The sequence below is a fragment of the Bacteroides muris (ex Fokt et al. 2023) genome (assembly GCF_024704895.1).
In the GTDB taxonomy this organism is placed as follows: Bacteria; Bacteroidota; Bacteroidia; order Bacteroidales; family Bacteroidaceae; genus Bacteroides; species Bacteroides muris.
On record NZ_JAMZEE010000022.1, the window covers coordinates 1 to 57,671 of the forward strand.

Annotated in this window: 36 protein-coding genes and 2 pseudogenes (1 of these 38 running past the window's edge); 14 read left to right on the top strand and 24 right to left on the bottom strand. The window is 48.3% G+C overall.

Annotated elements, in window-relative coordinates; genetic code table 11:
* Window positions 1–201: 201 nt before the first annotated feature.
* A complete protein-coding gene (gene dnaB / locus M1B78_RS10250) occupies window positions 202–1,773 on the bottom strand; it encodes a replicative DNA helicase (protein ID WP_136011201.1) in 1,572 nt (523 codons plus the stop codon).
* 210 nt (window positions 1,774–1,983) lie between these two features.
* On the opposite strand from dnaB, the gene ispE reads away from it, so the two are divergent.
* Window positions 1,984–2,817, top strand: coding sequence for a 4-(cytidine 5'-diphospho)-2-C-methyl-D-erythritol kinase (gene ispE, locus M1B78_RS10255; RefSeq protein ID WP_257940603.1), 834 nt, complete (start codon window positions 1,984–1,986; stop codon window positions 2,815–2,817).
* 162 nt (window positions 2,818–2,979) lie between these two features.
* On the opposite strand, the gene purT is transcribed toward ispE, so the two are convergent.
* Together purT and M1B78_RS10265 are read right to left on the bottom strand one after the other, a co-directional pair.
* A complete protein-coding gene (purT, locus tag M1B78_RS10260; protein WP_257940604.1) occupies window positions 2,980–4,146 on the bottom strand; it encodes a formate-dependent phosphoribosylglycinamide formyltransferase in 1,167 nt (388 codons plus the stop codon).
* A 132-nt stretch (window positions 4,147–4,278) separates the two neighbouring features.
* Window positions 4,279–5,796: a DUF4301 family protein gene (locus M1B78_RS10265; protein WP_136011204.1), complete on the bottom strand. Its 1,518-nt coding sequence runs from the start codon at window positions 5,794–5,796 to the stop codon at window positions 4,279–4,281.
* Window positions 5,797–5,902: 106 nt separating this feature from the next.
* Here M1B78_RS10265 and M1B78_RS10270 point away from each other — a divergent pair, with 106 nt between their 5' ends.
* Together M1B78_RS10270 and M1B78_RS10275 are read left to right on the top strand one after the other, a co-directional pair.
* Window positions 5,903–8,122: a RelA/SpoT family protein gene (locus M1B78_RS10270; RefSeq protein ID WP_136011205.1), complete on the top strand. Its 2,220-nt coding sequence runs from the start codon at window positions 5,903–5,905 to the stop codon at window positions 8,120–8,122.
* Window positions 8,123–8,142: 20 nt separating this feature from the next.
* Complete coding sequence (locus M1B78_RS10275) at window positions 8,143–8,514, top strand: diacylglycerol kinase family protein (RefSeq protein WP_257940605.1); 372 nt, start codon at window positions 8,143–8,145, stop codon at window positions 8,512–8,514.
* On the opposite strand, the gene M1B78_RS10280 is transcribed toward M1B78_RS10275, so the two are convergent.
* The 7 genes from M1B78_RS10280 to M1B78_RS10310 form a co-directional block, all read right to left on the bottom strand.
* A complete protein-coding gene (locus tag M1B78_RS10280; RefSeq protein WP_257940606.1) occupies window positions 8,490–9,440 on the bottom strand; it encodes an MFS transporter in 951 nt (316 codons plus the stop codon). The two genes, M1B78_RS10275 and M1B78_RS10280, sit on opposite strands and share 25 nt — an antisense overlap.
* A 7-nt stretch (window positions 9,441–9,447) precedes the next feature.
* Window positions 9,448–10,269, bottom strand: coding sequence for a 3-methyl-2-oxobutanoate hydroxymethyltransferase (gene panB, locus M1B78_RS10285; protein WP_257940639.1), 822 nt, complete (start codon window positions 10,267–10,269; stop codon window positions 9,448–9,450).
* A gap of 43 nt (window positions 10,270–10,312) precedes the next feature.
* On the bottom strand, window positions 10,313–10,960 hold the full coding sequence (locus M1B78_RS10290) for an HAD family hydrolase (protein WP_136011208.1): 648 nt from the start codon (window positions 10,958–10,960) through the stop codon (window positions 10,313–10,315).
* A 149-nt stretch (window positions 10,961–11,109) separates the two neighbouring features.
* Window positions 11,110–13,434 (bottom strand): ABC transporter permease, encoded by a 2,325-nt coding sequence (locus tag M1B78_RS10295; RefSeq protein ID WP_257940607.1) that lies wholly within the window; start codon window positions 13,432–13,434, stop codon window positions 11,110–11,112.
* A gap of 27 nt (window positions 13,435–13,461) precedes the next feature.
* Window positions 13,462–13,635 (bottom strand): hypothetical protein, encoded by a 174-nt coding sequence (locus tag M1B78_RS10300; RefSeq protein WP_257940608.1) that lies wholly within the window; start codon window positions 13,633–13,635, stop codon window positions 13,462–13,464.
* 45 nt (window positions 13,636–13,680) lie between these two features.
* Window positions 13,681–14,364 (bottom strand): ABC transporter ATP-binding protein, encoded by a 684-nt coding sequence (locus M1B78_RS10305; RefSeq protein ID WP_257940609.1) that lies wholly within the window; start codon window positions 14,362–14,364, stop codon window positions 13,681–13,683.
* 25 nt (window positions 14,365–14,389) lie between these two features.
* Entirely contained in the window at window positions 14,390–16,705 is a 2,316-nt protein-coding gene (locus tag M1B78_RS10310; protein ID WP_257940610.1) for an ABC transporter permease, read from the bottom strand.
* A gap of 283 nt (window positions 16,706–16,988) precedes the next feature.
* Here M1B78_RS10310 and M1B78_RS10315 point away from each other — a divergent pair, with 283 nt between their 5' ends.
* The 6 genes from M1B78_RS10315 to M1B78_RS10340 all read left to right on the top strand — a co-directional run bounded on the left by M1B78_RS10315 (window position 16,989) and on the right by M1B78_RS10340 (window position 24,740).
* Window positions 16,989–17,795 carry a metallophosphoesterase family protein gene (locus M1B78_RS10315; RefSeq protein WP_257940611.1) on the top strand — a complete coding sequence of 269 codons (807 nt, stop codon included), beginning with the start codon at window positions 16,989–16,991 and terminating at the stop codon, window positions 17,793–17,795.
* Window positions 17,770–18,432 carry a hypothetical protein gene (locus M1B78_RS10320; protein WP_257940612.1) on the top strand — a complete coding sequence of 221 codons (663 nt, stop codon included), beginning with the start codon at window positions 17,770–17,772 and terminating at the stop codon, window positions 18,430–18,432. The genes M1B78_RS10315 and M1B78_RS10320 overlap by 26 nt, the downstream gene beginning before the upstream one ends.
* Before the next feature lie 310 nt (window positions 18,433–18,742).
* Window positions 18,743–20,113 (top strand): sigma-54-dependent transcriptional regulator, encoded by a 1,371-nt coding sequence (locus M1B78_RS10325; protein ID WP_257931902.1) that lies wholly within the window; start codon window positions 18,743–18,745, stop codon window positions 20,111–20,113.
* Window positions 20,103–21,410, top strand: a complete 1,308-nt coding sequence (locus M1B78_RS10330; RefSeq protein ID WP_257940613.1) for a sensor histidine kinase — start codon at window positions 20,103–20,105, stop codon at window positions 21,408–21,410. The genes M1B78_RS10325 and M1B78_RS10330 overlap by 11 nt, the downstream gene beginning before the upstream one ends.
* 95 nt (window positions 21,411–21,505) lie before the next feature.
* Window positions 21,506–22,957: a potassium/proton antiporter gene (locus M1B78_RS10335; RefSeq protein WP_257940614.1), complete on the top strand. Its 1,452-nt coding sequence runs from the start codon at window positions 21,506–21,508 to the stop codon at window positions 22,955–22,957.
* A 115-nt stretch (window positions 22,958–23,072) separates the two neighbouring features.
* Window positions 23,073–24,740, top strand: a complete 1,668-nt coding sequence (locus tag M1B78_RS10340; protein WP_176468574.1) for a long-chain fatty acid--CoA ligase — start codon at window positions 23,073–23,075, stop codon at window positions 24,738–24,740.
* 220 nt (window positions 24,741–24,960) lie between these two features.
* Here M1B78_RS10340 and M1B78_RS10345 read toward each other — a convergent pair whose 3' ends face one another.
* From M1B78_RS10345 to M1B78_RS10375, 7 genes are all read right to left on the bottom strand, one after another.
* Complete coding sequence (locus M1B78_RS10345; protein ID WP_257940615.1) at window positions 24,961–27,114, bottom strand: glycoside hydrolase family 97 protein; 2,154 nt, start codon at window positions 27,112–27,114, stop codon at window positions 24,961–24,963.
* A 21-nt stretch (window positions 27,115–27,135) separates the two neighbouring features.
* On the bottom strand, window positions 27,136–29,634 hold the full coding sequence (locus M1B78_RS10350) for a glycoside hydrolase family 31 protein (RefSeq protein ID WP_257940616.1): 2,499 nt from the start codon (window positions 29,632–29,634) through the stop codon (window positions 27,136–27,138).
* A 33-nt stretch (window positions 29,635–29,667) separates the two neighbouring features.
* Entirely contained in the window at window positions 29,668–31,473 is a 1,806-nt protein-coding gene (locus tag M1B78_RS10355) for a glycoside hydrolase family 66 protein (protein WP_257940617.1), read from the bottom strand.
* Between the two features lie 13 nt (window positions 31,474–31,486).
* Complete coding sequence (locus M1B78_RS10360; protein WP_257940618.1) at window positions 31,487–32,983, bottom strand: SusF/SusE family outer membrane protein; 1,497 nt, start codon at window positions 32,981–32,983, stop codon at window positions 31,487–31,489.
* A 19-nt stretch (window positions 32,984–33,002) separates the two neighbouring features.
* Complete coding sequence (locus tag M1B78_RS10365) at window positions 33,003–34,493, bottom strand: RagB/SusD family nutrient uptake outer membrane protein (RefSeq protein ID WP_257940619.1); 1,491 nt, start codon at window positions 34,491–34,493, stop codon at window positions 33,003–33,005.
* A gap of 14 nt (window positions 34,494–34,507) precedes the next feature.
* A complete protein-coding gene (locus M1B78_RS10370; RefSeq protein WP_257940620.1) occupies window positions 34,508–37,510 on the bottom strand; it encodes a SusC/RagA family TonB-linked outer membrane protein in 3,003 nt (1,000 codons plus the stop codon).
* A gap of 249 nt (window positions 37,511–37,759) precedes the next feature.
* Window positions 37,760–39,418 carry a DUF6377 domain-containing protein gene (locus tag M1B78_RS10375; RefSeq protein ID WP_257940621.1) on the bottom strand — a complete coding sequence of 553 codons (1,659 nt, stop codon included), beginning with the start codon at window positions 39,416–39,418 and terminating at the stop codon, window positions 37,760–37,762.
* A gap of 205 nt (window positions 39,419–39,623) precedes the next feature.
* On the opposite strand from M1B78_RS10375, the gene M1B78_RS10380 reads away from it, so the two are divergent.
* The gene (locus M1B78_RS10380) at window positions 39,624–40,925 is read left to right on the top strand and encodes a GNAT family N-acetyltransferase (RefSeq protein ID WP_257940622.1); all 1,302 of its coding nucleotides are present in this window, start codon (window positions 39,624–39,626) and stop codon (window positions 40,923–40,925) included.
* A gap of 30 nt (window positions 40,926–40,955) precedes the next feature.
* Complete coding sequence (locus tag M1B78_RS10385; RefSeq protein ID WP_257940623.1) at window positions 40,956–41,423, top strand: hypothetical protein; 468 nt, start codon at window positions 40,956–40,958, stop codon at window positions 41,421–41,423.
* Between the two features lie 66 nt (window positions 41,424–41,489).
* Here the strand turns inward: M1B78_RS10385 and M1B78_RS10390 are convergent, their stop codons facing one another.
* The 7 genes and pseudogenes from M1B78_RS10390 to M1B78_RS10420 all read right to left on the bottom strand — a co-directional run.
* Complete coding sequence (locus tag M1B78_RS10390) at window positions 41,490–42,626, bottom strand: acyltransferase family protein (protein ID WP_257940624.1); 1,137 nt, start codon at window positions 42,624–42,626, stop codon at window positions 41,490–41,492.
* A gap of 104 nt (window positions 42,627–42,730) precedes the next feature.
* Window positions 42,731–43,270, bottom strand: coding sequence for a methylated-DNA--[protein]-cysteine S-methyltransferase (locus tag M1B78_RS10395; RefSeq protein ID WP_257940625.1), 540 nt, complete (start codon window positions 43,268–43,270; stop codon window positions 42,731–42,733).
* A gap of 29 nt (window positions 43,271–43,299) precedes the next feature.
* Window positions 43,300–43,532: pseudogene (locus M1B78_RS10400) on the bottom strand (type II toxin-antitoxin system mRNA interferase toxin, RelE/StbE family).
* A complete protein-coding gene (gene carB, locus M1B78_RS10405) occupies window positions 43,529–46,789 on the bottom strand; it encodes a carbamoyl-phosphate synthase (glutamine-hydrolyzing) large subunit (RefSeq protein ID WP_257940626.1) in 3,261 nt (1,086 codons plus the stop codon). The pseudogene M1B78_RS10400 and the gene carB overlap by 4 nt, the downstream one beginning before the upstream one ends.
* A gap of 218 nt (window positions 46,790–47,007) precedes the next feature.
* A complete protein-coding gene (gene carA / locus M1B78_RS10410) occupies window positions 47,008–48,213 on the bottom strand; it encodes a glutamine-hydrolyzing carbamoyl-phosphate synthase small subunit (protein WP_257940627.1) in 1,206 nt (401 codons plus the stop codon).
* A 113-nt stretch (window positions 48,214–48,326) separates the two neighbouring features.
* On the bottom strand, window positions 48,327–50,210 hold the full coding sequence (locus M1B78_RS10415; RefSeq protein WP_176468564.1) for an amidophosphoribosyltransferase: 1,884 nt from the start codon (window positions 50,208–50,210) through the stop codon (window positions 48,327–48,329).
* Window positions 50,211–50,322: 112 nt separating this feature from the next.
* Window positions 50,323–50,809: pseudogene (locus tag M1B78_RS10420) on the bottom strand (glutamine--fructose-6-phosphate transaminase (isomerizing)); the annotation flags it as partial.
* A gap of 368 nt (window positions 50,810–51,177) precedes the next feature.
* On the opposite strand from M1B78_RS10420, the gene gltB reads away from it, so the two are divergent.
* From gltB to asnB, 3 genes are all read left to right on the top strand, one after another.
* Window positions 51,178–55,728 (top strand): glutamate synthase large subunit, encoded by a 4,551-nt coding sequence (gltB, locus tag M1B78_RS10425; RefSeq protein WP_257940628.1) that lies wholly within the window; start codon window positions 51,178–51,180, stop codon window positions 55,726–55,728.
* 212 nt (window positions 55,729–55,940) lie between these two features.
* Window positions 55,941–57,299 carry a glutamate synthase subunit beta gene (locus M1B78_RS10430; RefSeq protein ID WP_257940629.1) on the top strand — a complete coding sequence of 453 codons (1,359 nt, stop codon included), beginning with the start codon at window positions 55,941–55,943 and terminating at the stop codon, window positions 57,297–57,299.
* Window positions 57,300–57,340: 41 nt separating this feature from the next.
* Window positions 57,341–57,671: the beginning of an asparagine synthase B gene (gene asnB, locus M1B78_RS10435; protein WP_257940630.1), read on the top strand. It continues 1,397 nt past the right edge of the window; the window shows 331 of its 1,728 coding nt (coding positions 1–331); the start codon lies at window positions 57,341–57,343; its stop codon lies off the right edge, out of view.

Genomic DNA, 57,671 nt, shown 5'->3' on the forward strand with positions numbered 1-57,671 from the left:
ACAAAAAAGCCAACTAATTCGCAACATTTTGTGTATGAATTAGTTGGCTAATTTTATACTATCTACTGAATCTCCCTAGAATAAGCAAACAGACTAGAATACAGTATTTTAACATGGCTACACCCTTTGCGCCTGAAGGTGTAGCCATTACTCTACGATGGTATAGGTATTCAAGGCAAAGGGTGTAGCTATAAAAATATATCAGAAAGGCAGTGGGCCGTCTGCCCCCATACCTCCAAACGGGTTGTCTGTCTGTAACGGAAAGTCGCTAGCCGATGGGGGCGGCGGTGTGGCCGTACTTCCAATAGGCGCATTCATACGTGAGCCGAATGTAGCTCCTCCACCCTCTGTCGGAGGTGGGATAACCATATCATCCTCCGGGTTCTGGAAACGGGTGTACTGCCCGATAAATCTCAGACGCACATCCCCTACGGCACCGTTACGATGCTTTGCAATGATGATTTCTGCCATACCACGCAAATCACTGCCATCGGCAGAAGTATAAATCTTGTAATATTCGGGACGATGGATGAAGCACACCATATCAGCATCCTGCTCGATGGCACCAGATTCACGAAGGTCACTCAACTGGGGACGCTTGCCTTCTTCGCCTTCACGGTTTTCCACACCACGGTTCAACTGCGACAGAGCGATGATGGGAATGTTCAGCTCCTTGGCCAGCCCCTTCAATGAACGCGAAATGGTACTAACTTCTTCCTGACGGCTACCAAAAGACATTCCGCTTGCATTCATCAACTGAAGGTAGTCGATGATGATAACCTTCACTCCATGTTCACGTACCAGACGCCGTGCCTTTGTACGGAGTTCGAATACCGACAAAGAAGGCGTATCGTCCACATAGAGCGGAGCATCCAGCAAATCACGCAGTTTGTAATCCAACTGCTGCCATTCATAGTCTGCCAACTGACCGCTCTTGATTTTTTCACTCGGAATCTCGCACACGTTAGATATCAGACGGTTCACCAACTGCACGTTACTCATTTCAAGCGAGAAAAGCGCTACAGGATTGCGGAAATTCACGGCAATGTTTTTCGCCATGGAAAGTACGAATGCCGTTTTACCCATGGCAGGACGGGCTGCAATAATAATGAGGTCGGACTTCTGCCATCCGGAAGTCATCTTGTCAAGTTTGGTATACCCACTTTCCAAACCACTCAAACCATCGGTACGGGCAGCAGCTTTCTGAATCAAATCATAGGCTTCGGCAATAACCGGATTAATCTGCGTGTAATCCTTCTTCATGTTCTGCTGGGAAATCTCGAACAGTTTTCCTTCAGCCTCCTGCATCAAATCATCCACGTCCAGCGTCTCGTCAAAAGCCTTGCTCTGGATATTGCTGGTAAAAGTAATCAGTTCACGTGCCAAAGCTTTCTGTGCAATAATACGTGCATGATATTCGATGTGTGCGGAAGATGCCACCTTACTACTGAGTTGGGTAATATAGAACGGTCCTCCCACTTCTTCCAGTTCTCCCCGCTTGGAAAGCTGCTCCTTCACGGTGAGGATGTCGACCGGCTTCTGATTCACTGCCAAATCGGTAATGGCGGAATATATCAACTGATGTCTATGCTCATAGAATGACTCCGGACGAAGGATTTCACTTACCAGCGAATAAGCGTCCTTCTCAATCATCAAGGCTCCTAAGACAGCTTCTTCCAGCTCCGGTGCTTGCGGCTGAATACGTCCGTAGTCTGTTACGGGCTGTGGTGTCTTTCCTTTCGGAGTGCGAGATGTTCTTCTTTGTTCTGCCACTTTAAAAATTAAAAATTAAAAATTGAAAATTAAATGAACTTCCCTTTTGGAAAGGGGAAGCAAAGATAAGCGAATTTATTTATAGGCGGTAAATAAATCATTGTTAAGTTTCAATCTACTATGAACAGAAATCACTAACTTTGTCTTCGGAAACTGCCTCACAGCTTTCCTTTTTTAATTTTAAATTATTAATTATCAATTATCAATGCCATGCTGACTTTTCCAAATGCCAAAATAAACCTGGGACTGAATATCACAGAGAAACGTCCGGACGGATACCATAATCTGGAAACCATTTTCTATCCGGTTCCCATAGAAGATGCTTTGGAAATAAATATTTTGAATGAAGGAAACGGAAAGTTTCGTCTGCATCAGGCAGGTCTGGAAATTGAGGGAGAAGCGGAGAGTAACCTGGTAGTGAAAGCCTACAAGTTGCTGGATGACCGGTTCAACCTTCCTCCGGTAGAGATTCATCTCTTCAAGCATATTCCCTCGGGAGCCGGACTGGGTGGCGGCTCGGCTGATGCTGCCTTCATGCTGAAACTTCTGAATAATAAGTTTGAACTCGGACTACCGGATGACACTCTGGAAGAGTATGCCGCCAAGCTGGGTGCCGACTGTGCCTTCTTCATCAGAAACCGTCCGACTTACGCAGAAGGTATCGGAAACATTTTCTCTCCCCTTCCTCTGTCACTGAAAGGATACCAGATATGGTTGGTGAAACCGGACATATTCGTCTCTACGCGGGATGCCTTTGCAAAAATAAAACCGCATCATCCGGAAATGTCTCTGAAAGAAATAGCCCGATTACCCGTAGAAGAATGGAACGGACGAATGGTCAATGACTTTGAAGAAAGCGTATTCCCCCAATTCCCGGCTATCGGAGAAATTAAGAAAGAGATGTACCGACAAGGAGCTGTATATGCCTCCATGAGTGGTTCAGGGTCATCTGTTTACGGATTATTCAAAGAGGATGCCGTATTGCCGGAAGTGGATTTCGGGGAAAAAGTTTTTGTATACAAAAGCCAGTTCACTGATATTTAAAAATATATCAACACAACGTACTGATTCCCGGAAACAAAAGTACATCCAGGTTGTTCTTACAGAAAGTTAAAAACAACCTAGATTGTGAAAGAACTAAGAGATTGATGATTTGTCGATGACATCCATTCACCAACAAATCACCAAATTATTCATCACCAATCATTAATACACCTCTATCTTATCTGCAATACGCTTCGCTTTGTCGCGCAGCGTGTCAAGGTCACTGCCAAGAGGTGCATAACACAGCACTACACCCATACGACGGTTTACGCGGGTAGTAGGCTTGCCGAAAATACGCAGATAAGTATCCTCTTCTTTCGTAACCTCTTCCATACCGCGATAGTTGGGACGTTCTTGGCTAGCTATCGGAGAGAGGATGACTGCACTGGCTCCTATACGCTCCTGCTTGATGCCAGGAATAGGCAGACCGAGCACCGCACGGCAGTGCAATTCAAACTCATTCAGATTCTGCGTTCCGGCCAAGGTTACCATACCTGTATCGTGCGGACGTGGAGAAAGTTCGGAGAAATAGACACCGTTCTCATGGCTGAGAAAGAATTCCACTCCCCACAATCCGGCACCGGTCAAGGCACGGGTCACCTTCTCTGCCATATCCTGCGCCTCCTTCAGATGGGCAGGGTCAATATGGGCAGGCTGGAAACTTTCACGATAGTCTCCACCTTTCTGTACATGGCCGATAGGTGGACAAAACAAAGTCGGGCCATTCTTCTGCGTTACAGTGAGCAATGTTATCTCACTGTCGAACTTAATGAACTCTTCAATGATAAGTTCTTTGATGTCTCCACGGCTACCATTACAGCCATACTCCCAGGCATGCTCTAATTCGTCGGCACTTTTTACGAGAGACTGGCCTTTGCCGGAAGAGGACATCAGCGGTTTCACCACACACGGGAAACCAATCTTTTCAGCAGCAGCTTTCAGTTCATCCAAAGATCTGGCATAAAAATATTTAGCAGTTTTCAGTCCCAACTCTTTAGCTGCAAGGTCACGTATAGCCTTACGGTTCATGGTAAAGTTCACGGCGCGGGCACTGGGCACCACTTGAATACCTTCTTTCTCGAAATCATACAGACGTTCCGTACGGATAGCTTCGATTTCCGGAACAATGATATCCGGCTGGTGTTTTCGCACTACACGTTCCAAGGCATCTCCATCGAGCATACTGAATACTTCACATTCATCTGCCACTTGCATGGCAGGCGCTCCGGCATACGAGTCGCAGGCGATAATATACTGGCCTTTGCGTTGGGCGGAAATGACAAACTCTTTGCCCAGTTCACCGGAACCCAACAATAAAATCTTTTTCATCCTATCTATTTATTTACTATTTGACGATTTACAATTTAACACTATACAATCAGACGATTTACTACTTACCATCCGCTGCCCGATTACAGCGCAGCCAATAGTAAATAGTAAATCGTCTAATAGTAAATCCTCTTATTGGTGTTGGTCTCTCAACAAGTCATTCACCGTTTTTACCGGATTGAACGTCGTCAGAGGCACTTCTACAAACACTGTGTTCCAGTCGCTCATGGCTCCGTTCCACAAACCGGGGAGTTCAAGCGCTTTCAAATCCTTTCCGTTCTTGGACTTATAGGAAATGAACCCCGTCGCTTTATCCACATACTTCACAAGATTAAACTTATGCCCTTTATAGTCACGTACGGCGCAAACCAAATCTACCGGATTGAAATGGGTACCCTTTTCAAACATCTCCTTCTTTTCCGGGTCGCCCATATCAATCTGCGAACTTTCCAGAATCTGCAAAGAGATAGTACCGTCATTGTTGTATGCCAAGAACGGCCCCCCACCCGGTTCGCCTACGTTTTTCACCATACCGCAAACACGCATCGGACGGTTCAGCTTCTCTTTCAGATATATAACTAACTCGGCATCTTCCAGATTCTTTGTCTCCGGATTCTTGCAATAGAGTTGTTTCTGTAGGAATTGCAGGATTTCAAGAATTTGTTCGTGCGTATACTTCCCGCTGTCAAGCAACTGCAAATAAGCAAACGCTCTCTGTTGTAAAGCTACCAGTACACCGGCAATCAGTTTCTTATATAACACGGTATCACCTTTCAGTTTGTCGGGTACCACATTGTCTATATTTTTTATAAAAATAATATCCGCATCAAGGTCGTTCAAATTTTCAATCAATGCACCATGACCACCCGGACGGAACACAAGTTTGCCACTGTCACGGAACGGTTTGTTTTCCATATCGGCAGCAATGGTATCGGTACTTGTTTTCTGCTCTGAGAAAGTAATCTCGTAATCCACCCCATACTTCTTTGCATAAGAGGCAGCCTTTTCGTCTACCAAAGCCTTGAACAAAGCACGGTGTTCAGGCGAAACCGTGAAATGTACATTCACCTTACCATTCTTATTGGCAGCATACAACGCTCCTTCTACCAAATGTTCTTCCAGCGGCGTGCGGCTATTGTCTTCATACTTATGGAACTTCAGCAATCCTTTGGGCAGAGCACCATAGTTCAGTCCGGCTCCTTCGAGCAAAGCAGCAACAACCGCCTTGTAGTTTCCGGCAGCAACCAAAGCCGGTATGCCCTTTCCTGTACCCCTCTGACAGGCGGTATTCAGGTCATCATAAAAAGCAAACTTCTCTATTCTCTCAAAAAAAGTCTTTTCAAAACTTGTCTGGGGAGCATCATAGTTTGCCCCGAGAAATTCAAACAAGTTTTTGAACATACGACTGGCAGCACCCGAAGCAGGCACAAACTTTACCACCACTTTATCGGTTTGTGTATATGCCTCCCACGCGTCCAGATATTTCTTCTGTTCATCCGTATCCGGAGCCAATATACCTTTTTCTACAGAAGCGGCGGCAGACAGCTTCAAGTATGGAAAACCTTTTTCGAAACAAGCCAACTGTTCGGCTATTCGTTCTTCGGAGATGCCTTTATTTTCGAGCAACTCTTTGTCTTGCGGTGTTATCATATATATCTTGTTTTATTAATTCATGCCCAAAAATACAAAAAAAGCAGAACTGCTGTCAAGAAAATGAAGAAAAAACTTACCTTTGAAGCATAAAATACGGACGATTATGGAAACTGATGAATTTTTCACTACCCGAGAGAAAGATTTGCTCTTCTCTCTCTACCGCAAACTGTTGCAACTTTCCGGAGAAACCCTTCGGAAAGGAGACTGTAAAAAACTGAAAACGCATCTTATTAGTACCATACAGAACAACCGCATCCAGCGTGACCTATTCGGTTTGAATCCCGTCATCAAGGATATGCAGACGGCTGTCATCGTGGCCGAAGAAATCGGCATGAGACGTGCTTCCATCCTAGGACTTATGTTGCACGACTCTGTACGCTGCGGCACTTGCACTACACAGGAGGTGAAGCAGATTTATGGTGAAGATGTGGCAGGCATCATCCGCGGATTGATACGCGTGAACGAACTCTATGCCAGAAGTCCTGCTATCGAATCCGAAAATTTCCGCAACCTATTGCTTACCTTTGCCGAAGATATGCGTGTCATCCTCATCATGATTGCCGACCGCGTAAATATCATGCGGCAAATCAAGGACTGCGAAAATGACGAAGCCCGTCGGCAGGTAGCCAATGAGGCGGCATATCTCTATGCTCCCTTAGCTCATAAACTGGGGCTATACAAACTTAAATCGGAACTGGAAGATCTTTCACTGAAATATACCGAAAAAGAAGTTTACTACCACATCAAGGAGAAGCTAAACGAAACTAAGGCATCGCGCGACAAGTACATTGCTGCTTTCATAGCACCGGTACGGAAGAAGCTGGAAGAGGCCGGACTCAAGTTTCACATCAAAGGACGCACCAAGTCCATCCACTCCATCTACCAGAAAATGAAGAAGCAGAAATGCCCCTTCGAAGGTGTATATGACTTGTTTGCCATCCGTGTCATCCTGAATTCCAGCCAAGAAAAAGAAAAAATGGACTGCTGGCAAGCCTACTCCATTGTAACAGATATGTACCAACCCAACCCGAAACGGCTTCGAGACTGGCTGTCTGTACCAAAGAGCAACGGCTACGAATCACTGCACATCACCGTGATGGGGCCCGAAGGCAAATGGGTAGAAGTACAGATACGTACCGAACGCATGGACGACATTGCCGAACGCGGTCTGGCCGCCCACTGGCGATACAAAGGGGTGAAAGGAGAATCGGGACTGGACGAATGGCTGACTTCCGTACGCGAAGCTTTAGAGAATTCGGACAGCAACGGGCTGGAAACCATGGACCAGTTCAAACTGGATTTGTACGAAGATGAAGTCTTTGTATTTACCCCCAAAGGCGATTTGTTCAAACTGGCCAAAGGCTCCACCGTGCTCGATTTTGCGTTCCACATTCACAGCAAACTGGGATGCAAGTGCATCGGTGCCAAAGTAAACGGCAAGAATGTACAGCTGAGGCAAATGCTGCATAGCGGTGACCAAGTGGAGATAATGACATCGAATACGCAGACGCCCAAGCAGGATTGGCTGAACATCGTAACCACCTCCAAGGCCCGTACTAAAATACGCCAGGCATTGAAAGAAATGGTCGCACGCCAGCATGCCTTCGCCAAAGAGACATTGGAACGCAAGTTCAAGAACCGGAAGATAGAGTATGATGAAGGAACCATGATGCGCCTCATCAAGCGCCTCGGCTTCAAGATAGTAACCGACTTCTATCAGGCTATAGCCGATGAAGAGCTGGATGTCAACGAGATTATAGACAAATACCAGGAACAGCAAAAACGGGAAAACGATACGCGCGACGAGATAACCTATCGCAGTGCCGAAGGCTACAACTTGCAGCAGGGAATACCCGAAGAGATAAGTACCAAAGAAGATGTACTCGTCATCGACCAGAATCTGAAAGGGCTGGATTTCAAGCTGGCACGCTGCTGCAACCCCATCTATGGAGATGATGTATTCGGCTTTGTCAGTGTGACGGGAGGCATCAAGATACACCGTTGCGACTGCCCCAATGCCAGCGACTTGCATTCACGTTTCGGCTACCGCATCGTAAAGGCACGCTGGGCCGGAAAGTCACAAGGTACACAGTATCCTATCACCCTGCGTGTAGTAGGACATGATGATATCGGTATCGTGACCAACATCACTTCCATCATTTCCAAAGAAACGGGCATTACTCTGAGAAGCATCGGTATTGACTCGCATGACGGACTGTTCTCCGGAACACTGACCATCAAGGTAAACGATACAGGGCATTTGGAAGCGCTCATCAAAAAACTGAGAACTGTAAAAGGAGTAAAACAAGTCACAAGGAATTAATGTATTAGCACATTAAAAGTATGCAGTACGACTTTAAAAAGCAGTTGCGCAGTTTCGGCTATGCCTGGAAAGGTATCCGGTGCTGCGTAGGAAAAGAGCAGAACCTAAGCTTCCATCTGATTGTTACGGTACTCACAATAATTGCCGGATTCTTATTGGACATTACCCGGACTGATTGGACGATTGTCATCCTCTGTATCGGTGTGGTAATAGCTGCCGAGCTGTTCAATACCGCCATTGAGAAGCTGGTCGACCTGGTTTCTCCGGAACGACATCCCATTGCAGGGCAAGTAAAAGACATAGCCGCCGGAGCAGTACTGGTATGTGCTGCAACGGCGGCCATTATAGGATTGATTGTATTTATCCCCTATCTTACCCGCTTCTTCTTATAATAAGGATAGGTCAGCAGCACAAAGAAGAATACTGCAAGCATAGCGGCAACAGATGCCACATGATATACCAGTACTCTGTCCATCAGATAGCAAGACACTGTCATACCGGCCAACAGCCCTCCCTCCATAAACAAATGGCAAGTGGTGTTTGCCGTTCCACGCTGGCAGTGGTGTGACAATTTGACAAACATCTTCATGAACGGGACTGTAATGAACACCAATACAGCCAATGCCGCCAATGACCAGTAATCGCCCACAAACATCAGCGGTAGCAATGCTCCCGGTGCAAAAGCAATCAGCAGCATATTGATGGCAGGCACCCATGCACGCGGCAATAAGAAGCGATCCATATTGCACAGCGACACACCTATCGGAGCACGGAAAGCCACATATACCCTCGATGCGAAAAAGATGCCGGCCAATCCGGTAGCTACGGACAAATAGGTCACCATACGGAAACCATACATCTTATACATGCCAATGCCCAAAACAACCCCCACCAGCATACCCAAGCGTGCAACCCATGCATATACCATGTTTCCTGCACTGCGACGCGCGGAAGTCGTTATGTCAATGGCCACCGTAATGCCCGCTGTGGTTGCCAGCCCGAAACATGCCCCCTGCACAGCGGCAAGCAGCAGAAATTTCGTATAACTATCCACAAAGGCATACCCCAGAACAGCCGTCAGCATAATGAATGTGGAGTAAAGGAGCACGTGCTTCCTTTTATATTCATCGACCAGATAAGCATGGAAAGGCCCCACAGCAAACATGGCCATCACAAAAACCAAGAACATGCTACCCACCTGCCCGGCGGAAACGCCCAGCTGCTCTCCCTTCACAAAAGGAAGCAGAGGAAAAAGCATGTAGACGGATGTATACAACAACAGATTTGCCACACACATCCGCCAAAAGTTGAGAGTCATTAGTTTGTTAGTACTGTTCTTTCTCATTCGGGAAATCTAAATTCTTCACATCGGATACATAACGGCTGATGGCATCCGTCATCACTGTATGCAGGTCGGCATAGCGACGCAGGAAACGGGGACGGAAACCGTTATTCATACCCAGCATATCCTGAACCACCAACACCTGGCCATCCACATCACCACCGGCACCGATGCCGATAACGGGTATAGTCAGCTCACTGGCCACGCGGGCAGCCAATGCGGCAGGAATTTTCTCCAATACCAGTCCGAAACATCCGGCTTCTTCCAGCAGATGCGCATCGCGTACCAGCTTCTCGGCTTCGGCATCATCCTTGGCACGAACCGTATATGTTCCATACTTATTGATAGATTGGGGCATCAGTCCGAGATGTCCCATGATGGGAATACCGGCGCTGAGAATACGCTTTACCGTGCCGATGATTTCCTCGCCTCCCTCCAGTTTGAGAGCGTCGGCATGGCTTTCTTTCATTATACGGATAGCGGAAGCCAATCCCTCCAGTTCGTTGCCCTGATAAGAGCCGAAAGGCATGTCGACGATGACCATGGCACGCTTCACACCGCGAACCACGGATTTGCCATGATAAATCATCTGGTCGAGCGTAATGGGAAGCGTGGTAACATTGCCTGCCATTACATTGGAAGCAGAATCTCCCACCAGAATCACGTCTACACCGGCACCATCTACAATCTGCGCCATAGTATAGTCATAAGATGTCAACATTGATATCTTTTCGCCTCTTTGCTTCATTTCAACAAGGCGATGTGTAGTCACTTTACGAGTGTTGTCTGAAATATAACCCATGATGATATTTTTTATTAATCGGGCGCAAAGGTAATCCTTTTTCTGATTACTTGTGCAATTGAGTTAATTTATCGTAAGTGAATCCCTGAAAGTCATCCAATACATAATGGCACAACGGAGCTATGTCTTCACGGGAATTGGTGGTTGCCAACCCTATAACGGTAGCTCCTGAAGCCATGCCGGCTTTCAGCCCGTTGAAGGAATCCTCGAATACATATGTTGTGTCGGGAGTTGTGCCGAGAACCTCCATACCCAACAGAAAACAATCCGGTGCAGGCTTGGAAGCCGTAAACATCTCGGCCGTAAGGATACGGTCGAAAAGAGTCTTTATTTCGGGATGAACCCGATAGACAGCTGCCATCTTCGCTTCGTTGGAACTGGTCACCACGGCAGTCTTCACCCCATTCCCGTGTAGGTCGGCAATGAAGTCAAGCACTCCGGGAATAAAGTCGAATGACATCTCCTGTTCAAAACGGTTCAACCGTTCGGTAATTTCAGCCTGCTCCTTCACCATGCCAGGGAAAAAGGTATCATATATATAAACCAATGTCTGGCCTTTCACCCTACCTTCAATATCGTCCATACCTAAATATTGCTTTCCCATTTCATGCCAGAAGTGGCTGTACTGCGTTTCCGTGTCTACCACCACACCGTCAAAATCAAAAAGTACGGCGGTTGCTTTTGTTGTGTCCATAAACATTCTTTTACCTAAATCTGTTAATACCAAAACATTATAATGCACAAAGGTGAGAATAATCTGCGAATCGAACAAATAATTCTCACCTTTGTACTTCTCAATTGACTCATATCAAATGAACTACTTGCATCTATTTAGGAAACTTTTTATTCACTCTTTATGCTATTCACCGGGTTCTCATTGGCTATCCGCCAAGTGCGCCATACTATGCAAACGGCAATAACCGTTAAGATTAGGATAGCTACTCCCACATGGAGCCCGGCATCCACCGTTATTTTCTCAGCAAAGATTTCCAGCCAGCAATGTCCGAGAACAAAAGCGGCAAAACTTCCGAGAAAAACCGCAGGCAATGCTATCCAGGCAACTTCTCTTGTCAGCAAGCCGATAATGTCACTCGATTTCGCCCCGTTCACCTTGCGGATGGCTATCTCCTTGCTGCGACGGCAGATTTCATCGTTGATATACCCAAACAAGCCCATCAGTGCAATGAAAAAGATAGAAATACTGGTCAGAAACACCGCGTTGCGGAAACGATACACATTTACATATTCCTCATCCAAGGTTTTTTCCAAAGAAACGAACTCCACCTCTTCTGTGGGAAATGCTTCCAGCACCGTACGATTCAATGTGGCAAGATTCTCTTCAAAAGGTTCCTTCAGCCTTACGTAATGCGCGTAACCTAGCTTTTCTTTCCATCCTACAAGTACGGGCGTCTGCTCCTTGTATGCGCTGTACACCGGATAATCTTCCATTATACCAACCACCGTCAGGCTTTCTCCTTCATGGTTTATGACACGTCCTACAGCACTTCCCTCCCAACCGGCCTGACGTACGAAAGTACGATTGACTATCAGCTCGTGATTCTCCGAGGCGAAATTGGATGAACGCTTTTTAGGGGTAAAGTTACGCCCCTCCACAATATCCACCTGCATCATCGGAAAAAAGTTGGGAGAAACCCAGTCCATACGGGCTGTCACTTCAACACCTTCACCCGTGCGAAAAGTTTCACCACAATAGCCTTGGCAGACAAGCTGGCTGGAACAAGTATAATCTTCCACCATGGGAAGCTCTTTGAAAAAGGACAACCGGTTTTCGTAACTGCCTCCCAGCTTGGCCCAACATATCGCCACGCGCTCCGGATTGTAACCCAACGGACGGTCTACCACCGACTGATACTGCCGGAACACGACCAGCAAAAAGCAAAAGGCAAAAGCAACACCCAGAAACTGGATGAAAAGCAACGGACGCTTCCAAGACGCATTATGCTCCGTATACCGACGGAAGACCTGCGTCACCGGGATGGACGAGAACAAGCATGCCGGCATAATGCCTGCCAACAGAAAAACAAGCAATACCACCAAGAAAGGCATCCACAACGTCTGTATGGCAAATAAAGAAGCAAGCCGGACTGCTGCTATCTCCTCTACGAAATCAGCAAAAAGATACATCAACAGCCCCACCCCGGCAATGGATAACAACACCATCAATGCTGTTTCAGTGAGGAACATGCCGAATACCGTACCGGCGGAAGCCCCGCTACATTTATGCACTCCCATCTCCTTGGCACGATGGGACAAGGAAGAGACGGATATCAGCACATAATTGAAAGCTGACACCAGCAAAATGACGATTGCAAGAAGAGTAGTCGCCAATATCATGGTACGTACCGTAGAGTTTCCAGTATGATAATCTGCCAATGAACGGAAAACAAACGCTTTCTCTCCTCCGGCATCTTGCCCGAAATCAGGCATATATTTTTTCATCAATTCCGGAAGACGCGTTTCTACAACACGCACATCCTGTTCCGGATGATGGAAACGGGCAATTACCGTATAGCTTATGTCAAATCCCCATCCCGCCCTCTGTTCATTCCAGAGTTCGGCCATGGGAACCACCGCATCAAAGGGAAAATCCGTATTCTCCGGTTGGTTCTGAAAAACGCCTCTGACAATGTAGGGAGTCTTGTGATTCAGATAAAGCACCTTGCCTATTACCGTATTCAACGGCGCCCCCTCCCGCAACTTATCTGCCAGCATACGGGAAATGAAAAGAGCGTCCGGGGTTTTCAATTCTTCGGTATTGCCCGTCAAGACCGGGATTCCTAATGTGGAAAACAAATGTGTATCACCAAAAACAGTCAGTCCCGACAAGCGGACATTACCATGATAAAAGTTCCAGTCTTCCATCCGGCGCATCACCGTGGCGTCTTCTACCTGGCCGGGAAAGTTCTCGCGCAAGGCCTCTGCAAAAGGCCCGTATACATACTCCTGCATTCCAGCCGTCGCATGGTTCTTATAAGCCAGATAAAGCTGATTCGACTGCCGGAAAGAGTGATTATAGCTCAACTGGAATGCCACGCAGGCAAAAAGCAAAATACTCATAAACAAACCGAGTGTCAGAGAAATAAGCTTCGTCACATTATTCCCCCGCCCACGCAACAACATCAAAATGCTATAGTAAAGTAGTTTCATTATTCTTTTGACTATTTAGACAGACTCCTATTCACTTTTTATGCTCTTTACCGGATTCTCATTCGCTATCCTCCATGCTTTCAGCACCACAACCGCCACTATCAACACAATGACTATCCTATTATCCACACGGAATAGGCTGTAGTCATACTCCTTCTCGGAAATGCCTGCCTTTATGCGCTGCATGCGCAACATCACCACCCGGTCCGGCTGCTTGTAGAGAATGAATCTTCCGGTTTTCTTCTCTTACAATCCTTGTGCAGTGATATTTGCCACGATGCTACCGTCAAACAGATGTATCGTGCGGTGTGCAAAGCTGGCGTCATGCTGAGAGTGGGTTACCATAATAATCGTAGTGCCCTCTTTATTCAGTTCCGTCAACAAATTCATCACTTCGGCTCCGTTCTTGGAATCCAGGTTACCGGTAGGTTCATCGGCAAGTATCAGCTTGGGATTGGTTACGACCGCACGGGCTATCGCCACACGTTGCTGCTGACCGCCGGAAAGCTGTTGCGGGAAGTGTTTGGCACGGTGGCTGATGTTCATTCTTTTCAGTATATCCTCTACCATGCGTTTGCGCTCACTTGCCTTCACGCCGAGGTACGTAAGGGGAAGTTCCACATTCTCATACACATTCAGTTCGTCTATCAGGTTGAAGCTCTGGAACACAAATCCCAACTTGCCCTTGCGCACACGGGTACGTTCCTTTTCCTTCAAGTCCGCTACTTCCTGACCGAGGAGCTTGTAACTGCCCTCCGTAGGATTGTCTAGCAATCCGAGGATGTTCAGCAAAGTGGACTTGCCGCAACCTGACGGACCCATAATGGCTACAAACTCCCCCTGTTTTACATCGAGGCTGACGTGGTTCAATGCTACAGTCTCTACTTCCGAAGTACGGAATACTTTACTGATGTTGTTAATTTCAATCATGATATTCTATATATTAATATAATTGTTATTCGCTCTTAATGCTGTTTACCGGGTTTTCGTTTGCTATCTGCCAGAACTTGCAAAGTACGCAGGCTACGATAATCACCAGATTGACCATCACTACCAGTACGTATACTGCCCAACTGACGGGAACACGCTCCGCGAACTGCTCCATCCACATTCCGTTGACATGCCATGCCAATACCGTACCGATGACGACTGCCGGAGCTGCCACAACGAGTATATCCCTCGACAGCATTTCCAAGATGCCGGAAGCCTCTGCCCCGTTCACCTTGCGGATGGCAATCTCCTTGCTGCGGCGGTGTACCTCGTCGATGGTATACCCAATCAGCCCCATCAGCATGATGAAGAATATGGTCACTGCCGCCATCAAAGTGGCATTGCGGAATACACGGACAGAATTATAGCTGTTCTCGATTCTTTTTTCATAACCGGTAAAGTCAATGGTCCGGTCACGGAAAGCCTCGACTACATCGCGGTTCAGCTTCTGCAGATTTTCGGTAAAAGGCTCTCTTAAACGGACATGTACCGTTCCATAAAAACTCTTGTTTCCCCGGGCTATGAAAGGCATCTTCTCGGTTCTGAAACTCTCTATCTGGAAATCCTTCAACTGCCCTACGACCTTGAATGTATTCCCTTCGGTATATACCGTACGGCCCACGACGTCGTCTCCCCAACGCATCATCTCGGCAAAAGTCTCGTTCACCACGACTTCCTCTTTATCGCGTGCCATACGTCCTGTCTTCATAGTCATGCCCATCAAGGCAGGAAAGTCCTCGCGCATGTAATAAGAAGCACGACAAGAGAAAAGTGCCTGCCCGCTCTCACTATGAATCATCGCACCACTATATCCGCTAATGGGGGTGCTGTTGGCGCTGGACACCGCTTCCACGTAGGGCAATCCCTTGAAGAACTGACAAGCTGCATCACGCGTCGCTTCATTATCCCAGTAGGCATTGCCTATGGCTATCTGCTTGGGATTATACCCCATATCCTTTTTCAGTACATACTGATATTGCGACATCACCACACACATCAATCCACTGATGAATGCCACGCCTGCAAACTGCACAAACAGCAACGGACGCTTCCACCCCTTTTTCCCCTCGGTATAGCGGCGGAACACCTGCGACACGGGAACACGCGCAAAGAGCCGGCCCGGCAACACGCCTCCCACAATAAACAGCAGAAGCACTACCGACAATGGTACCCAGATACGCTGCGGAGCCAACAAGGTGGAAAGCTTTACCACGACCGTGTCTTCCACAAAATCGCGGAAGTTAATCATTATCAACGCCATCAACAGCAATGCCGCCACAATGATGATGCCCGTTTCCAGCAAAAACATACTGAAAATCGTGCCACCGCTCGCACCGCTGCATTTATGTACGCCTACCGACTTGGTGCGGTGGCTCAAAGAGGAAATGGAAATCAACACATAGTTCAACGCCGCAATGAAAAGAATGGCAAAACCAAGAATACTCATGATGACACGCATCCGACGCACATCATCATAATTGCGATATGTATCACGGATGGGCTGTACAAAAGCCGTGTAACCGTACACTTTTTTATCTTCCGCCGGGCGGTATTTGTCTATCATGGCATCAATACGCGCATTGACAACAGATTTGTCGGCACCGGGACGGAAGCGGATAAACTCTACCCAACTGTCTCCCCCGCTCCACGAGTAGGCATTCCAGTTGCGGCTCCACAAGGTAGGCATCGAGATAACCGCTTCCGGATTGATTGTGGCGTTCTCAGGCAAATTGGCATAGATTCCCTTCACCGTCAGGTCAAACTGATGGTCATAATTAAGCGTTTTTCCTATGGGATCCTCTTCGCCGAACACTTTCCTTGCAAAGCGTTCACTCAAGAAAATGATATCCTTCTGCACCAAGTCCTTTTCGGGATTCCCGTTCAGGACTTCAACGCCCATAGTACGGAAGAACAGCGAATCGGCGGCAATTTTCCTATCATTAAGCCGCACGCTTCCATTGTAAAGGGGAGCAGATACCATAGACATGCTTAAACTTACCGCTGATTCCACCTCTTGAGGAAAGTTCTCCAGAATGGCCCCTGCCACGGGACCGTAATTCCACTCCTGAGGCTCAGACTTCTCTCCTTTCACCGAGAATATCGACCATACCTGATACAAGTTATCATAATCCTTGAAGCAAGTGTCAAAACTCTGTTCATATGCCACGCGGGAGAAAAGCAGAATACTCATCGTCAATCCCAATCCCAAAGAAATGACCTTGATGATATTCGAACCGCGTCCCCGCAGCAAAGTCTGAATTACATAATAGATTTGTTTCATTCCGTTTATCGTTTATTGGATATATTTTTTGCTTTCCATATTGCAGAAAGCGTGCCAGAGAATACACAAATCTGATTATCAGCGAATATCGTATTACAGAAGAAGACAAAGGTGTCTAATTTTTAGACACTCCCGTCTAAAAATTAGACAGAGGCCGAATCTCTGTTCAGCCTCATAGAACAAAAAAAAGGGAAATTAGAAAAGAATCCATAAGAATGAAAACTTTACCTTTGCCCACAGTTTTCTAAAGATAGAGTATAAACGTAAAATGAAGCACCTGCACATGAAATTCCCCAAACTCTTATATCCTTCATTCCTATGCCTGCTTATAGCCGGCTGCGACATGATAGATTATCACCCTTACGATGTACACATCAGCGGTGAAACCGATGTCAATGCCCACAACATTGCCCAAATAGAGCAGAACTGCCAGAACAAGACAACAATCCGGTTCGTAACAATGGGTGACTCCCAACGCTGGTATGACGAGACCGACGACTTTGTAAGCCACCTCAACAAGCGGGACGACATAGATTTCGTCATTCATGGCGGAGACGTCAGTGACTTCGGCGTAACAGACGAGTTCCTTTGGCAACGGGACATCATGAACAAACTCAAGATACCCTATGTGGTACTTCTCGGCAACCACGACTGCCTGGGCACGGGCGAAGAGACTTATCGCGCAATATTCGGAGACCCCAATTTCTCCTTCATTGCAGGACGGGTAAAGTTTGTCTGCCTGAATACCAACGCCATCGAATTCGACTACTCCCGCCCCATTCCCGACTTTGAATTTCTTGCCGCACAGATAAGCGACCGTGAAGAGGAATTCGATAAAACCGTCGTGTCCATGCATATACGCCCGTTCTGCAACGAGTTCAACAATAACGTGGCACATGTATTCCAGCGTTACATCAAGGAATTTCCCGGACTGCAGTTCTGTACATCCGCACACGAACACCATCGCTTCGAGAAAGACCTCTTTGAAGATGGGATAATGTATTACATGAGCGACTGCATGAAGAACCGCAATTACTATATATTCACCATAACCCCCGACGGATATGAACGCGAAGTGGCATATTATTAATCATCTGGCATGTGCCGTCGTCTTCTTGTCGGTATGCTCTTTTTCTGCTTTTTCACAAGATATTAGGGAGAACCGTTACGACCGCCGCGTACACCGCTACCGCAGGCATTGGGAGGCCCTGATTCCGACACACACAAAAATTCAGTTTGCCGGCAATATGGGGTTGCTGTCATTCGGTACCGGATGGGATTACGGCAAAAGAAACCAATGGGAAACAGACGTATTCTTCGGAGTATTGCCCAAATACGACTCCAAACGTACCAAGCTGACATTCACCGTCAAGCAGAACTACCTTCCCTGGAGCCTGCCAATCAAGCAAAGCCGTTTCTCTGTAGAACCGCTGGCTTGTGGCATGTATCTGAACACGGTGTTCGGCAATGAATTCTGGGTCAACGAACCGGAACGCTATCCTAAAGGGTACTATGGATTCTCCTCCAAGGTGCGCACCCATGTATTTTTAGGACAGCGCATCACTTACGACATCGACCCGCAACGACGGTTCACGGCCAAAGAAATCACTTTTTTCTATGAAATAAGTACATGTGACCTATATGTAGTCAGCGCCTTCACCAACAAGTATCTGAAATCCAAGGATTATCTGAGTTTGTCGTTTGGCGTCAAACTGCAACTGCTATAGGTTCTTTTTTCAGTACTGCCATGGATTCTTACTGAAATTGCTGCAAACTAATTTCTGTTTTACTTAAATCTATTCGTTCCACAATCGTTATATTATCGTCCGACAGTTGTTGAATTATCGTCCGACAGCTGTCGGACGATAATTCAACAACTGTCGGACGATTAATTCTTAGTAAGCAAAAATATAGAATAAAGCGGCATAAGGATTTGCTAAATGAGAAGGAGAATCTTAATACTTTGAAAACTGAGAGATTTGCCGAATATAATGCAGATAAATCATTAACTTTGCCCACAGAAAACAGAAATAGTTTATGGCAAAAAAAAACGGAAACATCCTGATTGTTGATGATAACCGAGGCGTACTTACCGCCTTGCAGCTTTTGTTGAAGCCATATTTTGAAGGGATAATCACACTTCCCTCTCCCGTAACCCTGCCCAGCGTATTGCGGGAAAAGTCATGGCAAGTGGTTCTTCTTGACATGAACTTCACCTCGGGCATCAATACCGGCAACGAGGGATTATACTGGCTCCATGAAATAAAAAAGCAATGTCCCGCCCTGCCCGTAGTGCTGTTTACCGCCTATGCCGACATAGACCTTGCCGTACGGGGAATCAAGGAAGGAGCCACAGACTTCGTCGTGAAACCCTGGAACAACCGGAAACTGGTGGAAACCTTGCTGAACGCCGTATCGGCTTCTGAAACAAAATCTCCGGCCAACAGCCCAAATGCCGGACGTACGGCAGAAAACAGCCACCCGCTTGCGGATACCCGCAACATGTATTGGGGAAACAGCCCCGCCATGCAACAGCTTCGTCTTTTGGTGGAAAAAGTGGCCTCTACCGATGCCAATATTCTTATTACAGGCGAGAACGGTACCGGTAAAGAGATGCTGGCACGCGAAATACACTCCCTCTCATCCCGCAACCGGCAGGACATGGTAAGTGTGGATATGGGTGCAGTCACCGAAAGCCTTTTCGAAAGCGAGCTGTTCGGCCACATGAAAGGCTCTTTCACCGATGCCCATGCCGACCGTGCCGGCAAGTTCGAAGCAGCCGCGCACAGCACCCTCTTTCTCGATGAAATAGGCAATCTCCCCTATCATCTGCAAGCCAAACTGCTGACTGCCATCCAACGCCGCAGCATTGTCCGGGTAGGCAGCAACACTCCCATTCCCGTAGATATACGGCTGATTTGCGCTACAAACTGCAACCTGCCCGAGATGGTGGCAAAAGGCGAATTCCGCGAGGATTTGCTGTACCGCATCAATACGATACACCTCGAGATACCCTCGTTGCGCGAGCGGCCCGAAGACATCATCCCCCTTGCAGAACTTTTCATCGCCCGCTTCTGCAAGCAATATGACAAACCCTTCGTCAAGCTGACGGATGGCGCCCGCGAGAAGCTTACGCTCCACCCCTGGTATGGCAATATCCGCGAACTGGAACATGCCATCGAAAAAGCCATTATCATCTGTGACAACGACACCCTTCCCGCAGAACTGTTCCAGCTGGCACGGCGAACCGGCACTCCCGAAGCTTCCGCATCCACGCTCGAAGAAATGGAAATGCAGATGATACGGAAAACGCTCGACAAATGCAGTGGAAATCTCTCTGCCGTTGCCGCACAGCTGGGCATCACCCGACAGACGCTGTACAACAAAATGAAGAAGTATGGCCTCTAATTATACATTCCGTGTTGCCGTCAGTCTGGCAGTAGCGCTCCTTGCAGGGGTGATGTGGACTGTCGACATATTTTGGGGCGCTCTCTGCACCGCGCTGCTTCCCATAGTCTTGTACTGGCAGCAGAAGTTATACCGCCATCACGTGCGGAAGGTACTTTTCATGCTCGACGCCATCGAAAACAACGATAACGCCATCCACTTCTCTGAAACGGAAAACACTGCCGACGCACGCCTCGTGAACCGTGCATTGAACCGGGTTGCCCATATACTCTATAATGTGAAAAGCGAAACAGCACAGCAAGAAAAATACTACGAACTCATTCTGGACTGCGTGAATACCGGTATCCTTGTGCTGAACGATAATGGTGCCGTATATCAGAAAAACAGCGAAGCCCTCCGCTTGCTGGGCCTCAATGTCTTTACCCACGTCAGCCAGCTGAATCGCATAGACCCGCGTCTTTCGTCCCTCCTTGACAATTGCCGGCCGGGAGACAAACTGCAAATGCCTTTCAACAACGAGCGAGGCACTGTAAATATGTCCGTCCGCGTCAGCGACATTACAGTCCGTAAAGAGCATCTGCGCATCCTCGCCTTGAACGACATCAACAACGAACTGGATGAAAAGGAAATAGATTCCTGGATCAGGCTCACCCGCGTACTGACACACGAAATAATGAACGCCGTCACTCCCATAACCTCCCTGAGCGATACACTGCTGGAACTGACCGAGGCACAAGCCTCCAAAGAAGAAATCAGAAACGGCCTGCAGACTATCAGCAGTACGGGCAAGGGCCTGCTCTCTTTTGTGGAATCATACCGGAAATTTACCCGTATTCCCACCCCCGAACCATCCTTGTTCTACGTAAAAAGCTTCATCGAGCGGATGGTCGAACTTGCCCGTCACCAGCACCCCAATGTCCAGGCCACCTTTCATACGGACATCGCACCAAATGACCTTATTCTATATGCCGACGAGAACCTGATATCACAAGTGGTCATCAATTTACTGAAAAATGCCATGCAAGCCATCGAATCGGATAAAAATACAGATAAAGAAGGACATATCAACATACATGCCTACTGCAATGAAGCAGAAAACATACTGATAGAAATTTCCAACAACGGACCTGCCATTCCCAATGACATTGCCGAACACATATTTATCCCCTTCTTTACGACCAAAGAGGGCGGAAGCGGTATTGGACTGAGTATTTCCCGGCAAATCATGAGGCTGTCCGGCGGAAATCTATCTTTATTACCAGGTAAAGAAACCACATTTATTTTAAAGTTCAATTGAACTATTTTAGATTTGTATTTGTTAAACACATTGCATATCTTTGTACTATTATACATTAAGAAAGAGCACATTGCAAACTATATAGCATAGAATTTATGATATTTACAGCAGGAAACATACTACTTATAGGTTCCATATTACTTTTCGTCAGCATCATTGTCGGCAAGACCGGATACCGTTTCGGGGTACCAGCGTTATTACTTTTTCTTGTCGTCGGCATGCTGTTCGGCAGTGACGGATTGGGGTTGCAGTTCCACAACGCCAAAGAAGCACAGTTCATCGGCATGGTTGCCCTCAGCATTATTTTGTTCTCCGGCGGTATGGACACCAAGTTTACGGAGATAAAACCCATATTGACTCACGGCATTGTTTTGTCAACTGTAGGAGTACTACTCACGGCCCTCTTTACCGGATTATTTATCTGGTGGCTGTCCGGCATGAGCTGGACCAACATCCACCTGCCGCTGATAACCTCCCTTTTGCTTGCATCCACCATGTCATCTACCGACTCAGCCTCTGTATTCGCCATTCTGCGTTCACAAAAAATAAACCTGAAACATAATCTGCGCCCCATGCTGGAGCTGGAAAGCGGTAGTAACGACCCGATGGCATATATGCTGACCATCGTGTTGATTCAATTCATCCAGTCCTCCGGAATGGGAGTTCCCCAGATATTAGGCTCTTTTGCCATACAGTTCATTGTCGGCGCTGCAACCGGTTATTTCCTCGGAAAGCTGGCCATCCTTATGCTAAACCGGCTGAATATAGACAACCAAGCACTCTATCCTATCCTATTGCTGTCTTTCATATTTTTCATCTTCTCCATCACCGACCTGCTGAAAGGCAACGGTTACCTGGCCGTGTATATTGCCGGAATGATAGTGGGCAATAACAAAATCATGCACCGGAAAGAGATTTATACTTTTATGGACGGACTGACCTGGCTTTTCCAAATCATCATGTTCCTCTGCCTCGGTCTGCTTGTCAACCCCCATGAAATGTTGGAAGTTGCAGTCGTGGCATTGCTCATCGGCATATTCATGATTGTTGTGGGACGTCCTCTCAGCGTTTTTCTCTGCCTGCTGCCCTTTGGCAAGAGAATCACCCTCAAGTCACGGCTGTTCGTATCGTGGGTAGGATTACGTGGCGCAGTACCCATTATCTTTGCCACCTATCCCGTGGTAGCCAATGTGCCCGGTGCCCATGTCATCTTCAACATTGTATTCTTTATAACCATCGTCTCGCTAGTCATCCAGGGTACCACAGTCTCCCGGGTGGCCCGGCTGCTAAACCTCTCTACCCCGCTGGAAAAAACCGGAAATGATTTCGGAGTCGAACTGCCCGAAGAAATTGACTCCAACCTGCACGATATGACCATTACACAAGAAATACTGGACCAGGCAGATACTCTAAAAGACATGAACTTGCCCAAAGGTACACTGGTGATGATTGTAAAACGCGGAAATGAGTACCTTATTCCGAACGGGACATTAAAGCTTCATGCCGGTGACAAGCTGCTTCTTATTTCGGAAAATGGCAAGGAATAAGAATTACGGATAGGTTTCTATCCGTCCTAAGACAAGAAAAAAGCGGAAACTATTTGCTTTGCATCACTATAAGACCTATCTTTGCGCAGTTTTAACTAAAGTGTGCAACAGCTGAATGGAACAAGAACAAGGGTTCATCGATTATATAGAACAAAGCATTATTAAAAACTGGGATCGCAATGCCCTGACAGACTACAAAGGAGTTACACTACAATACAAAGATGTGGCAAGAAAAATAGCCAAATTCCATATCGTATTGGAAAGTGCCGGTATACAGCCCGGAGACAAGATTGCCGTTTGTGGACGTAACAGTGCACATTGGGCAGTCGCTTTTCTGGCAACGGTTACCTATGGAGCCGTCATTGTTCCCATTCTGCATGAGTTCAAGGCTGACAATATCCACAACATCGTCAACCATTCCGAAGCCAAATTGCTATTTGTCGGCGACCGCGCATGGGAGAATCTAAATGAAGAGGCAATGCCCCAGTTGATGGGGATTGTACTGCTGACGGATTTCACTCCGGTGGTTTGCCGAAATGAACAACTGATGGAGGCTTTCGAACACCGCAACGTCCTCTATGGCGCACGCTTCCCCAAGAATTTCCGTCCCGAGCATATCAGCTACCGCAAAGAGGAGTCGCCCGAAGAACTGGCTGTCATCAACTACACTTCAGGGACTACGGGATATTCCAAAGGGGTCATGCTCCCTTATCGTAGCCTGGAGTCCAATGTAGCCTATTGCCATGAAATGCTTCCCGTACGTCCGGGAGACCATATCGTATCCATGTTACCTCTGGGACATGTCTTTGGCATGGTGTACGATTTCCTGTACGGTTTTTCCGCAGGTGCCCATCTGTACTTCCTTACCCGTATGCCGTCTCCCAAGATTATCGCACAGTCATTCTCCGAAATCAAGCCACGGGTCATTTCATGTGTACCGCTCATCGTAGAGAAGATTATCAAGAAGGACATTCTGCCCCGGATAGACAATAAAATAGGCAAGTTGCTGCTGCGGATGCCCATTGTCAACGATAGAATAAAGGCTGACATGCGCAAAAAGGCAATGGAGGCTTTTGGCAACAATTTCGATGAAATCATTATCGGAGGAGCACCGTTCAATGCGGATGTGGAACGTTTCCTGAAGCAGATAAGTTTCCCCTACACCATCGCATATGGCATGACGGAATGCGGTCCCATCATTTGCTCCAGCCGTTGGGAAACACTGAAACCGGCTTCCTGTGGCAAAGCAGCCACCCGCATGGAAGTGAAGATTGCCTCCCCCGATCCGCAGAACGTGGCAGGAGAAATAATCTGTAAAGGTGCCAATCTGATGCTGGGCTATTACAAGAATGCCGAAGCCACCTCCCAAATCATCGATATAAACGGCTGGCTGCACACTGGTGACCTTGCAACGATGGATGCCGAAGGATATGTCACCGTCCGCGGACGTAGCAAGAACATGCTACTCACAGCCAGCGGCCAGAATATCTACCCCGAAGAAATTGAAAGCAAGCTGAACAACATGCCATACGTATCCGAATCACTCATCCTATTGCAAAAAGACAAACTTGTGGCCCTTATCTATCCCGATTTCGACGATGCATTCGCCCACGGCTTGGAGCAATCGGACGTTGAGAAGATTATGGAGGACAACCGGAATGAATTGAATCTGCAATTACCGGCCTACAGCCAGATTACAAAAGTCAAGATACACTTCGAGGAGTTCGAGAAAACAGCCAAGAAGAGTATCAAGAGATTCATGTATCAAGAGGCAAAAGGATAAGGGGAATGGGGCAAACTGCTCTTTTAACGCTTTCTTTTTGTTAACAAGAATAGAAGCAAAGGAACGAATAGTCAATAAGTGTTATAAAACATACTTTTTTATTTGGATAATTTGCACATTCTCCCAATATCCGTATCTTTGCAATGTGTTTTTCATAGTATTAGATTTAAGGTTAACAAAGGTTGGAGTACAGCGGTACTCCTTTTTTTATGCCCGTAAATCAAATATTCCCGGAAAGCCTCTTCAGTCCCTTCAATACAGATTTATCTTTCACCTCCATGATGCTGATGGCATAGCCGCCACCGGAAGCAGCTTTCAGTTTCAAGACCGTTTTGGGAGAAACGATACCTTCACGGATAACATAAGCTTGCGGATTTGTCTTATAATCGGCATCTTTTGCATCGGCATAGACGGTTGCAATATACTGCTTGTCTGCATCCAGGAAGTCCAGTTTCAAAGTTGAAGCATGTCCGTGCTCACTGCTGGTGCAACCGATAAACCAATCATTCGTACCTTTTGCCTTACGGGCAACAGTGATGTAACGTCCCGGCTCAGCTTCCAGATAGCGGCTGTCGTCCCAATCCACAGCCACATCTTTGATGAACTGGAAAGCATCCATGAAACGCTCATAATTCTCAGGAAGGTCGGCAGCCATTTGTAGAGGGCTGTACATAGTGACATAGAGTGCCAGCTGACGTGCCAAAGTAGTGTTGGCATGAGTGTGGCTGTTCGGATTCAGTTTGTTGATGTCCATTTCAAAGATACCGGGCGTATAGTCCATCGGGCCGCCTTGCAGACGGGTAAACGGAAGTATCGTTGTGTGGAAGGGCTTGTTACCGGAAAAAGCCTCATACTCCGTGCCTCGGGCAGATTCATTGCCTATCAGATTGGGATAGGTACGGCATAAACCGGTCGGACGTACCGCTTCATGGGCATTGACCATTATCTTGTGTTTGGCAGCTTCGGTCACGGCGTATAGGTAATGGTTGTTCATCCATTGTCCATAGTGATGCTCGCCACGGGGAATCATATTGCCTACGTAGCCACTCTTTACCGAATTATATCCGTATTTGTTCATCAGCCGGTAGGCGGCCTCCATGTGCCGCTCATAGTTACGGACGGAAGCCGATGTTTCATGGTGCATCATCAGACGGACACCCTTGGAATGGGCATATTCATTCAGATACTTGATGTCAAAATCGGGATAAGGAGTCACGAAATCGAAAACATAATCCTTGGAATTACCGAACCAGTCTTCCCAACCCGTATTCCAACCCTCCACCAATACTTGGTCAAAACCGTGTTCGGCAGCAAAGTCTATGTACTTCTTCACATTAGCCGTGTTGGCCGGATGAATGCCGTTCGGTTTCATCTTGGAATAGTCCGTATCATCCAGTTTCACAGAAGGGAGGTCAAAAGTATATGCCCAGGGCTTTCCCCCTGCAATCATTTCCCACCATACGCCGACATATTTCACCGGCTTAATCCAGGAGGTATCATCATACTTGCAAGGCTCATTCAGATTGAGAATCAAATTGGAGGCCAGTATCTCGCGGGCATCATCACTGACCATGACCGTACGCCAGGGAGTATGGCAGGGAGACTGCATATATCCTTTATTTCCTTGGGCGTCCGGAGTCAGCCAGGATTCAAAAACGAGGTTCTTGTCATCCAGGTTGAGATGCATGCAGGAGTAGTCCACCAAAGCTGCCTCGTGCAGGTTAAGGTACACTCCATCAGCTGTTTTAAGCTGTATGGAAGTCTGGACACCCGTCGGCGAAAAGACAGTTTGTGACGCATTGTCGCTCACAGCTCCCTGCAGCAGTCCACGGATTTCAGAGAGCCTGGACTCCGTGTAATCATATTCCTGGGTATCATAATCTCCCGGAATCCACCAGGCAGTATGGTCGCCGGTCATGGCAAACCGGGAATGCTCTTCCTTTATCACAAAATAAACCAGATTCTTCTGTTGCGGAAACTCATAACGGAATCCCACGCCGTCATCATATACCCGAAAACGGATATTCATAAAACGAGTGGTAGACGGTTGTTCAAGTTCTACCAGCAATTCGTTGTAGTGGTTGCAGATATCTTTTGTTTCCCCCCACACCGGTTGCCAGGTTTCATCGAAAGTGGAAGTAGAAGTCCTTACTACTTTGAAACCATCCATCAGGCTGGTAGCTCCTTTAAGTTCCAGTCCCAACGTACTGAGATTGATGACAGGGGCCCCTTTATAATCCACCTGATAGGCTGGTCTCCCGTCTTTTGTCAGTTCAAAATCCAGCTTCACCATGCCCGAAGGGGATGAAATGCCTTCAGCATTCCCCGCTAGGGCAGAAAAAAGCAAAGCCGCGCTAAGTACAAATTTCTTCATAATAATGATATGTTTTTTGTGTTAATAGATAAACTCAATGATATGCTCCTTTCCATCATCCGGTAACCTCAGCAGGCAGGTCTCCTGCTTCTTGTCGGGACACCAGGCAGTTATCGTAAACTCTGTCTCCCGATTTTCTTCCAGCTTTCCGACATTCGTTTTCTTGATTTTCTGACCGTCCAGCAAAGCCGTTTTCGGCATCTGTTCCGTATAGATGCAGAACATCAGGTTTCGTTGGCCGGGTAAGCTATATTTCTCACCGGTCCGTGTACCTACTTTCAGCATATAGCCTTTGTCGGTAGTCTGGCAAGTAATAGGAGTGCGCATGAACTCTCCACGCAAATATCCTAAATCAGTTCCTGCATCTTCATAAAGCGAGAAGGTTGTTTCACTGCCCGCTGCAGCAGGAAATATCTCAAACGTAACCGGATAGACAAGTTTCTCGTCCGTATAGTTCATGACCGGCATTTGGGGTATGATGCTTCCTTGCTTTACAAACATAGGAATAGTATTGAGGGGAGCATCCACCGTCATCCATTGCTCACCGCTATATGCTGTGTGTTTGTTGTTGTAGTCAATCCAAGTTCCTTCAGGAAGATACACATTCTTGTTTCGCGCTCCTTTTTTTACTACCGGAGCAACCAGTAGCTCACTGCCAAACATAAACTGGGCATCCGTAGAGAACGTTTCCATATCTGCCGGATATTCCAGAAACATCGGTCGCATGAGGGGCAACCCCGTTTCGTGTGCTTCGCGGGCATACGTATAGATATAAGGCAAAAGGCGATATTTCAATTCGATGGCTGTCTTGGCATTCTTCTCGGACTCTTCGCCGAACAGCCACGGTTCCACAGCCACATTGCCCTCATGATGAATGCGGCTCAGGGGATTGAAAGCGCCCATCTGTATCCACCGCGTATAAAGTTCAGCCATCGCAGGATAATCCTCTATATCTCCGCAATAACCGGTAATATCACAAGTAGTAAAAGGAATAATTCCCAAACCGGCAGACAACAATACCGGAATCTGATTGGCCATCTGCCCCCAGCCCTGCGTCACGTCATCACCGTTTCCACAGTCACCAGTCCAGCCGAAGGTATAGCGTTGCAAGCCCGCAAAAGCGGCACGTGTCATCTGAAATACGCGACGGTCAGGATTCCGTTTTTCAAACTGCTCCTTCACCACCTTATCCCACGTAAGACCATAAACATTGTGAATCTCATCATGCATGCCCAAATGGTGTTTCATCACCAGCCGTTCCGTCTGCTCCTCATTGCTCCAGGCAGGCTCACCCATATCAGTCCAGAAACCGGCAATGCCATCATCAATGGGCTTCTGCTGATAAGTTCCCCACCAGTCTGCCACAGCAGGAAGGGTGAAGTCTACTACGCCACAATTACCGCCCCAGGGCCAGGGCATGTCATAACTCCTGCCGTCGGTGGAGTCCTTTACCAGATACCCTAACCTATCGGCTTCCTCCCATTGCCGCTTATTGGCTTGTGAAATGACCGGATCTTGCGAAACCACCACCTTGAAGCCCATATCCTTGAGGTCTGCAAGCATCTTTTTCGGATTCTCGTAGTTCCCTTTCCGCCACTCAAAATCCTGCAAATATTGTGTCCAGCCGATGTCTTGGTAAATAACATCACAAGGAATTCCACGCTTACGATAGCCTTCAGCTATTTCATAAGACAATTTCTCGCTCGTCAGCAGTCCCCGGCATTGTGCAAAGCCCAATGCCCATTTAGGAGGCATTATGGGTTTTCCCGTCAGGTCGACATATTGTTTCATGATTTCCTTATAATCCTTCCCGAAGATGAAATAATAAATCATCTCTCCCCCAGGAGCCTCGAAACTGTAGTAATCGCGGCTTTCCGTACCAAACTTAAATTCGGTTTTATACGTATTGTCCAGGAAAATACCATAACGATAACTGCTCATAAAGAACGGAATACTCTTGTAGAGCGGATCCTCAACGATGCTATAACAAGGCTTGTCGCTATTCCACATCTTGTAGGCTTCACCCCGACGATCCAGCTTGCCGGTCTTTTCTCCCAGGCCGAAGAAGTGTTCATCGCGACGAAGAATCTTGTATTCCAGTTTGCGTTGTCCGTCACTGATATGTCCTTTATCGGCATAATCACTGAACAGCAGTTTCTGATACTTGTCGAATATCTGTAAGTTAAACGGGGATTTGTTTACCCGAATGCGAAGCTTGGGAGTAAAAATCTCGTAACAAGCATTCTGCTCGTCCACATGAACAGTACCCACATCTTCCAAGTCCTCATTAACAACGGCAAAAGAAGGATTATTGCGCTGGAAACTTCCATCGGGAGAAAACCAGATACGCACCGTAGACTGGCTGCACAGGCGCAATTGTATGGCAGAACTGTCATTCAAATGAAAGGTCACACTCCGCTCGTTGCTGGTATAGGACGTACAGTCTCCAGTACGGCTCTGCGCATATGCATATACCGTAAATGCACAGAGCGTGAAAAATGAAAGTATATATTTCTTCATTACCATAATCTGTTTGTTCCTTAATAAAATATTTTACTCCATCACAAGCATTGTCCAGTACTTCAGCAAGGGCAAGGTAAAGGTAACCGTACCGTCTTTCTGTTCAAACACCAGTTCCTGCGAAGCACCGGCATGGAAATCGGGCGATGCAACCCATATCTTGTTCACTTTGCCGGAAACATTCATCTTCAGCGGCACGTCATATACCAAGCGCGGTTCAGGCATTGTCCCATTCAAATCCCTCCAACTCAAATTATCTGCATTGAGGAAGTTAAGCAAATGAATGACTTGCCTGCCATTTACATTTTTGGCATAAACAGTGATGGCAGACTTCTGCGGTGGCCACACATTCAGAGAAAGATTCTGTGTGGCATCCGTACAAGTCAAAGAAACAGCTATCTCCGCCTCCGTATCCTTGTCACGAAGTAGATTCTGATAAGCTGTCATAAAGTCATAATAACGAATCATGGCTGTTTTCAGTACATCGTTCATTTGCAAAGCCGTGCTTGGAAAGTACTCGCGGCATAGCATGTGGTCGCCCAATTCCAAATGTGAACCACCCAATGCAAACATCACGGCATCCGTCAGCAGCACACCCGGTGTATTGAACTCACCGGTACTGCTACCTGCCTTGTCATAGTTCATGTATGCGGCAAACACCGTTTTCAAGGTATGGTTGCCATACTGGTCGTTCGCTTTGATAATGGTGTGCAAATCCTTGAAGCCTGCCTCATCGCCCCATACTTCATTATAAAGGAAATCCACTTTACCCGTACCAGCTATCTGGGAAGCTCCATAGCTGGAGACGGCATTCATCACCAAACGCTTGTCCGGATGCTTCTGTTTCATGGCTTCGATGAACGAGGCATATCCCTTAGGCAGATTTACCTTATTGCCATCATAGTCATAGCGGTCACCCCGGTTTCCCAGTTGGTCTATCTGATAACCGTCAAAGTCCAGATTGGCATAAACATCATCGTTTTTCTGGGCAATATATGCCTGCCATTCCGTATTGGTGGGATTGAGCAGGAAGATATTACTTTTCCAACTGGAGGGCAAGTCATGCGAATCCTTATCCATACGTCCCGTGTTCTTGAATATGTACCATTCTTCCTTTACTCCGTCGGAAACGGCATCGTCCAAAGCTCCGAAACATAGATTGTAAAACATGGACTTCATGCCCAGGCTGTGTTGTGTAGAGATATACTTCTTCACTACCTCGGTATAGACCTCCCGGTTGGCAATGTCCTTATAGACCTCGTCCAGATGCTCACGCGTACCACCTAACGGCCAGTGATGCTTGTTGTGCCAATCCTGAAACTGTACCCCGTTAATGTGGCAACGGTTCAGGAAAGCCATCTCCTTCTCTATCACTCCATCCACCTTTTTCGAAGCATCAAAAGTGGCAACGAAACCATAACGTGGAAAACGTGTCCAGTCACTGGATACATCTACGGCAATAGTACCAAGAATAACCTCTGTTCCATTCTCTTTTGTACGGTATACATCCACCAGATAACCGGTATAATCGGTTGCCGGAGCAGTCCAAGTCCAAGTAGTACCGACAGCAGCCTGCTCCGATACAACCTTGTCCATTGTCCGGTAGCGGATTTTAGCTCCGGCAGGAAGGGCGTCAGCTGTAAAAGAAACACTCTCGCCCGGCCGGTAACATGCCTTGTCAGTAGTGAGATTGACCGTCAAGTCCGAGGTGACTGGGGTTACTTCCGTAACCCCTCCACTCTCTCCGCCTCCACCGGTACCGCTACCGGTATCATCACTCTCCTTGCTGCATGCAACCAGCAGCAAGGCTACCATTGTTGTATAAACTATCTTCTTCATCTATTGTAGATACTTATTGTTTCACGATTGAAATTGTCTCTTCCAGCTGATTCAAAGTAATCAGATAGGAACCTGCTGTCGTAATCTTCCACTTCTGGTCGATGCCGCCTACCATCACGTCCAGATATTGCGCTTTGAACGCTTCGTCTGATTTATCAAGGAAAAGCATCGGTTCTGTTTCTCCTGCAGGCTGTTTGTCTGCTACAGCCGGCATGAACCAGGCTCCATTCCAATCTTCCTGCTTATCACAAGTAAATTTCAACTCACCGGCATTCAGCGTACCTTTCCAAGTAAACACATACGGATTATCCGTTGTCTGCATCGGCGTAGCATCACCAATCGTCCAACCGGCCGGAGTAGCATCACCTACCATATAAATCATCTCATATGGAGTAAATTCGCTCATCATCATGCGTTCCTTACCACTACGGATATCCATGCAAATCTTGTAGGCCTTGCCGCATTCCCCGTCTTTCAGCACCCATTTATTGTCCGGGTCGAACCCTTTCACAAACACCACTTCTGTATCGGTATAAGCAGCATCGGCGTTCTTGGCCTTATACATGTTCTCCCAACTTCCATCGGAGGTTCCGAACTTGAATTCCCCTCCTTTGCCCACTTCGAAGAACTTGCCGAAGCGGAACAAGTATGGGTCGAGCACATCTTGTTTCATCTTCACGAATCCCCAATCCGTAGCGTTACCCACAAAATAAAGCTGGTCGTAGGCAGGTGCCAACGTCTCTGTCTGGGTCAATGTAAGAACACCGGTAAACAGATTGACCTCAACGATGTAATTATGATCTTCTTCGACAATAAAAGGTATGTCCGGCTGGTCATCACTGCTACGAAGCATCAGCAAGCCGTCTGTTCCCTTGTTGTAAGAGGGCAGGAATGAGCCTAAGGTCGTGATGAACTTAAATTCACCCGCAACAAGTCGGCCCGTCCATGTAAAGATACCATTGTCCTTGCGGATCATTTCTGTCGCATCATCGGCACTCCATCCGCCCGGAGTGGCACTACCTATAAGATAAAGGGTGGATGTAAGCGGTTTATAAGCAGTAACGCTGAAAGCAGTGATAGATACCTGCTTTTCGTCCCGTTCCGTTACAACAGCTGTCAACCGCGCCTCCAGCGAAATGTTCTCCCCGGCAGTTGCCCCAAAATGGTTGCGCAGGATGTCATTCAATTCCTCCACGCTCTTTTTCCATGAGTATTCTTGTACGGCATTCTCCACAGCCACATAAGAGTTTGCAAAATTACTGCCGGCCTTTGCCAGTTCCAACGTATAGGATATTTTATTGCCCGTCCCATAATTGGTTCCCGTAGTCCAGGAAAGCTCCAGGGCATCATCGGCATGTGCCTGCTCATTCAAAACAACTTCCGTCTTGCTGGCCGTCAGTACAAGTTCATTCTGTCCTTTATCCAATTCCATGTAATCATCATCTACACAAGCAGATAAGGCTGCACAGCCCAGTAAGGCAAATACAAGGTGTGAAATATATTTCTTCATATTCTTCTGATTAAATTAATTAATAACCCGGGTTCTGCACCATTAAGGTATTAGCATCCATCTCCGTCTGCGGAATAGGGAACAGCAAGCGGTTCTTGTTCACGTTGCTCTTTCCAATGGAATGCAGGAATTTAATGGCATACTCTCCATTGTTGACACGAATCATGTCGAACCAGCGATGCCCTTCGAAAGCTAGTTCCATGCGGCGCTCATGGATAATCTTTTCACGCATGGTTTCCTGTGACAAGCCCGAAACCTCCGGCAGTCCGGCACGCTTACGTACAATATTCAAAGGAGCGGCAGCCTGATCGGGATGCCCCATTTCATTCAAAGCTTCGGCTTTCTTCAACAGAACATCCGCGTAGCGATAAACCACGAAGTTCGCAGGATTGGTGTTATACTCCGGAGAAACCGTTTTCGACACTAGGAACTTGCGTACATTGTATCCCGTATTGGAATAAGAGCTTTTGTAAGCCTTACCGTCAAAGTCCGGACATCCGGCATAAAGCACGGTCAAATCCTTACGTTTGTCACCGCTCTCATATTGCCCCACAAATTCTTCTGTAGGCTGGTTCCAGCCATAACTTCCGGCAACAAAATCCGAATTACGGGGCCCCATGAAAGTGGAAAGCCAGGAAGACTGCGGGTTGTTCCCCCAGAAATCATATTCCGTATTGCCCGAATACTGGACCTCGAACAAAGATTCCGGCCCGTTATTGACCAATGCATCGAAATTGTCCTCATACTTGCAGGAAGAAAGGTCATACCCCAGGTTCGTTATCTCATCACACAAGTCAACAACCTCCTGATAATATTCCGTATGATTAGGGGCCAGCGTCAGATAAATATCTGCCAACATGACCAAAGCTGCATCCTTGCAAGCACGTCCCACATTTTCGTCGTCGTAAGAAGACTTGGCAGGAAGCAGGTCAACCGCATTCTTACAATCGGAAATTATCTGGGCATAAGTCTCTTCGACTGTAGCGCGTGCAATGTCTGTCGGTTCTTCCGGATTATAAGGAGCTAAACGCAAAGGAACACCACCGTACAGACGTACCAGCACATAGTAATAATGTGCACGGAGGAAATAAGCCTCTCCCAGACAACGGTTCTTAATTCTTTCTGACACGGCTTCAGCCTCCAAAAGACTATTCAACACAATGTTGCATTGTCCTATCCCCACCCAGGGAGAACGCCACATGTACAATGCCATGCCATTGTCGCTCTGCGTTATGAAGTTAGAAGCTTGTATCGTTTCAAGGCCGTCGGTACCGCCACCGGCACCAACCAAGCTATTGCCTGCCACAATATCCAATGTCCAGATACGCTGGTTGTACATATTGGAAGACTGAAGGGTGCGATAGCAGGCATTGGTCAGAGCAATGGCCACATCATCGGTCACCGTCGTTTCCGGGTCAACCGTATTTTTAGGAGACTTGTCCAGGAAGTCGCTGCAGGAAGCCAGCAGCAATACCGCCAGCATATATAGTAAATTTGTTATCTTTTTCATATCCGAGTCAATCATTAAAAGTTAAAGTTTAATCCTACACTGAACGTACGGGAGATGGGGTAACGATTCTGATCTATTCCGTTAATACCCACTTCGGGGTCGAAACCGGAATATCCGGTGATGGTAGCCACATTCTCACAAGAGAGTGAAAGGCGTGCATTCTCAATCCGGGCTTTCTGCAACCACTGCTTCGGGAAAGTATATGAGAGTGTGATATTCTTCAAGCGCAGATAAGAACCATTCTCCACAAAGCGATCTGATACGCGTGTATTCTGATTGGGGTCGCCGAACACGGCACGCGGCATCGAATTACTGGTCCCCTCTCCTTGCCAACGCTCCAGTACGTCGATAGTCTGGTTATAGGCAGCTGCCATACCGGTATTGTCGATATTGTTGGCATTGTATATCTTATTTCCGGCTATACCTTGCAGGAAAACAGAAAGTTCGAAACCCTTATAGGAAAGGCTGTTGTTCATGGAGAACAGCCAACTTGGGTTCGGGTTACCGATGACGGTACGGTCACTATCATTGATGACACCATCGTTGTTCAAATCCCTGAAACGGATATCACCCGGCTCAGCTCCCGGCTGCACGGCATGTGTATTCACTTCAGACTGGTTCTGGAAGATTCCGTCCGTAACATAGCCGTAGAAGACATTAATGGGATAGTCCTTTGCTAGCATCGTTACATAGGAGTTATTGATTTGGTTAATGTAATAAGGAACGTCGCTGTTCAAATCCTTAATTTTGTTCTTGTTGTAAGTGGCGGTCAGGTTCGTTTCCCATCCCAGTTCACCGGTAAGATTGATGGTATGCAGACTCATTTCAATACCTTGATTACGTACTTTTCCGGCATTGGTATACGTGGTTGTAGTATCTTCAAATCCCGATGTGATGGGGATAGACGCCTTTACCAGCATGTCTCTCGTCTCCTTCAGATAAGCATCGAACGAGAACATAACGCGTGAATTGAACAGTGAGGCATCAAAACCGATGTTGGTTTGTGCCACCTCTTCCCAATGGATATACGGGTTAGCGAGGGTAGAAGAAACCAGCGCTGTCTGATTGCCGCTCGAAATGCCGAAAGGATATACACTAGTATTGTAGGATGCCAGATAGCTGTAGTTTCCAACACTTGCCTGGCTACCGGTCACACCGTATCCCGCACGCACTTTCAGGTCATTGATATAGTCGTTTTTTGGAAACCACTTTTCCTGAGAGGTACGCCATGCCACAGATACGGAAGGGAAAGTACCCCAGCGATGTTTCTTACCGAAACGGCTGGAACCGTCACGACGAATGGTTGCAGTCAGCAAATAGCGGTCTTCGTAAGAGTAGTTGACACGTGCCATGTAAGAGAGCAATGCCCACTCTGTCTCGTTTCCACCGATGGCATACATTTCCTCGCCATTATCCATTTCGTGCACATTGTCGAACATAAACACATTCTTCTGCGCATTCAAGTAGTCGTGGGTGTTCCATTGGGCAGACATACCGGCCATCAATCCCACACGATGTTTTTCTGCAAAAGTATGGTCGAATAGGAAATAGTTGTCCCACAAATAAGTGAACGACTTGTTATCGCTCTTATAACGTGAAGTCTCCTCTGTGGGAGTGGGTTTCCAGTTATACTTGGGGGTAAAGTTGTCTATGAACCAGAATTTGGCATCATAGCCGAAAGTACTTTTAAACTTAAGCCATTTGGTAAAAGTAAGTTCTGCCGTCAAGTTGGCCAGGAAGTTATATCCATCAGTCTGACTCTTGTTCAGTTCCGTCGGTCCAATGGGGTTGCGCGTGCTGCCATACCATTCCGAGTTACCATCAGGGCCACTCCAACTGCCATCTTCATTCTTCACCGGATAAATGGGGAGCGCTTTCAGCGCATCACCTATATTATAGCTGCCCGACTTCTTCGTATCGGCACTGAACGTAATGTTATTGGAGAACTTCAACCATTTCAAGACTTGCGCATCGCTGTTGGACTGGAATGTGAAGCGACGGTAATTCACACTCTTCACGATACCGGACTGATCCAGAAAACCACCGGACACATAATAATGGGATTTCTCGTTACCGCCGGAATAACTTACCGTATAGTTCTGCATCACACCCGTACGGAGCAATTCATCCATCCAGTCGGTACCTGCACCCAATTCAGAAGGATTGGCCCATTCCGGATTAGGATTGCGTCCACTGTTCACCATCATGTCATTACTCAACTCGGCATACTGCGCCGCGTTCAATAAAGAAGGTACGTTCGTAGCATTCTGGAAAGAGTAATTGGCAGATACAGCAAGTTTTCCTTTTCCTTCCGTACCGCGTTTGGTGGTAATCATCACAACTCCATTAGCTCCCCGGGAACCGTAGATGGCTGTGGCCGAAGCATCCTTCAATACATCCAAACGTTCCACATCGGCCATATTCAAGGAAGACAAGCCCAAGTCGGTAGGCACTCCGTCAATCACGACCAGCGGGTCGCAGTTGTTGATAGAACCCAAACCACGAATCTTGATGGATACATTGTCTCCCGGTTTACCGGCATCTACAATCTGCACACCTGAGATTTTTCCCTGGATGGCTTGTCCCAAATTGGATACGGGGGAATCCTTGATATCCTTGTTGCCAATGGAGGACACTGCTCCTGTAAGGTCGCTTTTCTTCATGGTGCCATACCCTATCACCACCACTTCATCCAGCATTTCGGCATCTTCAGACAAAACTACCTGAAGCTGTTTCTGTCCCTTCACCTGCACCTCTTGAGTCTTATAGCCTACAAATGAAACGACAAGAGTACCGTTCGGAGACATGTTCAAAGAGAAATCACCGTCAATACCGGTTATTGTCCCATTTGTGGTTCCTTTTTCCATTACACTGGCGCCAATAACCGTTTCACCGGTCTGGTCTTTCACTACACCTTGTACTGTAATTTGCTGTGCGAACATGCACATCGGAAGTAACATCCCTATCAGACAAACCATCATCCGTAGCCTGCTGATTGGCATTTTGTACTTTTGCATAATATAAGAATTTAAAGTTAATAATAAAAACATAAATCACATGTGTCACTCTTTCCGAAGAGGAACAATGCAAATGTATCAGATAAGAGAAGCCAATAGTGGAGGAAAGAGTAAAAAAGTAGTGGATTACAGCATTAAAACAGGTTTAAAGTTCTATTTATCAATGATATATAAAACCATTATACAACTAAAAAAGTAGTGAAAATATAAGCGTAAAAGAGACACTTTCAGGCTTCAAAATCCCTATTTTCAGTTCTTCGACTTGCCAATTTTCATCACTTCCTGTTCCAATAAGTCGCGGTCACCGGCAGCCTTGTTGCGAACCTTCGTACGATAGTTATAAATGGTGGTAACAGAATATCGAAGGAACTGGGCTATCTTCACGCTGTCAGTAATACCCAAACGTATCAATGCAAAGATACGCAACTCTGTATTCATCCGTTCGCCATTTTTCAGGGATATTTGCTCATTATCGGCAAGCAGGGCATTGAAGTCTTCTACAAAAGTAGGAAACAGCTGCAGGAAAGTATTGTCAAAGTTGGTATAGAATTCCTTCAATTCTCCTTCTATGAATTTGGAAGACTTGATGTTCTTGTAAAGCTCTTCCACATTTCCGGTAGCGGCAATCTTTCCCAGCGACCGGCGGTAATTGTCCATCTTTTCCAAATAGACCGAGCACTGATCCATATATCGGCCGATATACTCCTCCTTCAGATAAGAGTTCTCAGCAATGCTATGGTTCGCCTCCTTGAGCTGTGCATTGGAGAGATGAAGCTCATTGTTCAGCTCCTTCAGCCGTTTGTTGGCATCAATCACTTCTCTGCGGGCAGCAGCCACTTTCTTCATCTGCTTGTACACATAGAATATGGCAAGCAACAGAAAAAGTGAAAGCAGGCTGATAGATACCAGTGCCCATTTCATCTGCTCTTGCTGCTTCTCTGTCTTTTGCTGGTAAGCATCATTAATGATAGGAAAGATTTCCAGAATCTCCAGCTTGCGCAATCGGGCATTGCAGGCGGCTGCGTCTTCCATACATATCTTCACATAAGAATAGGCACGCTCGATATCCCCTTCCTGGTAAAGCAGTACCGCGAGCTTGCGCAAAGAGACATATTCACGGACAGCGGTTTTCATATCCGCTATAGCAGAAACAATCAGGTATTCCTTTTCCTTCTCCTTGTCACCTTTCAGACGGTAAGACTCTGATAAAGTATAGGCACAAATCGCAACGTCGTGTTCATAGTCCTTCTGCTGTGCCAGATAATCTGTCAGCAAACGGATGGCCTTGTCACATTCATTGCGTACATTATACTGGTCGGACTGAATCAAGGTATGTATCAGAAGATTATCTTTATTGACCAGCAACAACGAATCACGATATCTGTCCGTAAGCTCCGCATAAAGCTTCTTTTCATATTCCGTCACAGCATAATCGGCCATAAGGCCATAGACCGTACGATAGATATGGTAATAATATGGACGGATAGCCTCCGATAACCGATTTGCATGAATATTCTGCATTAAATCCATAACCTCCTTATACATACCGGTCATTCCCAAAACATCTGCTTTATTCATGCGGGCATTGTCTATGTATTCCGGGTTTCCAAGACGTATGGCTATCCGTTCCCTCTCCTCGGCCACGTACAATGCAGAATCCGTATTGAACGAACGGTACTCATCCAGCAATGTGCCAAGAATGGCAAAACGTTCTTCAGCCGGTATCTGCCGATACAACTGTCTTTTCAGCTCCACCAGCTTCAGCTCTTTCTGCTCCATATATATGGGACGCTCCTTTATCACCCGGTCCAGTTTCAGCAGCAAAGAATCCGCCCGGCTGCTGTTTGCAGCATAAAGGCGGCACATACAGATGGTACAAAGACACAAGAATATGATTATATTTTTCATACGGCTTTCTGATTAGTCAAAGGCAATACTTTTTGAGAATCCTCATGCAAAAGTAATTAAAATACCATAAAATCCTATTCTACTATCATTAAAAGCTCGAAAGCAGAGTGATAAAAGGGCATACTGCAAGCAAAAGATTTAAAATATTGAATTACCTTTACGGAGAATTCAAAGATAGACCATATCATAATATCATCCGATTATCATGGATATACACACATTCATTGCCAATTATCAGGAAGCTTTCGGCCAACGTGCCGAACTCCCCATCGCCTTTTGGTATTCAGACCGAATGGAGGTATCTACAGAGAAAGTAACCGGTTGTCTCTTCAAATGTATGAAACAAGTCAGAGACGGTAGAACCGTCAGTCTCAGCAACGAAACAATCGCCTGCGGAGGAGGTAAGTTCTATACCGGATTTACAGAAATGCCCGAGCACGTCCCGGGTTTCGTCTCCTTGAAAGAGAAATACAAGAAGACTCCCGAAATGGTGGTAGATTTTATCAATGAGCTACAGATTCCCAAAGCGGACAAAGCCTATCTGCATTTTGCCCGCATAGACAAGATGCCTTCCTTCGACGAAGTAGAAGGCGTGCTGTTCCTGCCCACGCCCGATATACTATCCGGGCTGGCGACATGGGCTTCTTTTGACAACAATGCATTAGATACCGTGGCAGCTCCATTCGGCTCCGGCTGTTGCTCCGTCATTACCCAAGCCATCATTGAAAACCGGAAACAAGGGAAACGTACTTTCCTGGGATTCTTCGACCCCTCCGTCCGCCCATACTTCGAAGCTGATTTATTAAGCCTCACTATCCCCATGTCGCGGTTCAAGGAGATGTATCACACCATGCGTGAAAGCTGTCTGTTCGATACACATGCCTGGGGAAAAATCAAGGAAAGGATACAGCTTTCCCAATCAGGAGACGTGCATATTCTCCCCTCTCCCATTTCCTTCCCCCTCCTTCCGGACATTTATCTGCAAGAAATCAGAATAGAAGATGCCGCAGCCATCTACTATGCCATCGATATACACCGGGATTACTTAAGAACATGGCTGCCATTCGTGGATAATATGCGTACGATAGCTGATGAAGAAGCTTTTTTACGCCAGGCACTATCCGCTCCTGCCGAACGGTATGAACCTATATTCGGCATTTGGAACCAACAACATGAAATCTGCGGACTGATAGGTTTCCATTTCTCCGATTTCGACAACCACCGTACAGAACTCGGCTATTGGCTACTGCCGGAATACCAGCACCGGGGCATCATTACTGAAAGTGTCCGCAAGTTGTGCCTGTGGGCCGTACAAGAAAAAAAGATGAAACGGATACAAATTCGCTGTGCCGTGGATAACGCAGCCAGTAATGCTGTACCGGTTCGCCTCGGTTTCATCCATGAGGGAACAGAACGTTGCGGAGAACTGCTGGCTTCCGGAGAATATACAGATATACATATATACAGCATCTTGAAAGAAGAAGTGCTAGCCCATCTCAAACGATAATATATATATCAACGACTATTGAAATTATACATGGAACAACAACCTCATCTCAATGACCACAACAAGCAGGAGTACCCTCCCATGCACACAACGGAGCATATCATCAACCAAACCATGATAAGGTTATTCGGTTGCGGCCGCTCCATATCAGCACACATCGAACGGAAGAAGAGCAAGCTGGACTATCGTCTTGCCGACTGCCCTGCCGAAGAAGAAGTAAAGAAGCTGGAAGAAGCCGTAAACGAGGTTATCGCCCGGCATCTGCCCGTCACAACAGAATTCATCACGCAAGAGGAAGCACAAGGACGTTTCGACCTGAAGCGCCTGCCCGACAGTGCCTCCGAAACGGTACGTGTCGTGAAGGTAGGCGATTACGACGAATGTCTCTGCATCGGAGCACATGTAGAAAATACATCGGAACTCGGAACTTTCAAAATCATCAGCCACGATTGGGACGAAGAAGCAAAGCGCTGGAGAATGCGTTTTAAACTAGTCTGAAAAGAAAATCTCCCGCTGCACAAAACAATGCAACGGGAGATTTCATATCCATAGACAAATGTGGAACTATTTCTTTTTCCCTTTCAGGAAACGGTCTGTCAGCCACCTGCGCACCGGTTCGTCGTACAGTTTCAAACAAGCATAAGCAAGGACAACGGCTCCAACGAAAGTCAGTATCATATAAGGAATACCTTCCACCATTGTGGCGTTATTATTGCATACCCAAGCCGTATAAGTATATACCAGCGGATAATGGGTGATATAAATCGGATAGGAAATATCTCCCAGGAACTTGCATACGGCAGTAGAGCGCTTACCGGTCACCTTGCCGCCCGCTCCCATTGAAACAATAACCGGAAAGATGCAGATAATGCAGAAAGCCTCGTAAAGCCCGTTCATCCAGTAGCCGTCCTCACCTCCGATACGGGGAATGGAAAGAACCACCACAATCAGCAGGCTACACCACCAGAAAGCACGCTTTTCAAGCCGTATCAGCCAGCCGAGGCGTGACAGAAGTAATCCGCCGAAGAACGGATACATCAGCCGGACCATCCCCACATACTGCTGTTCCCAGTTCAAAGCCCAACCACCCACAATATCGCCGGCAGGAGCAGTCAGGCAACGGTATATCGTGAAACAACCTGCCACAAACACCAGCACCGATAAGGCCACCTTATTGAACTTGCGCACAAACAGCGCATACAGAATATTACCGATATATTCATAATAGAGCGACCATGCCGGGCCATTCAACGGGTGCATCTCCGTCCAGCCGCGAATGTCGAACTTCAACGGAAGGGGGAGCAATGTGCAGCCCAGCAACATCACCAGCAGCATTGTTCCGATGGACGTATTCTCGATAGGCGGAAAACAAGGCGATTCCTGCAAATAGAAAAAGGCAGCTCCCACAATACTCCCCATAATCACCATAGGATGCAGGCGGATGATACGGCGTTTGAAGAAAGTGCCCACGGTCATCCGGTTCCAACGGTCATCATAAGCATAACCGATAACAAAACCGGAAAGCATGAAGAAGAAATCTACGGCCAGATAACCATGATTGATGATTTGAGCAAGATGGCTGCCTCCTGCATGTGCTTCAAAAAGATGGAAGATAATAACCATGACAGCTGCCACGCCACGAAGTCCGTCAAGAATCTCATAATGCGGTTTCGAGGCAAGATAAGTAGTCCGTGTATTCATTTTGATGTAAGATGTTTATTATTTACGCACAAAGATAGGAGTTTTTTCCAATAATAAAACTGATAAATATCAGATAAGCTCCATCAATAAATTGACAAGAACGGCTATCCGGTACGGGAGCCTGATGGTCGGTCGCAAGAGTCGGCTTCCAATGCCAGCATCCCCTGTTTGGCTGCCAATCCACCGGCATAGCCTATCAGCCTATGATTGCTGCCCACCACCCGATGGCAGGGGATGAATATCGAAAGGGCATTCGCCCCATTGGCAGCCGCCACCGCGCGCACGGCTTTCGGATGGCCCAGCTTTCGTGAAAGTTCGCCGTAGGACACTGTTTTTCCGTAAGGGATGTTCTGCAACTCCTGCCACACCGTCCGCTGGAATTCTGTTCCGACAGCAAGCAGTGGAACATCGAATATGGTCCGCTTACGGGCAAAATACTCATCCAACTGGATGATTGCCCGCGAAATAACTTCCGAAGTGCCTTCCTCATAATCGGCATGCAGTGCCTGCCGTATGCGCTTATCAATGGTCATTCTACGTTTCTCGTTCAGCATCCAGTCGCATAGGCAGAGTTTATCGCCGGAAGCGCCGAGGAGCAGGTCGCCATAAGGAGATTGATAGTATTGGATTAAAATTGTTTCCATCGAACTAATATTAAAAACACAATTGGGTATTAAAATAAATCAGAATGTGTTCCTGTATTGAGCAGAAGCAATGTTAATTCCTTATCATCCTGCTCCCATATCAATAACCCATCCGGCTTGACATGGCACTCCCCCCGCATCGCGCAAATTGCCCGGGCAGAAGATGAGGTTTGTATTCTGAAGGTAAGCTTCCCGTTTCTTGTAGAATTTCAATAACCTTCTGCAACAACAAGAGATTCAGCCCCCGCTTCTGGCATCTCATTTGTAGTCCGCCCACGACTTAATGGCCAAGTCATCCGGCGTCATCGTGCAGAATGCATTGATGAACGCACTTGCCAGACGGGCATTCGTTATCAGCGGAATATTAAGGTCGATGGCGGCGCGGCGTATCTTGTAGCCGTTATCCAGCTCGCCTGCGGTGAGGTTCTTCGGGATATTGACCACCATGTCTATTTCCTTGCGGTGCAACATGTCGAGTGCCTGCGGCTGTCGTTCGGGTTCGCTGGGCCAGTAGACGCGTGTATTCTCCACGCCATTCTCCGTAAGGAAGTTGCTGGAACCACCTGTGGCAAATATCTTATACCCCTTCTTCTGAAGCATACGCGCGGCAGAAAGCATGTCCACCTTCTGCTTCGGAGTACCGGTAGAAAGCAGGATATTCTTCTCGGGAATGCGGTAGCCCACGGAGAGCATCGCCTTGAGAATGGCGCAGGAAGTATCGCTGCCGATGCAACCCACCTCTCCCGTGCTTGCCATATCCACACCCAGCACCGGGTCTGCCTTCTGCAGACGGTTGAAGGAGAACTGGCTCGCCTTGATGCCTACATAGTCCAGGTCGAACAGATTCTTGTCCGGCTTCTGCACGGGGAGGCCAAGCATCACTTTCGTAGCCAGCTCAATAAGGTTTATCTTTAGCACCTTGCTGACAAACGGGAACGAACGGCTGGCACGGAGGTTACACTCAATCACCTTGATATCGTTTTCGCGTGCCAGATACTGGATATTGAACGGACCGGAGATATTCAGCTCACGGGCTATCTCGCGGCTGATGCGCTTGATGCGGCGAACCGTCTCGACATACAACTTCTGCGGCGGGAACTGGATGGTAGCGTCGCCGGAATGTACCCCGGCAAACTCGATATGCTCACTGATGGCGTACGCAATAATCTCACCGTCCTGCGCCACAGCATCCATCTCCACCTCCTTGGCATGCTCAATGAACTGGCTTACCACTACGGGGTGTTTCTTGCTGACATTCGCTGCCAGCTTCAGGAAACGTTCCAGTTCCTCCCGGTTGGAGCAGACGTTCATCGCGGCACCGGACAATACATAGGAAGGCCGAACCAATACCGGGAAGCCCACTTTATCCACAAAGGCGTTGATATCCTCCAGAGAGGTCAGCGCCCGCCATTCGGGCTGGTCCACACCGATGCGGTCGAGCATGGCGGAGAACTTGTCACGGTCTTCGGCATTGTCGATGCTCTTGGCGCTTGTACCGAGGATAGGTACCTTCTGCGCATCGAGGCGCAAGGCTAGGTTGTTAGGAATCTGGCCGCCGGTAGAAACAATCACTCCGTGGGGATTCTCCAGTTCGAGAATATCCATCACGCGCTCGAAGGTAAGTTCGTCGAAATAAAGGCGGTCGCACATATCATAGTCCGTAGACACGGTTTCAGGATTATAGTTTATCATGACACTGCGGTAGCCCTCCTTGCGGATGGTGTTCAGAGCCTGCACGCCACACCAGTCGAACTCTACGGAAGAACCGATACGGTAGGCGCCGGAACCCAATACGACGATGCTCTTCTTGTCGCCCAGATAATGAACGTCGTTGGCAACACCGCTATACGTCAGGTACAGATAGTTGGTCTGTGCGGGATACTCGGCGGCAAGAGTATCAATCTGCTTTACTACGGGCAGGATGCCTGCATGCTTACGATAGTTGCGAATGTACAGGATGCCGTTTTCCATGTCTCCTTCGAAGCCGATGGCACGGGCAATCTGGAAATCGGAAAAGCCTTGCACTTTTGCCTTGCGCAACAAGCCCACGGGGATTGTTGACAGTTGATGATTGACAGTTGATAATTCGGCATTGGGAGTTGACAGCCGGAAGGAGTGCAACTTCTTTGACGTCTTCATGATGTTCATCAGCTTTTCGAGGAACCATTTGTCAATCTTGGTCAGCTCGTGCACCTGGTCTACCGTATATCCGGCACGGAAAGCTTTTGAAATGACAAAGATGCGCTTGTCGGTAGGTTCGCGCAGAGCCTTGTCGATATCGGATATTACAAGCTCCTTGTTCTCTACGAAGCCGTGCATACCCTGGCCTATCATGCGAAGCCCCTTTTGGATAGCTTCCTCAAAAGTGCGGCCGATAGCCATTACTTCGCCAACCGACTTCATGGAAGAACCGAGCTCCTTGTCCACCCCGTGGAACTTGCCCAAGTCCCAACGCGGTATCTTGCAGACCACATAGTCCAGAGCAGGTTCAAAGAAAGCGCTTGTCGTCTTCGTCACAGAGTTGTTCAAGTCGAACAAGCCATAGCCCAAGCCAAGTTTCGCCGCTACAAATGCCAACGGATAACCCGTTGCTTTAGAGGCCAATGCGGATGAACGGCTCAAGCGTGCATTCACCTCGATTACCCGGTAGTCTTCGCTCATCGGGTCGTAAGCGTACTGTACGTTACACTCTCCTACAATGCCGATATGACGGATAATGCGGATAGCTAGTTCACGTAATTTATGATAGTCCGTATTGCTCAACGTCTGCGACGGGGCAATAACGATGGACTCGCCCGTATGGATGCCCAGCGGGTCGAAGTTTTCCATGTTACAAACCGTGACACAGTTGTCAAAACGGTCGCGTACCACCTCGTATTCCACTTCCTTCCAGCCCTTCAGCGATTTCTCCACCAACACCTGCGGAGAGAAGGAGAAGGCCTTCTCCACCAGCACATTCAGTTCTTCTTCATTGTCGCAGAAACCCGAACCCAATCCGCCGAGCGCGTATGCGGCACGCACGATGACCGGATATCCCAGTTCCCGGGCTGCGCGACGGGCATCGTCCGCGTTCTCCACAGCTTCGCTCTTGATGGTCTTTACGTCAATCTCATTCAGTTTCTGCACAAAAATCTCACGGTCTTCCGTGTCAATGATAGCCTGCACGGGAGTGCCTAGAACTTTCACCCCGTACTTCTCGAAAACCTTGTCCTTATAGAGAGAAACACCGCAGTTCAGCGCCGTCTGTCCGCCAAAAGCAAGCATGATGCCGTCCGGACGCTCTTTCTCTATCACCTTCTCCACGAAGTAAGGAGTGACGGGCAGGAAGTAAATCTGGTCGGCAACTCCTTCCGAGGTCTGCACCGTGGCTATGTTCGGGTTGATGAGAACCGTGTAGATACCTTCCTCCTTCAACGCCTTGAGTGCCTGCGAACCGGAATAGTCAAATTCTCCCGCCTCACCGATTTTCAGTGCGCCGGAACCAAGCAACAGGACTTTCTTTATATTGTTTTCTTTCATTTGCATATCTGTTTATTAAAAAGTGTAACGACAGTAATAAAACCTTATCTTTTTTTTACTTTCACAATCAGTCGCCAATTGAATGGCATTGAGTCAGGGACTGAAAGGCATTCACTCAGGGACTGAATGGCATTGAGTCAGGGACTCATTATAGCATTTTCTTACACACTGATTACCAGACGGTTACAAGCGCAACCCATATTGGTAAAATTCTCTTACTATAACAGCTTAACGAACTCGTCGAAAAGGAACTCCGTATCCGTCGGCCCGCTGGCAGCTTCGGGGTGGAACTGTGCGGAGAACCAAGGATTTCGCTTATGCCGGATGCCCTCATTGGAGCCATCGTTCATATTGATGAACAACGGTTCCCAGTCTTCCGACAGCGTGTTGTTGTCTACGGCGTAACCATGATTCTGGGAGGTGATGAAACAACGCTCAGTACCCACCATGCGCACCGGCTGGTTATGGCTGCGGTGTCCATATTTCAGTTTGTATATCTTGGCGCCCCCCGCCTTGGAAAGCAACTGGTTCCCCATACATATGCCGAAGATAGGCAGTTTCTCGTTTTGCATCGCCTTGCGGATATTCCGTACGGCAGCATCGCAGGTATCAGGGTCGCCGGGACCGTTGGAGATGAACAGACCGTCGAACTCCAGCCCGTTATAATCGTAGTTCCAGGGAACACGGACCACTTCGACACCACGCCTCAGCAGACAACGGATGATGTTGTGCTTGACACCGCAATCCACAAGCACTACGCGTTTCCGTTGAGAACCGGCAGTTGACAATTGACAATTGAGCTGCGCCGTGGGGGTGCCGATGTCAAAACGACGGCTTTCTGTTCCGCCATATACGATGATGTCCTTGCAACTGACCTTATCCACATAGTTTATCTCACCATAATCGTCCTTTGGCAATTGTTTATTGTCCACTTCATCGTCGAAGACTATACGCCCCATCATCACCCCGTGCTCGCGAAGCACTTTGGTCAGTTCGCGGGTATCAATGCCCATAATTCCCGGAATCTGTTCGCGTTTCAGCCAGTCGCCCAGGCTTTCCACGGCATTCCAGTGGCTGTAGTTTTCGGAATAATCGCTGACGATAATGGCTTCGGCATGGATATGCTCACTCTCCATGAAGGTAGCAAGCCCGTCCGGTTCGAGCGTGAAAGGCGGCACACCGTAATTGCCCGCCAACGGATAGGTCAGGGTCATCAACTGCCCGGCATACGAAGGGTCGGTCAGGCTCTCGGGATAACCCGTCATGGCCGTATTGAAAACGACCTCTCCCGCTACCGGCTTTTCAAAGCCAAACGATTTGCCGCAAAACACGGTGCCGTCATCCAGGAGAAGCCTCACTCCCTTTCCCTCCCCCCGTAGGCAGGAGGAAGAAGTTACATTCACTTTGTCATTGTTGCTATTCATAAATATATTGTTAATCAAATAATTATTCCATTACAATTCAATCATCCTCTCCCCATTGCCGTTCTATCTCCTCCCCCTCCACTACGGGAGAGGGGAGTTGGGGGAAGAGGCTTTTAAAATTGATAGACTTGTTCTACATAATCAATAAATGCCTTGTTCAGCAGTTTCACACCGCCCGGCGTAGGATAATCGCCGCTGAAGTACCAGTCGCCAGCATGCTTGGGGCAGGCCTCATGCAGCCCTTCGAGAGGCTGGTAGACAATCTGTACCTTGGCTTTCGTCCCTTTGGGAGTGAGCAGTTCCACCATCTTGGCAGAGATTTCTTCGTCTGTGAAAGGAGCATAAATCTCCTTCACATAATTCACCATCTGCTCTTTGGGCAGTCCCACCTGCTCTTTGGACTTGCGGTAGGCGGCGGCTATTACATCGCGCATCTCACGCTCCTTCAGCAGTTCCACGGCAGCCTTGAAAGCGATGAATTCACTCATCCGGGCCATGTCGATGCCATAATAGTCGGGATAACGTACCTGCGGTGAAGAGCTCACAATGACTATCTTCTTCGGACTCAAACGGTCGAGAATACCGATGATGCTCTGTCTCAAGGTGGTTCCGCGCACTATCGAGTCGTCGATGACCACCAGGTTATCCACTCCCGGAACGAGGCTTCCGTAAGTGATGTCGTACACATGGGCGGCAAGGTCGTTCCGGCTGTTTCCTTCGGCAATGAAGGTACGCAGCTTAATGTCCTTGATAGCCACCTTCTCGCTCCGTATGCGCCGTGACAAGATATGCTCCAGCTCTTCATGGCTGGGACTATGCCCCAAGGCGGCAATCTGCTGCACCTTCTCCTCGTTGAGGTAGTTGTCCAATCCTTGCAACATTCCGTAGAAGGCGACTTCCGCCGTATTGGGGATGAAAGAAAAGACGGTATGATCCACATCGTTGTCGATGGCTTTCAATATGTTGGGTACAAGTTTCTCGCCCAACAGTTTACGTTCCCGGTAAATATCCGTATCACTGCCCCGGCTGAAGTAGATGCGCTCGAAGGAACAAGGCTTCATCTTGCGCGGCTTGTTGATTTGCGCGGTACGCACCTTGCCGGACTTGTTGATAAACACGGCTTGTCCGGGTTGCAGCTCCTTGATGGAACCGACAGGAACATTAAGGGCTGTCTGTATCACGGGACGTTCACTGGCAAGCACCGCTATTTCGTCATCCTGATACCAGAAGGCAGTACGGATGCCCCACGGGTCGCGTACGGCAAAAGTCTCTCCGCTTCCGGTGAGCCCACACATCACGTATCCCCCATCCCACTCCTTGCTCGAAGTGCGCAACACGTTGGCAAGATCGATGTAGCCTTCTATGTAATGGGTGATGTCCATACCTGCCAGCCCCTCTGCTTCGGCAAGGTTGAAGAGGCGCTCCACTTCGCGGTCAAGGCGATGCCCCAACTGCTCCAGTATGATGTAGGTATCGGCATATTTGCGAGGATGCTGTCCGATGGCGGTAATGCGTGCGAAGATTTCATCTACGTTCGTCATGTTGAAGTTGCCGCAGAGGGCAAGATTCTTGGCACGCCAGTTGTTTCTCCGGAGAAACGGGTGCACATACGAGATGCCGGACTTGCCGGTAGTGGAGTAGCGCAGGTGTCCCATATAAACCTCCCCGGCAAAAGGCAGCACGCGCTTGGCATATTCCGCATCATGCAACTGCTCCTTGGTCAGGTCCTTGAAGTGACTCTGCACCGTACCGAAAATTTCGGTAATGGCACTCGGACCGAGAGCACGCTCACGGAACATATATTCCTCGCCGGGACTGGCTTCCAGTTTCACACAGGCCAGTCCGGCACCCTCTTGCCCGCGATTGTGTTGTTTCTCCATCAGAAGATAGAGCTTGTTCAGTCCATACATCCATGTTCCGTACTTCTCTTCATAGTACTCCAGCGGTTTCAGCAGGCGTATCATGGCAACGCCACATTCATGCTTCAGTTGTTCCATCTTTGCATTTACAATTTACCATTTACAATGTACAACTTTAAGTGTACAATTTTCTTTTTCTATATAGCGTACATATTTACATTTACATCTCCCCAAGCGCAGCCCGATTGCAAATGGCATACGCCCCAGTCACTTCCTGCAAGGCAAGTCGCACCGCCGTCAGTAAGTCCAATATGGTTTGTCACCTGAATATATTCAATGAGCTGTATCGGCACCTCGGTATCAGTGCTGCTTTCAAATAGATAACCTTTGGCTTGAAGTTTTTCTTTAAGGACGGCGTAGTTTTCAATGATGCCGTTATGGATGAGGGCGAGACGTTCGGAAGAGGAATAATGGGGATGGGCATTGACAGAGCAAGGTTCTCCATGAGTAGCCCAACGTGTATGTGCAATATCAATGCTACCGGAAATATCTTTTTGAGCAACGAAAGCTTCAAGTTCCGAAACCTTACCTTTCGCTTTGTATATGTTCAACTGTCGGTTATCACTGATTAATGCTACCCCCGCACTATCATATCCACGGTACTCCAACCGCTTCAGACCTTTGATAAAAATGGGGCAGGCTTTCCTTTGACCTATATAGCCTACTATTCCACACATAATGTATCAGTATTTGATTCTGCGCTGCAAATATATATATTCTTAAGAACATAAAGTTAACTTTTCCACTATTTATTTATCAGAAGAATAGAGAAAAGTTGTTTTTATATCAAAAAGTTAAAGAAAACATTATTTTATAAGCAAAAGGTCTAATTTATAAATCAAAACCAAACAATCCGGTTTTGATTTAGGATTAAAAGAAAACATAGGGCATTTTCCGTCAATTCATAACTTCATCCCCTATCGCAGGAATTTTGCAAGAAAGAAGGCAGGGATTTATGTTATCATTTTGCAATTAATACAATATATTTGCCAAACATTTTGACACCACAAATAATATTATCCAGCAATAAAGAAAGTTTATAGTCATGAAACAAGAACTTTTTAACAGCAAAACAAAAGTAGAGGATTACCAACGACAGCCCAAACAGTTGGGCTTGTATGAGGCATCCCATGAGCATGATGCCTGCGGGGTAGGCATGCTGGTCAATATCCAGGGAGGGAAATCACACGAACTGATAGAATCGGCATTGAAGGTACTGGAAAACATGCGCCACCGTGGAGCGGAAGGAGCGGACAACAAAACCGGAGACGGCGCCGGTATTATGTTGCAGATACCGCACGAATTCATTCTGTTGCAGGGCATTCCCGTTCCCGAGAAAGGGAAATACGGCACCGGCCTGCTTTTCCTTCCCAAAGACGAGAAAGACCAGGCAACCATCTTGAGCGTCATTATCGAAGAGATTGAAAAGGAGGGATTGACCCTGATGCATCTGCGCAACGTGCCCACTTGCCCCGAAATATTGGGAGAAGCGGCTCTTGCCAACAAACCGGACATCAAGCAAATTTTCATTACCGGATTTACGGAAAGCGAAACTGCCGACCGCAAACTCTATATAATAAGGAAAAGGATAGAGAACAGAATACGCAAGTCGGACATCCCCACCCGCGAGGATTTCTACATCGTCTCGCTCTCTACGAAGAATATCGTCTACAAAGGCATGCTCTCTTCCTTGCAGTTGCGCAACTACTTCCCCGACCTCACCAACAGCTACTTCACCAGCGGGCTGGCACTGGTACACTCCCGTTTCAGCACCAACACTTTTCCCACCTGGGGACTGGCACAGCCTTTCCGCCTGCTGGCACACAACGGCGAAATCAATACCATCCGTGGCAACCGCGGCTGGATGGAAGCCCGTGAGAGTGTACTCTCCTCTCCCGCCCTGGGAGACATCCGGGAGATACGCCCCATCGTGCAACCGGGCATGAGCGACAGTGCCTCGCTGGACAATGTGCTCGAGTTCCTCATCATGTCAGGCCTGAGCCTGCCGCACGCCATGGCCATGCTCGTACCGGAATCGTTCAACGAAAAGAATCCCATCAGCGAAGACTTGAAAGCTTTCTATGAATACCACTCCATCCTGATGGAGCCGTGGGACGGACCGGCGGCACTGCTTTTCAGCGACGGGCGCTATGCAGGCGGCATGCTCGACAGGAACGGACTGCGCCCTGCACGCTACCTGATTACGCAGGGAGGCATGATGGTAGTGGCCAGCGAAGTCGGCGTGATGGATTTCGAGCCGGGAGACATCAAGGAAAAAGGACGACTGCAACCGGGCAAGATACTGCTTATAGACACCGAGAAAGGCGAAATATATTATGACGGCGAACTGAAGAAACAACTTGCCGAAGCCAAACCATACCGCACCTGGCTGGCCGGCAACCGCATCGAGCTGGACGAACTGAAAAGCGGTCGGAAAGTCTCCCATAGCGTGGAGAACTACGACAGCATGCTGCGCATCTTCGGCTACTCCAAAGAAGACGTGGAACGGCTGATTGTCCCGATGTGTACCACCGGTGCCGAACCCATCAACTCCATGGGCAATGATACACCGCTTGCCGTGCTATCGGACAAGCCGCAACTGCTGTACAACTATTTCCGCCAGCAGTTTGCCCAAGTCACCAACCCTCCCATCGACCCGATACGCGAAGAACTGGTAATGTCGCTGACCGAATACATCGGAGCCGTAGGCATGAACATACTGACACCCAGCGAAAACCATTGCAAGATGGTGAGGTTGAACCACCCCATCCTGAACAATGCTCAGCTGGATATTCTCTGCAACATCCGGTACAAAGGCTTCAAGACCGTGAAGCTGCCCATGCTCTTCGAAGTGGCAAAAGGGTGTCGGGGATTGCAGGAAGCATTGGCAACCCTCTGCAAGCAGGCAGAAGAATCCGTCAACGAAGGAGTGAACTACATTGTGCTTTCCGACCGCGACGTAGACGCCGCCCATGCCGCCATTCCGTCACTGCTTGCCGTGTCGGCAGTACACCATCATCTTATCTCTGTGGGCAAACGGGTGCAGACGGCACTGATTGTAGAAAGCGGCGAAATACGTGAGGTGATGCACGCCGCACTGCTACTGGGTTTCGGAGCCAGCGCACTGAATCCGTACATGGCTTTTGCCGTCATCGACAAACTGGTGAACGAAAAGGAAATACAGCTCGACTACGCCACTGCCGAAAAGAAATATATCAAGTCCGTCTGCAAAGGCTTGTTCAAGATTATGAGCAAGATGGGCATCAGCACCATCCGTTCTTACCGGGGCGCGAAGATTTTCGAGGCCGTAGGACTGAGCGAGGAGTTGAGCAATGCCTACTTCGGCGGATTGAGTTCACGCATCGGAGGCATACGCCTGGATGAAGTGGCACGTGATGCCATCGCCTTCCACAAGGAAGGGATGGAGGTTATTAAAAAGAAGGGGGAAGCGGAGCTATTGCCGAACCGCGGACTGTATGCCTTCCGCAAGGATGGTGAGAAGCACGCCTGGAACCCGGAAACCATCAGCACACTGCAACTTGCCACACGCCTGGGAAGCTATAAGAAATTCAAGGAGTTCACTGCCATGGTAGACAGCAAGGAAGCTCCCATCTTCCTGCGCGACTTCCTCGACTTCCGCCGCGCTCCTATCAGCATAGACCGGGTGGAACCGGTAGAGAACATCGTACAGCGTTTTGTCACCGGCGCCATGTCCTACGGCTCCATCAGCCGCGAAGCCCACGAAGCCATGGCTATTGCCATGAACAAGCTGCACGGCCGGAGCAATACGGGCGAAGGAGGCGAAGACCGAGCACGCTTCACACCACGCGAAGACGGCACCAGCCTGCGCAGCGCCATCAAGCAGGTGGCTTCAGGACGTTTCGGTGTCACCGCAGAATATCTGGTGAATGCGGACGAAATACAGATAAAGATTGCCCAAGGCGCCAAGCCGGGCGAAGGCGGACAGCTGCCGGGCTTCAAAGTGGATGAAGTGATTGCCAAGACCCGCCACTCCATCCCGGGCATCTCGCTGATTTCTCCCCCGCCCCACCACGACATTTACTCCATCGAAGACTTGGCACAGCTCATCTTCGACCTGAAGAACGTGAACCCACGGGCGAAAATCAGCGTAAAGCTGGTGGCAGAAAGCGGTGTGGGCACCATTGCCGCCGGCGTGGCAAAGGCAAAGGCTGACTTGATAGTCATATCGGGTGCGGAGGGCGGCACGGGAGCCTCTCCTGCATCATCTATCCGCTATGCCGGCATCTCGCCCGAACTCGGTTTGAGCGAAACGCAACAGACACTGGTGCTGAACGGCCTGCGCGGGCAAGTGATGTTGCAGGTGGACGGACAGCTCAAAACAGGCCGCGACATCATACTGATGGCAATGCTCGGAGCCGAAGAATTCGGTTTCGCTACAAGTGCCCTGATTGTACTGGGTTGCGTAATGATGCGCAAATGCCACCAGAACACCTGCCCCGTAGGGGTGGCGACACAGAACCAAGAACTGCGCAAACGCTTCCGCGGACGCAGCGAGTATCTGGTGAACTTCTTCAAGTTCCTGGCGCAGGAAGTACGCGAATACCTGGCGGAAATCGGTGTGGAACGCCTGGATGACATCATTGGACGCACAGACCTTATCGTCCGCAAGCCGGATGACGGAATCAGGAAACATCAGTTGATAAGCTTCGACAAACTACTGGCACGCGTAGACAACGAAGCCGCCATCCGCCACGTCACCGACCAACAGCATGGCATCGACCATGTAAAAGACGTGGAGATGCTGCATGCAGCTGCCGAAGCCGTAGAGAACCAGAAGGAAATCTCACTGGAATACACCATCGCCAATACCGACCGTGCCTGCGGTGCCATGCTCTCTGGTACCATTGCCTCAAAATACGGAGAAAAAGGACTGCCCGAACATACGCTGAACGTGAAATTCAAGGGCTCTGCCGGACAAAGCTTCGGCGCCTTCCTTGTGTCGGGTGTAAACTTCAAGCTGGAAGGCGAAGCCAATGATTATCTGGGCAAAGGTCTGAGTGGCGGACGCATCGCCGTCCTGCCTCCGGTACGGAGCAACTTCGAGGCAGAGAAGAACACGATTGCAGGCAACACCCTGCTTTATGGCGCCACAAGCGGCGAGGTTTACATCAACGGCCGTGCAGGCGAGCGCTTTGCCGTCCGCAACTCCGGTGCCATAGCCGTAGTGGAGGGAGTAGGCGATCACTGTTGTGAATACATGACCGGCGGACGCGTGGTAGTCCTCGGACAGACGGGACGCAACTTTGCCGCAGGCATGTCCGGCGGTGTTGCCTACGTCTGGAACCGGGACGGCAACTTCGACTACTTCTGCAATATGGAAATGGTGGAGCTGAGCCTCATCGAAGAGGCCTCCTACCGCAAGGAACTGCATGAACTCATCCGCCAGCACTACCTCTATACCGGTTCCAAACTGGCACGCACCATGCTCGATGACTGGCCACGCTATGCCGACCAGTTCATCCAGGTAGTCCCTATCGAATACAAAAAGGTGCTGCAAGAGGAGCAGATGCAGAAACTGCAACAAAAAATTGCAGAAATGCAGAGAGACTATTAAAGCCTCTCCCTCCACCCACTCCCCCGTAGGGAGGAGGAGGAAATAGTACTGAGAAACAATGAACGACCTACAATATATATGTAGATACAGAAAAAGAGATTTACATCAAATAATACTAACCACTTAAACAAGCGTTACCTCACGCACACCCTCACAGCGCAGCCCTCCCCCTCCCTACGGGGGGGGGAGGGGGCCGGGGGGAGAGGCTTTATATGGGAGACCCTAAAGCATTCCTCAATATCCCCCGCCAAGAGGCGGGTTACCGTCCGATACACGAACGTATCACAGACTTCAGCCAAGTGGAACAGACACTGAACAGTCACGACCGCAAGCTCCAGGCCTCACGCTGCATGGACTGTGGCGTACCTTTCTGCCACTGGGCATGTCCGCTGGGCAATAAAGACCCGGAATTCCAAGACGCACTCTACCGGGGCAAATGGCGCGAAGCCTATCAAATACTGAACAGTACGAATGATTTTCCGGAATTTACGGGACGCATCTGCCCTGCCCTCTGCGAGAAGTCATGCGTACTGAAACTCTCGTGCAACGAGCCGGTCACTATCCGCGAAAATGAAGCCGCCATTGCCGAAGCTGCCTTTCGCGAGGGTTACATCACACCGTGCAAGCCCGAACGTAACGGAAAGAAGGTAGCCGTTATCGGCGCCGGCCCTGCCGGATTGAGCGTCGCCGTACGGCTGAACGCCAAAGGTTACGAAGTTACCCTATTCGATAGCAAACCGATGCCGGGAGGACTGCTGCGTTATGGCATTCCCAACTTCAAACTGGACAAAGCCGTCATCGACCGCCGCATGAAAATCCTCGAAGCCGAAGGAATCTTGTTCAAGATGGGAGTCCATGTCGATGTACAGAAACTGCCCGCCGGATTCGATGCCTACGCCATTTGTACCGGTACGCCCACCGCCCGCGACCTCTCCATTCCGGGCAGGGAGCTGAAAGGTATCTACTTTGCCCTCGACATGCTGGCACAGCAGAACCATATTCTGGATGGAGATACCTTCCCGAAAGACCAACTCGTCAACGCCCGCGGCAAACGGGTACTCGTCATCGGCGGCGGCGATACCGGGTCCGACTGCATAGGCACCAGCATCCGCCAGGGAGCCGTCAGCGTAACCCAGATTGAAATCATGCCCCAACCGCCCATAGGACACAACCCGGATACTCCCTGGCCGCAATGGCCCGTCGTACTGAAAACCACCAGCAGCCACGAAGAAGGCTGTACCCGTCGATGGTCTCTCGCCTCCACCCGGTTCATCGGGAAGAACGGCAGGGTATGCGGTGTGGAAGTGGAAGAAGTGGAGTGGCTTCCGGCAACAGACGGTGGCCGTCCCACCATGAAACCTACGGGCAAGAAAGAGGTCATCGAAGCCGATATGGTACTTCTTGCCATGGGTTTCCTCAAACCCGAACAACCGAAGTTTGCAGAGAACGTATTCGTGGCAGGCGATGCCGCCCACGGCGCCAGCCTTGTAGTACGTGCCTTGGCCGACGGACGACGAGTGGCAACAGAGATAGACCGTTACCTCACCCCCCTAAAAGAAAACAAGAAATGATTTCCCTCCTTTTAATTTTTAACCTTTAATTTTTAATTCTCATGTGTGGAATAGCAGGAATCTTCAACATACAGTCTCAAACTCCTGAGTTGAGAAACAAAGCGCTACGGATGGCGCAGAAAATCCGTCATCGCGGACCGGACTGGAGTGGTATCTACGTAGGCGGCTCCGCCATCCTCGCCCACGAACGCCTCTCCATTGTCGACCCGGAATCCGGCGGACAACCCTTGTATTCACCCGACCGCAAGCAGGTGCTTGCCGTCAACGGCGAGATTTACAACCATCGCGACATCCGTGCCCGTTATGCCGGAAAATACGCCTTCCAGACCGGTTCCGACTGCGAAGTCATCCTTGCCCTTTACAAAGACAAAG

Excerpts from the sequence above, each read along its gene's own strand:
- ispE (WP_257940603.1), top strand. The coding sequence starts at position 1,984 with ATGCTGACTTTTCCAAATGCCAAAATAAACCTGGGACTGAATATCACA.
- purT (WP_257940604.1), bottom strand. The coding sequence starts at position 4,146 with ATGAAAAAGATTTTATTGTTGGGTTCCGGTGAACTGGGCAAAGAGTTT.
- M1B78_RS10265 (WP_136011204.1), bottom strand. The coding sequence starts at position 5,796 with ATGATAACACCGCAAGACAAAGAGTTGCTCGAAAATAAAGGCATCTCC.
- M1B78_RS10270 (WP_136011205.1), top strand. The coding sequence starts at position 5,903 with ATGGAAACTGATGAATTTTTCACTACCCGAGAGAAAGATTTGCTCTTC.
- M1B78_RS10275 (WP_257940605.1), top strand. The coding sequence starts at position 8,143 with ATGCAGTACGACTTTAAAAAGCAGTTGCGCAGTTTCGGCTATGCCTGG.
- M1B78_RS10280 (WP_257940606.1), bottom strand. The coding sequence starts at position 9,440 with ATGACTCTCAACTTTTGGCGGATGTGTGTGGCAAATCTGTTGTTGTAT.
- M1B78_RS10290 (WP_136011208.1), bottom strand. The coding sequence starts at position 10,960 with ATGGACACAACAAAAGCAACCGCCGTACTTTTTGATTTTGACGGTGTG.
- M1B78_RS10295 (WP_257940607.1), bottom strand. The coding sequence starts at position 13,434 with ATGAAACTACTTTACTATAGCATTTTGATGTTGTTGCGTGGGCGGGGG.
- M1B78_RS10305 (WP_257940609.1), bottom strand. The coding sequence starts at position 14,364 with ATGATTGAAATTAACAACATCAGTAAAGTATTCCGTACTTCGGAAGTA.
- M1B78_RS10310 (WP_257940610.1), bottom strand. The coding sequence starts at position 16,705 with ATGAAACAAATCTATTATGTAATTCAGACTTTGCTGCGGGGACGCGGT.
- M1B78_RS10315 (WP_257940611.1), top strand. The coding sequence starts at position 16,989 with ATGAAATTCCCCAAACTCTTATATCCTTCATTCCTATGCCTGCTTATA.
- M1B78_RS10320 (WP_257940612.1), top strand. The coding sequence starts at position 17,770 with ATGAACGCGAAGTGGCATATTATTAATCATCTGGCATGTGCCGTCGTC.
- M1B78_RS10325 (WP_257931902.1), top strand. The coding sequence starts at position 18,743 with ATGGCAAAAAAAAACGGAAACATCCTGATTGTTGATGATAACCGAGGC.
- M1B78_RS10330 (WP_257940613.1), top strand. The coding sequence starts at position 20,103 with ATGGCCTCTAATTATACATTCCGTGTTGCCGTCAGTCTGGCAGTAGCG.
- M1B78_RS10335 (WP_257940614.1), top strand. The coding sequence starts at position 21,506 with ATGATATTTACAGCAGGAAACATACTACTTATAGGTTCCATATTACTT.
- M1B78_RS10340 (WP_176468574.1), top strand. The coding sequence starts at position 23,073 with ATGGAACAAGAACAAGGGTTCATCGATTATATAGAACAAAGCATTATT.
- M1B78_RS10345 (WP_257940615.1), bottom strand. The coding sequence starts at position 27,114 with ATGAAGAAATTTGTACTTAGCGCGGCTTTGCTTTTTTCTGCCCTAGCG.
- M1B78_RS10350 (WP_257940616.1), bottom strand. The coding sequence starts at position 29,634 with ATGAAGAAATATATACTTTCATTTTTCACGCTCTGTGCATTTACGGTA.
- M1B78_RS10355 (WP_257940617.1), bottom strand. The coding sequence starts at position 31,473 with ATGAAGAAGATAGTTTATACAACAATGGTAGCCTTGCTGCTGGTTGCA.
- M1B78_RS10360 (WP_257940618.1), bottom strand. The coding sequence starts at position 32,983 with ATGAAGAAATATATTTCACACCTTGTATTTGCCTTACTGGGCTGTGCA.
- M1B78_RS10365 (WP_257940619.1), bottom strand. The coding sequence starts at position 34,493 with ATGAAAAAGATAACAAATTTACTATATATGCTGGCGGTATTGCTGCTG.
- M1B78_RS10370 (WP_257940620.1), bottom strand. The coding sequence starts at position 37,510 with ATGCAAAAGTACAAAATGCCAATCAGCAGGCTACGGATGATGGTTTGT.
- M1B78_RS10375 (WP_257940621.1), bottom strand. The coding sequence starts at position 39,418 with ATGAAAAATATAATCATATTCTTGTGTCTTTGTACCATCTGTATGTGC.
- M1B78_RS10380 (WP_257940622.1), top strand. The coding sequence starts at position 39,624 with ATGGATATACACACATTCATTGCCAATTATCAGGAAGCTTTCGGCCAA.
- M1B78_RS10385 (WP_257940623.1), top strand. The coding sequence starts at position 40,956 with ATGGAACAACAACCTCATCTCAATGACCACAACAAGCAGGAGTACCCT.
- M1B78_RS10390 (WP_257940624.1), bottom strand. The coding sequence starts at position 42,626 with ATGAATACACGGACTACTTATCTTGCCTCGAAACCGCATTATGAGATT.
- M1B78_RS10395 (WP_257940625.1), bottom strand. The coding sequence starts at position 43,270 with ATGGAAACAATTTTAATCCAATACTATCAATCTCCTTATGGCGACCTG.
- carB (WP_257940626.1), bottom strand. The coding sequence starts at position 46,789 with ATGAAAGAAAACAATATAAAGAAAGTCCTGTTGCTTGGTTCCGGCGCA.
- carA (WP_257940627.1), bottom strand. The coding sequence starts at position 48,213 with ATGAATAGCAACAATGACAAAGTGAATGTAACTTCTTCCTCCTGCCTA.
- M1B78_RS10415 (WP_176468564.1), bottom strand. The coding sequence starts at position 50,210 with ATGGAACAACTGAAGCATGAATGTGGCGTTGCCATGATACGCCTGCTG.
- gltB (WP_257940628.1), top strand. The coding sequence starts at position 51,178 with ATGAAACAAGAACTTTTTAACAGCAAAACAAAAGTAGAGGATTACCAA.
- M1B78_RS10430 (WP_257940629.1), top strand. The coding sequence starts at position 55,941 with ATGGGAGACCCTAAAGCATTCCTCAATATCCCCCGCCAAGAGGCGGGT.